57 protein-coding genes and 1 other RNA gene (1 of these 58 only partly in view) are annotated in these 56,438 nt (G+C 50.3%); 27 read left to right on the top strand and 31 right to left on the bottom strand.

Annotated elements, in window-relative coordinates; genetic code table 11:
- A protein-coding gene (locus A9B99_RS19760; protein ID WP_064600556.1) for a penicillin-binding protein activator crosses the window boundary here: on the bottom strand, positions 1-404 show its beginning. Its footprint begins 1,732 nt before the window's first position; 404 of the gene's 2,136 nt are visible here — the first part of the coding sequence; the start codon lies at positions 402-404; its stop codon lies beyond the left edge, outside the window.
- 60 nt (positions 405-464) lie between these two features.
- Here A9B99_RS19760 and rsmI point away from each other — a divergent pair, with 60 nt between their 5' ends.
- Positions 465-1,331: a 16S rRNA (cytidine(1402)-2'-O)-methyltransferase gene (gene rsmI / locus A9B99_RS19755; RefSeq protein ID WP_064600555.1), complete on the top strand. Its 867-nt coding sequence runs from the start codon at positions 465-467 to the stop codon at positions 1,329-1,331.
- Between the two features lie 63 nt (positions 1,332-1,394).
- Here rsmI and garD read toward each other — a convergent pair whose 3' ends face one another.
- A complete protein-coding gene (gene garD, locus A9B99_RS19750; protein ID WP_064600554.1) occupies positions 1,395-2,966 on the bottom strand; it encodes a galactarate dehydratase in 1,572 nt (523 codons plus the stop codon).
- A gap of 376 nt (positions 2,967-3,342) precedes the next feature.
- Between garD and A9B99_RS19745 the strand changes: the two genes are divergently transcribed.
- The 5 genes from A9B99_RS19745 to rnpB all read left to right on the top strand — a co-directional run bounded on the left by A9B99_RS19745 (position 3,343) and on the right by rnpB (position 8,008).
- Complete coding sequence (locus A9B99_RS19745; protein WP_064600552.1) at positions 3,343-4,671, top strand: MFS transporter; 1,329 nt, start codon at positions 3,343-3,345, stop codon at positions 4,669-4,671.
- 21 nt (positions 4,672-4,692) lie between these two features.
- On the top strand, positions 4,693-5,463 hold the full coding sequence (garL, locus tag A9B99_RS19740; RefSeq protein WP_064600550.1) for a 2-dehydro-3-deoxyglucarate aldolase: 771 nt from the start codon (positions 4,693-4,695) through the stop codon (positions 5,461-5,463).
- Between the two features lie 33 nt (positions 5,464-5,496).
- On the top strand, positions 5,497-6,387 hold the full coding sequence (garR, locus tag A9B99_RS19735; protein ID WP_036104796.1) for a 2-hydroxy-3-oxopropionate reductase: 891 nt from the start codon (positions 5,497-5,499) through the stop codon (positions 6,385-6,387).
- Positions 6,388-6,451: 64 nt separating this feature from the next.
- Positions 6,452-7,597 (top strand): glycerate 2-kinase, encoded by a 1,146-nt coding sequence (gene garK / locus A9B99_RS19730; RefSeq protein WP_064600548.1) that lies wholly within the window; start codon positions 6,452-6,454, stop codon positions 7,595-7,597.
- Between the two features lie 32 nt (positions 7,598-7,629).
- Positions 7,630-8,008, top strand: an RNA gene (gene rnpB, locus A9B99_RS19725) — RNase P RNA component class A.
- 271 nt (positions 8,009-8,279) lie between these two features.
- On the opposite strand, the gene A9B99_RS19720 is transcribed toward rnpB, so the two are convergent.
- Entirely contained in the window at positions 8,280-8,747 is a 468-nt protein-coding gene (locus A9B99_RS19720; RefSeq protein ID WP_064600546.1) for a nuclear transport factor 2 family protein, read from the bottom strand.
- A gap of 94 nt (positions 8,748-8,841) precedes the next feature.
- Between A9B99_RS19720 and A9B99_RS19715 the strand changes: the two genes are divergently transcribed.
- Together A9B99_RS19715 and A9B99_RS19710 are read left to right on the top strand one after the other, a co-directional pair.
- Positions 8,842-9,402 carry a TetR/AcrR family transcriptional regulator gene (locus tag A9B99_RS19715; protein WP_064600544.1) on the top strand — a complete coding sequence of 187 codons (561 nt, stop codon included), beginning with the start codon at positions 8,842-8,844 and terminating at the stop codon, positions 9,400-9,402.
- Between the two features lie 49 nt (positions 9,403-9,451).
- A complete protein-coding gene (locus A9B99_RS19710; RefSeq protein WP_064600542.1) occupies positions 9,452-9,778 on the top strand; it encodes a gamma-glutamylcyclotransferase family protein in 327 nt (108 codons plus the stop codon).
- A gap of 30 nt (positions 9,779-9,808) precedes the next feature.
- Here the strand turns inward: A9B99_RS19710 and A9B99_RS24070 are convergent, their stop codons facing one another.
- On the bottom strand, positions 9,809-9,958 hold the full coding sequence (locus A9B99_RS24070; protein ID WP_197499299.1) for a hypothetical protein: 150 nt from the start codon (positions 9,956-9,958) through the stop codon (positions 9,809-9,811).
- Positions 9,959-9,980: 22 nt separating this feature from the next.
- A complete protein-coding gene (locus A9B99_RS19705) occupies positions 9,981-10,682 on the bottom strand; it encodes a pirin family protein (protein ID WP_064600541.1) in 702 nt (233 codons plus the stop codon).
- 101 nt (positions 10,683-10,783) lie between these two features.
- On the opposite strand from A9B99_RS19705, the gene A9B99_RS19700 reads away from it, so the two are divergent.
- Positions 10,784-11,683 (top strand): LysR family transcriptional regulator, encoded by a 900-nt coding sequence (locus tag A9B99_RS19700; RefSeq protein WP_064600540.1) that lies wholly within the window; start codon positions 10,784-10,786, stop codon positions 11,681-11,683.
- A gap of 49 nt (positions 11,684-11,732) precedes the next feature.
- Here A9B99_RS19700 and A9B99_RS19695 read toward each other — a convergent pair whose 3' ends face one another.
- The 11 genes from A9B99_RS19695 to A9B99_RS19640 all read right to left on the bottom strand — a co-directional run bounded on the left by A9B99_RS19695 (position 11,733) and on the right by A9B99_RS19640 (position 19,072).
- A complete protein-coding gene (locus A9B99_RS19695; protein WP_064600538.1) occupies positions 11,733-12,098 on the bottom strand; it encodes a DUF805 domain-containing protein in 366 nt (121 codons plus the stop codon).
- 192 nt (positions 12,099-12,290) lie between these two features.
- Entirely contained in the window at positions 12,291-13,280 is a 990-nt protein-coding gene (locus A9B99_RS19690) for a glutathione S-transferase family protein (RefSeq protein ID WP_064600536.1), read from the bottom strand.
- A gap of 140 nt (positions 13,281-13,420) precedes the next feature.
- The gene (locus A9B99_RS19685) at positions 13,421-13,813 is read right to left on the bottom strand and encodes a DoxX family protein (protein ID WP_064600534.1); all 393 of its coding nucleotides are present in this window, start codon (positions 13,811-13,813) and stop codon (positions 13,421-13,423) included.
- 192 nt (positions 13,814-14,005) lie between these two features.
- The gene (locus A9B99_RS19680) at positions 14,006-14,281 is read right to left on the bottom strand and encodes a YqjK-like family protein (protein WP_064600532.1); all 276 of its coding nucleotides are present in this window, start codon (positions 14,279-14,281) and stop codon (positions 14,006-14,008) included.
- Positions 14,274-14,675, bottom strand: a complete 402-nt coding sequence (locus tag A9B99_RS19675) for a phage holin family protein (RefSeq protein WP_064600531.1) — start codon at positions 14,673-14,675, stop codon at positions 14,274-14,276. The genes A9B99_RS19680 and A9B99_RS19675 overlap by 8 nt, the downstream gene beginning before the upstream one ends.
- Positions 14,675-14,974, bottom strand: a complete 300-nt coding sequence (locus tag A9B99_RS19670; RefSeq protein ID WP_064600529.1) for an ElaB/YgaM/YqjD family protein — start codon at positions 14,972-14,974, stop codon at positions 14,675-14,677. Before A9B99_RS19670 ends, A9B99_RS19675 begins: the two co-directional genes overlap by 1 nt.
- 96 nt (positions 14,975-15,070) lie before the next feature.
- Positions 15,071-15,331 (bottom strand): DUF1090 family protein, encoded by a 261-nt coding sequence (locus A9B99_RS19665; protein WP_064600528.1) that lies wholly within the window; start codon positions 15,329-15,331, stop codon positions 15,071-15,073.
- 158 nt (positions 15,332-15,489) lie between these two features.
- Entirely contained in the window at positions 15,490-15,876 is a 387-nt protein-coding gene (mzrA, locus tag A9B99_RS19660; protein ID WP_064600527.1) for an EnvZ/OmpR regulon moderator MzrA, read from the bottom strand.
- Complete coding sequence (gene yqjA, locus A9B99_RS19655; RefSeq protein WP_064600526.1) at positions 15,873-16,535, bottom strand: DedA family general envelope maintenance protein YqjA; 663 nt, start codon at positions 16,533-16,535, stop codon at positions 15,873-15,875. Before yqjA ends, mzrA begins: the two co-directional genes overlap by 4 nt.
- 337 nt (positions 16,536-16,872) lie before the next feature.
- Complete coding sequence (gene exuR / locus A9B99_RS19645; protein ID WP_064600523.1) at positions 16,873-17,649, bottom strand: transcriptional regulator ExuR; 777 nt, start codon at positions 17,647-17,649, stop codon at positions 16,873-16,875.
- Between the two features lie 121 nt (positions 17,650-17,770).
- On the bottom strand, positions 17,771-19,072 hold the full coding sequence (locus tag A9B99_RS19640; protein ID WP_064600521.1) for an MFS transporter: 1,302 nt from the start codon (positions 19,070-19,072) through the stop codon (positions 17,771-17,773).
- A 472-nt stretch (positions 19,073-19,544) separates the two neighbouring features.
- Here A9B99_RS19640 and uxaC point away from each other — a divergent pair, with 472 nt between their 5' ends.
- The 3 genes from uxaC (at position 19,545) to A9B99_RS19625 (ending at position 23,088) form a co-directional block, all read left to right on the top strand.
- On the top strand, positions 19,545-20,957 hold the full coding sequence (gene uxaC, locus A9B99_RS19635; protein ID WP_064600519.1) for a glucuronate isomerase: 1,413 nt from the start codon (positions 19,545-19,547) through the stop codon (positions 20,955-20,957).
- Between the two features lie 18 nt (positions 20,958-20,975).
- Positions 20,976-22,463 (top strand): UxaA family hydrolase, encoded by a 1,488-nt coding sequence (locus A9B99_RS19630; protein WP_064600517.1) that lies wholly within the window; start codon positions 20,976-20,978, stop codon positions 22,461-22,463.
- A gap of 94 nt (positions 22,464-22,557) precedes the next feature.
- Positions 22,558-23,088, top strand: coding sequence for a YgjV family protein (locus A9B99_RS19625; protein ID WP_064600516.1), 531 nt, complete (start codon positions 22,558-22,560; stop codon positions 23,086-23,088).
- 39 nt (positions 23,089-23,127) lie between these two features.
- On the opposite strand, the gene sstT is transcribed toward A9B99_RS19625, so the two are convergent.
- From sstT to A9B99_RS19605, 4 genes are all read right to left on the bottom strand, one after another.
- A complete protein-coding gene (gene sstT, locus A9B99_RS19620; protein ID WP_064600514.1) occupies positions 23,128-24,375 on the bottom strand; it encodes a serine/threonine transporter SstT in 1,248 nt (415 codons plus the stop codon).
- Between the two features lie 256 nt (positions 24,376-24,631).
- Positions 24,632-25,600, bottom strand: coding sequence for a TerC family protein (locus A9B99_RS19615; RefSeq protein ID WP_064600512.1), 969 nt, complete (start codon positions 25,598-25,600; stop codon positions 24,632-24,634).
- A 268-nt stretch (positions 25,601-25,868) separates the two neighbouring features.
- Entirely contained in the window at positions 25,869-26,867 is a 999-nt protein-coding gene (locus A9B99_RS19610; protein WP_064600510.1) for a Gfo/Idh/MocA family protein, read from the bottom strand.
- Between the two features lie 67 nt (positions 26,868-26,934).
- Positions 26,935-27,438: a M48 metallopeptidase family protein gene (locus A9B99_RS19605; protein ID WP_064600508.1), complete on the bottom strand. Its 504-nt coding sequence runs from the start codon at positions 27,436-27,438 to the stop codon at positions 26,935-26,937.
- A gap of 85 nt (positions 27,439-27,523) precedes the next feature.
- Between A9B99_RS19605 and rlmG the strand changes: the two genes are divergently transcribed.
- A complete protein-coding gene (gene rlmG, locus A9B99_RS19600; protein WP_064600506.1) occupies positions 27,524-28,657 on the top strand; it encodes a 23S rRNA (guanine(1835)-N(2))-methyltransferase RlmG in 1,134 nt (377 codons plus the stop codon).
- Here rlmG and A9B99_RS19595 read toward each other — a convergent pair whose 3' ends face one another.
- Positions 28,658-30,679: an NADPH-dependent 2,4-dienoyl-CoA reductase gene (locus tag A9B99_RS19595; RefSeq protein WP_064600504.1), complete on the bottom strand. Its 2,022-nt coding sequence runs from the start codon at positions 30,677-30,679 to the stop codon at positions 28,658-28,660. It lies immediately after the preceding gene.
- A gap of 151 nt (positions 30,680-30,830) precedes the next feature.
- On the bottom strand, positions 30,831-32,222 hold the full coding sequence (gene ygjG / locus A9B99_RS19590) for a putrescine aminotransferase (RefSeq protein ID WP_064600502.1): 1,392 nt from the start codon (positions 32,220-32,222) through the stop codon (positions 30,831-30,833).
- 463 nt (positions 32,223-32,685) lie between these two features.
- On the opposite strand from ygjG, the gene A9B99_RS19585 reads away from it, so the two are divergent.
- A complete protein-coding gene (locus A9B99_RS19585) occupies positions 32,686-33,654 on the top strand; it encodes a diguanylate cyclase (RefSeq protein ID WP_064600500.1) in 969 nt (322 codons plus the stop codon).
- Here the strand turns inward: A9B99_RS19585 and A9B99_RS19580 are convergent.
- The 5 genes from A9B99_RS19580 to A9B99_RS19560 all read right to left on the bottom strand — a co-directional run bounded on the left by A9B99_RS19580 (position 33,575) and on the right by A9B99_RS19560 (position 38,661).
- Complete coding sequence (locus tag A9B99_RS19580) at positions 33,575-34,297, bottom strand: ABC transporter ATP-binding protein (RefSeq protein ID WP_064600498.1); 723 nt, start codon at positions 34,295-34,297, stop codon at positions 33,575-33,577. The genes A9B99_RS19585 and A9B99_RS19580 overlap by 80 nt on opposite strands.
- Positions 34,284-35,120 (bottom strand): ABC transporter ATP-binding protein, encoded by an 837-nt coding sequence (locus A9B99_RS19575; RefSeq protein WP_064600496.1) that lies wholly within the window; start codon positions 35,118-35,120, stop codon positions 34,284-34,286. The genes A9B99_RS19580 and A9B99_RS19575 overlap by 14 nt, the downstream gene beginning before the upstream one ends.
- Positions 35,113-35,946 carry an ABC transporter permease gene (locus tag A9B99_RS19570; protein WP_064600494.1) on the bottom strand — a complete coding sequence of 278 codons (834 nt, stop codon included), beginning with the start codon at positions 35,944-35,946 and terminating at the stop codon, positions 35,113-35,115. The genes A9B99_RS19575 and A9B99_RS19570 overlap by 8 nt, the downstream gene beginning before the upstream one ends.
- Positions 35,946-36,950 carry an ABC transporter permease gene (locus A9B99_RS19565; RefSeq protein WP_064600737.1) on the bottom strand — a complete coding sequence of 335 codons (1,005 nt, stop codon included), beginning with the start codon at positions 36,948-36,950 and terminating at the stop codon, positions 35,946-35,948. The genes A9B99_RS19570 and A9B99_RS19565 overlap by 1 nt, the downstream gene beginning before the upstream one ends.
- Positions 36,951-37,083: 133 nt before the next feature.
- On the bottom strand, positions 37,084-38,661 hold the full coding sequence (locus tag A9B99_RS19560; RefSeq protein WP_064600734.1) for an ABC transporter substrate-binding protein: 1,578 nt from the start codon (positions 38,659-38,661) through the stop codon (positions 37,084-37,086).
- Between the two features lie 341 nt (positions 38,662-39,002).
- Here A9B99_RS19560 and A9B99_RS19555 point away from each other — a divergent pair, with 341 nt between their 5' ends.
- The 7 genes from A9B99_RS19555 (at position 39,003) to A9B99_RS24065 (ending at position 46,677) form a co-directional block, all read left to right on the top strand.
- A complete protein-coding gene (locus A9B99_RS19555; protein ID WP_064600492.1) occupies positions 39,003-40,544 on the top strand; it encodes a methyl-accepting chemotaxis protein in 1,542 nt (513 codons plus the stop codon).
- Between the two features lie 350 nt (positions 40,545-40,894).
- Complete coding sequence (locus A9B99_RS19550) at positions 40,895-42,556, top strand: ABC transporter substrate-binding protein (protein ID WP_064600490.1); 1,662 nt, start codon at positions 40,895-40,897, stop codon at positions 42,554-42,556.
- A 21-nt stretch (positions 42,557-42,577) separates the two neighbouring features.
- Positions 42,578-43,531, top strand: a complete 954-nt coding sequence (locus tag A9B99_RS19545; protein ID WP_064600488.1) for an ABC transporter permease — start codon at positions 42,578-42,580, stop codon at positions 43,529-43,531.
- Between the two features lie 2 nt (positions 43,532-43,533).
- Positions 43,534-44,427 carry an ABC transporter permease gene (locus A9B99_RS19540; protein ID WP_064600486.1) on the top strand — a complete coding sequence of 298 codons (894 nt, stop codon included), beginning with the start codon at positions 43,534-43,536 and terminating at the stop codon, positions 44,425-44,427.
- 3 nt (positions 44,428-44,430) lie between these two features.
- Positions 44,431-45,474: an ABC transporter ATP-binding protein gene (locus tag A9B99_RS19535; protein WP_064600484.1), complete on the top strand. Its 1,044-nt coding sequence runs from the start codon at positions 44,431-44,433 to the stop codon at positions 45,472-45,474.
- Positions 45,464-46,480 (top strand): ABC transporter ATP-binding protein, encoded by a 1,017-nt coding sequence (locus tag A9B99_RS19530; RefSeq protein WP_064600483.1) that lies wholly within the window; start codon positions 45,464-45,466, stop codon positions 46,478-46,480. Before A9B99_RS19535 ends, A9B99_RS19530 begins: the two co-directional genes overlap by 11 nt.
- A 17-nt stretch (positions 46,481-46,497) precedes the next feature.
- Complete coding sequence (locus A9B99_RS24065) at positions 46,498-46,677, top strand: hypothetical protein (protein ID WP_064600482.1); 180 nt, start codon at positions 46,498-46,500, stop codon at positions 46,675-46,677.
- Between the two features lie 205 nt (positions 46,678-46,882).
- Here the strand turns inward: A9B99_RS24065 and pdxR are convergent, their stop codons facing one another.
- Positions 46,883-48,343 (bottom strand): MocR-like pyridoxine biosynthesis transcription factor PdxR, encoded by a 1,461-nt coding sequence (pdxR, locus tag A9B99_RS19520; protein ID WP_064600481.1) that lies wholly within the window; start codon positions 48,341-48,343, stop codon positions 46,883-46,885.
- A gap of 246 nt (positions 48,344-48,589) precedes the next feature.
- On the opposite strand from pdxR, the gene A9B99_RS19515 reads away from it, so the two are divergent.
- The 4 genes from A9B99_RS19515 to A9B99_RS19500 are packed head-to-tail and all read left to right on the top strand — an operon-like array spanning position 48,590 to position 51,574.
- Positions 48,590-49,441, top strand: coding sequence for a transporter substrate-binding domain-containing protein (locus A9B99_RS19515; protein WP_064600480.1), 852 nt, complete (start codon positions 48,590-48,592; stop codon positions 49,439-49,441).
- Between the two features lie 53 nt (positions 49,442-49,494).
- The gene (locus A9B99_RS19510; protein ID WP_064600478.1) at positions 49,495-50,136 is read left to right on the top strand and encodes an amino acid ABC transporter permease; all 642 of its coding nucleotides are present in this window, start codon (positions 49,495-49,497) and stop codon (positions 50,134-50,136) included.
- Between the two features lie 21 nt (positions 50,137-50,157).
- Positions 50,158-50,823, top strand: coding sequence for an amino acid ABC transporter permease (locus A9B99_RS19505; RefSeq protein ID WP_064600477.1), 666 nt, complete (start codon positions 50,158-50,160; stop codon positions 50,821-50,823).
- Positions 50,816-51,574 carry an amino acid ABC transporter ATP-binding protein gene (locus tag A9B99_RS19500; RefSeq protein ID WP_064600475.1) on the top strand — a complete coding sequence of 253 codons (759 nt, stop codon included), beginning with the start codon at positions 50,816-50,818 and terminating at the stop codon, positions 51,572-51,574. Before A9B99_RS19505 ends, A9B99_RS19500 begins: the two co-directional genes overlap by 8 nt.
- 63 nt (positions 51,575-51,637) lie before the next feature.
- Here the strand turns inward: A9B99_RS19500 and A9B99_RS19495 are convergent, their stop codons facing one another.
- Positions 51,638-52,402, bottom strand: a complete 765-nt coding sequence (locus A9B99_RS19495) for an SDR family NAD(P)-dependent oxidoreductase (RefSeq protein WP_064600472.1) — start codon at positions 52,400-52,402, stop codon at positions 51,638-51,640.
- Positions 52,403-52,622: 220 nt separating this feature from the next.
- Here A9B99_RS19495 and A9B99_RS19490 point away from each other — a divergent pair, with 220 nt between their 5' ends.
- The gene (locus tag A9B99_RS19490) at positions 52,623-53,960 is read left to right on the top strand and encodes an aspartate aminotransferase family protein (RefSeq protein WP_064600470.1); all 1,338 of its coding nucleotides are present in this window, start codon (positions 52,623-52,625) and stop codon (positions 53,958-53,960) included.
- Positions 53,961-54,006: 46 nt separating this feature from the next.
- Here the strand turns inward: A9B99_RS19490 and A9B99_RS19485 are convergent, their stop codons facing one another.
- Positions 54,007-54,678, bottom strand: coding sequence for a PadR family transcriptional regulator (locus tag A9B99_RS19485; protein WP_064600468.1), 672 nt, complete (start codon positions 54,676-54,678; stop codon positions 54,007-54,009).
- Positions 54,679-54,980: 302 nt separating this feature from the next.
- Here A9B99_RS19485 and A9B99_RS19480 point away from each other — a divergent pair, with 302 nt between their 5' ends.
- Positions 54,981-55,760: a siderophore-interacting protein gene (locus A9B99_RS19480; RefSeq protein WP_064600466.1), complete on the top strand. Its 780-nt coding sequence runs from the start codon at positions 54,981-54,983 to the stop codon at positions 55,758-55,760.
- A gap of 68 nt (positions 55,761-55,828) precedes the next feature.
- On the opposite strand, the gene A9B99_RS19475 is transcribed toward A9B99_RS19480, so the two are convergent.
- Positions 55,829-56,260: a DoxX family protein gene (locus A9B99_RS19475; protein WP_064600463.1), complete on the bottom strand. Its 432-nt coding sequence runs from the start codon at positions 56,258-56,260 to the stop codon at positions 55,829-55,831.
- Between the last annotated feature and the right edge of the window lie 178 nt (positions 56,261-56,438).

The raw sequence follows: 56,438 nt of genomic DNA, 5'->3' as shown, positions 1-56,438 counted from the left end.
GCCTGAGACGGGGTCAGTGTTTCTGGATTTATATTTGCCAGCAGTGTTTTTGCGCTGTCCGGGTCTTGCTGCACCAGTTTCATTTCAACGGCCAGCAATGCCTGTTCATCACGTTGCTGTGCGGTAACCTGCTGTGGTAGTTCCTGGAAGAGTTGCACTGCCTGGTTGGTTTTCCCTTCCTGGAGTAGTGAACGAATGGCAAGTAATTGCCAGTTGGTCTTGGTATCATTCGTACTCTGCTGCATTTGCTGCAAGTAGAAGGCGGAACCGGCCTTTACCTGGCCTTGCATGTAAGGTGCACTTTGGTCTGGTTCATGCGCGACGCATCCTGCGAACAAAATCGCGGCCAGAACCACTGGCAGGCTGCGTGAAGCTTTAGAACGAAAACGGTTTGACGGTACCATACTGTATCCAGTGTTTTTTTGCTTAATGCTCAATATTAAATCGGCAATACGGATGAAACAATGAAACAAGACGAATCAGTGCTGAATTCTGATGGTCAGCTTTATATCGTTCCTACACCTATCGGAAATTTGGGTGATATTACTCAACGTGCGCTGTCCGTATTGCAGTCTGTTGATCTTATTGCAGCGGAGGATACCCGTCATACCGGGTTACTTTTACAGCATTTTGCCATAAATGCGCGTTTATTCGCACTTCATGACCATAATGAACAACAAAAAGCAGAAACATTGCTGGCTAAGCTGCAAGAGGGGCAGAACATTGCTCTGGTTTCCGATGCCGGAACACCGCTGATTAATGACCCGGGTTATCATCTGGTGCGCACCTGCCGTGAAGCGGGAATTCGTGTGGTGCCATTACCCGGCCCATGTGCTGCCATTGCCGCTTTAAGCGCAGCAGGTTTGCCTTCTGACCGGTTTTGTTACGAGGGCTTCTTGCCTGCCAAACCAAAAGGGCGGCGAGATGCACTGACCGCATTGTCGCAAGAGCCGCGCACGCTGATTTTCTATGAATCCACTCACCGTCTGCTGGACAGCCTCGCGGATATAAATACGGTGCTGGGGTCCGGGCGCTATGTAGTGCTGGCTCGTGAGCTCACCAAAACCTGGGAATCTGTATATGGTGCCCCGATAGGTGAATTACTGGCCTGGGTTCAGGAAGATGATAACCGGCGTAAAGGGGAAATGGTGCTGATTGTGGAAGGTTATAAAGCACAAGAAGAAGCCCTGCCGCCGGATGCATTGCGCACTCTGGCCTTATTACAGGCAGAATTACCACTGAAAAAAGCTGCCGCGCTGGCGGCAGAAATTCATGGTGTTAAGAAAAATGCGCTGTATAAATATGCGCTGGATGCACAGGATAACGGTTGACGTTATCCTGGCAAAGCAGGCATGAACATAGCAAATGTGGCGTGTTCATGCCTTGCTGGTGGATCAGGTCACGGGTGCGGGGTTAAATACAGCCAGTTGGTTGTGCAGGCCCCACTGGTCTGAGAAGGTTTTTTTCCGTCCACTGGCTACATCGAGAATAAAGAGGAACAACTTCCAGCCCACATCTTCAATTGTCTCTTCACCCGTTGCAATGGTGCCGGCATTAATATCCATTAAGTCAAACCAGCGGTTAGCCAGCTCAGTACGGGTTGCCATTTTTATCACCGGTACAGCCATCAGGCCATAAGGTGTCCCGCGGCCCGTTGTGAAAACCTGAACGGTGATTCCTGATGAAACCTGTTGTGTGCCACAAACAAAGTCGCTGGCAGGCGTTGCGGCATAAATCAGCCCACGTTTTGTGGGGCGCTGGCCGGGCGATAATACTTCCACAATCGCACTTTTCCCAGACTTGGCAATGGAGCCCAATGCTTTCTCAACAACGTTTGCCAGCCCGCCTTTCTTATTCCCTGGTGATGGGTTGGCGCTGCGGTCCGTTTTCCCCATATCCAGATAATTGTCATACCAGGCCATTTCTTCAAGCAGGCGTTTGCCTACGTCTTTATTGACTGCGCGCGGAGTGAGTAAATGAATGGCATCACGCACTTCAGTCACTTCAGAAAACATTACGGTCGCACCGCAACGCACCAGTAAGTCAGATGCGAAACCCACTGCCGGGTTTGCTGTTACGCCAGAGAATGCATCACTCCCGCCACACTGTGTACCCACTACCAGTTCAGATGCCGGGCAGGTTTCGCGTTTACGCTGGTTGAGCTTGTCCAGATGACGGGCAGCGACACGTAAGATATCTTCCACCATTGACTGGAAGCCAATGTGCTGTTCATCCTGCAGCCGCACTATGCTGGCTTCATCCACATTTATTGGCTGAACATCTTCAGTACCCTGCAACAGGCGCTCAGGTTGCAGCTTTTCACAACCCAACCCAATCACCATCACCTCTCCACCAAAATTGGGGTTAAGCGCGATGTTATGGATAGTGCGAATCGGAACCACTGCTGCAGGCGCATTAATAGCCACACCGCAACCATACAGGTGATTCAGCCCAACCACGCCATCAACATTAGGGTAGTTGGGGAGTAAGTCTCGCTCAATCAGTTTGACTACATAATCCACAACCCCTGCGACACAGTGTACGCTGGTGGTGATACCCAACAGGTTTTTGGTACCGACACTGCCATCTGCGTTGCGGTAACCTTCAAAGGTGTATCCTTCCAGCGGCGGTAAAGGCTCAGGAACGCGGGTCGCCAGTGGGAGTGTGTTCAAGGGTGGCGCTTTTGGTAATTCCACCATGGATTCATCAATCCAGGCTCCGGCCGGAACATTACGTACCGCATAGCCGATAACTTCGCCATAGCGAATTATTTCCCCTTTTTGTGGAATATCACTTAAGGCTACTTTATGCCCCTGGGGAATATGCTCAATTAATGTCAGGCCATCAGGAAAACATGTGCCAGCCTTTAAACCATTGTCATTAACAATAATAGCGACGTTATCAGTTTCATGAACTTTTATATAAAATGCCTGAGGTGAATGCTGTTTAACTTCTATCGTTGCCATTTCCAGTATTCTCCAGGTACGCTGTCTGGTGATATTTAAAAAATGAAAAGGTTAATAAATATATTGTGGAATTAGCATGTCAGGTTCATTCAGAATAAAATGTGATCTGCATCACTTAATATGCTGAAGCCAGAGCTGGCAAGGTGGGGAACAGTAAAAATTGTGCATTATCGCCCATGCTATTGTGCATTTGCTCATTAGATAATTTAAATTCACACTTTCAATTGTGCGTTTGCATGGTGCGCATTATTTATACTGTGATTATACTGTGGAAAATTAAAAAAACACTTACCAGTTTTTTTATTGGTTTATTTATATGGTGTTCATAAAAATATTTTAAATTTATTTGTTTGTACCCGACTTAGAGGCTGGAAAAATGATTTTGGATGAAACGGTGGAAGCTAAACGGGGAATGCACACCCGATATCTCATATTATTAGTGATATTTATTGTCACTGCAGTGAATTATGCAGACAGGGCCACTCTCTCCATCGCTGGTGCTGAAGTGGGTAAAGAACTACAACTTAGTTCAATCTCTTTGGGATATATATTTTCGGCTTTCGGTTGGGCTTATTTGTTAATGCAAATTCCCGGAGGTTGGCTACTGGATAAATTTGGTTCACGTAAAGTTTATACCTACAGTTTATTTTTCTGGTCATTGTTTACTTTCCTGCAAGGGTTCGTTGGCATATTTCCTCTTGCATGGGCCGGGATCTCAATGTTCGTGATGCGCTTTATGCTGGGCTTTTCCGAAGCGCCTTCATTCCCTGCAAATGCGCGTATTGTTGCCGCGTGGTTCCCGACCAAAGAGCGTGGCACCGCCTCGGCGTTGTTTAATGCCGCGCAATATTTCTCATTAGCTATTTTTTCTCCGTTACTGGGCTGGCTCACGTTTACCTGGGGTTGGGAACATGTGTTCACCGTAATGGGGGTTATTGGCTTTATCCTGACCTGGATCTGGACTCGTACTATCCATAACCCAACAGATCATCCGCGCATGTCTGAAGCAGAACTGGACTTCATCCGTAAAGGTGGAGCAGTTGTGGATATGGACCAACGCAAGAATGACAGCATCGCTGCTCCAAAGGCTAACTATATCAAACAGTTGCTTACAAGCCGGATGATGTTAGGTGTATTTTTCGGCCAGTATTTCATTAATACCATTACCTGGTTCTTCCTGACCTGGTTTCCTATTTACCTGGTTCAGGCGCGTGGCATGTCAATTTTGAAAGTTGGCCTGGTTGCTTCTATTCCTGCACTGTGTGGTTTTGCTGGTGGAGTATTGGGCGGCGTGTTCTCAGATTACCTGATTCGTCGTGGTGTCTCTCTTACCTTTGCCCGTAAGTTACCAATAGTGCTTGGCATGTTACTGGCCTCAACCATCATTTTGTGTAACTACGTCGATAACACCGCACTGGTTGTGACGCTGATGGCGTTGGCATTCTTCGGTAAAGGTTTTGGGGCGCTGGGCTGGCCGGTAATTTCAGATACTGCACCGAAAGAGATCGTTGGGTTGTGCGGTGGGGTGTTTAATGTCTTCGGTAATGTAGCATCAATTGTGACTCCACTGGTGATTGGCTACCTGGTCAGCGAGCTTCACTCCTTTAATGCTGCTCTGATCTTTGTCGGCTGTTCAGCACTGATGGCGATGGTTTGCTACCTGCTGGTTGTTGGCGATATCAAACGTATGGAACTTCAAAAATAAGCAACGATAAAGGCAAGACAAATGAATAGCGAATTTTTCCCAAATGCATTCAAAGCCGCGCTGGCGGCTCACCAGACACAGATAGGCTGCTGGTCTGCTCTTGCAAGCCCTATCACAACAGAAGTGCTTGGCCTTGCTGGTTTCGACTGGTTGGTGCTGGATGGCGAACATGCGCCGAATGATATTTCTACCTTCATTCCCCAGCTTATGGCTCTGAAGGGCAGCCACAGTGCTCCTGTGGTGCGCGTTCCAACCAATGAGCCGGTCATCATCAAACGGTTTTTGGATATCGGTTTTTATAACTTCCTGATCCCGTTTGTTGAATCAGAAGATGATGCCGTACGGGCTGTGGCATCGACACGTTATCCACCGCAAGGTATTCGTGGCGTTTCTGTTTCTCATCGCAGTAATGGCTACGGCACAGTTAAAGACTATTTCAAAACGGTAAACGACAACATCACGATTCTGGTGCAAATCGAAAGCCAGGAAGGGCTGGATAACCTGGATGCAATTGCTGCGACTGAGGGTGTGGATGGCATCTTCGTGGGGCCGGGTGATTTGTCCGCCGCATTGGGTTATCTGGGCAACCCTTCTCATCCTGAAGTGCAACGCGCAATTGCGCATATTTTTGAACGCGCAAAAGCACATGGCAAACCCGCCGGTATTTTGGCACCCGTTGAAGCTGATGCCCGTCGTTACCTGGAGTGGGGCGCAACCTTTGTTGCTGTGGGCAGTGACCTTGGGGTTTTCCGCGGTGCCACTCAAAAACTGTGTGATGCATTCAAAAAGTAACGACCACCTGTAAATAGCGAGAGAGAGCAAATTATGACGATGAAAGTTGGTTTTATTGGCCTGGGTATTATGGGTAAACCAATGAGTAAAAACCTCATTAAGGCCGGTTATTCCCTGGTGGTTTCAGACCGTAATCCTGAAGCCATTGCCGATGTTATTGCTGCAGGTGCAGAAACTGCAGCAACACCGAAAGCCATTGCTGAACAGTGTGATGTCATTATTACGATGCTGCCCAACTCCCCACATGTGAAAGAAGTTGCATTGGGTGAGAACGGTATTATCGAAGGTGCCCGCCAGGGGCTGGTGTTAATTGATATGAGTTCCATTGCTCCACTTGCCAGCCGCGAAATCAGTGAAGCACTGAAAGCGAAAGGCGTATCCATGCTTGATGCACCGGTTAGCGGTGGTGAACCCAAAGCTGTGGATGGCACATTGTCTGTGATGGTTGGCGGTGACAAAGCAGTATTCGATAAATACTACGACCTGATGAAATCAATGGCAGGTTCAGTGGTTCATACCGGCGATGTCGGTGCAGGTAATGTGACTAAACTGGCAAACCAGGTCATTGTTGCCCTGAATATTGCAGCAATGTCTGAAGCTCTGGTTCTGGCAACGAAAGCGGGTGTTAACCCGGATCTGGTTTATCAGGCAATCCGCGGTGGGTTGGCAGGAAGCACTGTGCTGGATGCCAAAGCCCCAATGGTTATGGATCGTAATTTCAAACCGGGTTTTCGTATTGAACTGCATATTAAAGACCTGGCGAATGCGCTGGATACTTCCCATGGCGTGGGTGCTCAGTTACCTCTGACCGCAGCGGTAATGGAAATGATGCAGGCATTACGTGCTGACGGGCTTGGCTCTGCCGACCACAGTGCACTGGCATGCTACTACGAAAAACTGGCTAAGACTGAAGTCAGCCGATAAGGCAAGGGCGCGAGACAGCGCCCGGATGTTTTCGCCCTGAGTGGCATGACCAGGCAACAACCTTATGAAAATCGTAATTGCACCCGACTCATACAAAGAGAGCCTTTCTGCCACTCAGGTAGCGCAGGCAATTGAAAAAGGATTTCGTGAAATCTTCCCTGATGCCGAATATGTCTCCGTGCCGGTTGCCGATGGTGGCGAAGGAACCGTTGATGCCATGATAACGGCCACTCAGGGAGTCAGAATGAGCTCCCCGGTTACCGGGCCTTTAGGGCAACAGGTTATGGCGGAATGGGGTATTTCGGGTGACGGGAAAACCGCATTTATTGAAATGGCCCAGGCCAGCGGTCTTGCACTGGTTCCACCGGAACAGCGTAACCCATTACTGACGACTTCTCGTGGTACGGGGGAATTAATTCTCCATGCACTGGAGAAAGGTGCTCAAAACATCATTATTGGTATTGGTGGCAGTGCGACCAATGATGGTGGCGCGGGTATGGTTCAGGCTTTGGGTGCCCGCCTTACCGATGAAGCCGGTGAGGAAATTGGTTTTGGTGGCGGTAGTCTTTTACAACTGCGTAATATTGATATCAGCAATATGGACTCCCGCCTTGCGCATTGCGTGATTAATGTTGCTTGTGATGTCACCAACCCTTTATTGGGTGAATACGGCGCTTCCCGAATCTTTGGGCCTCAGAAAGGGGCGACGGAAAGCATGATTCGCACGCTGGATTATAATCTTGACCACTTCGCAGACATCATTAAAAGTGCGCTGAATGTCGATGTGAAGAATGTCCCTGGCGCTGGTGCGGCTGGTGGTATGGGAGCAGCATTAATGTCGTTTTTGGGTGCAGAGTTGCGCAGTGGTATTGAGATTGTCACTGAAGCACTGAATCTGGAAGAACACATTCACGACTGCACCTGGGTTGTTACAGGTGAAGGCCGACTGGATAGCCAAAGTATTCATGGTAAGGTGCCAGTTGGTATTGCCAGTGTGGCGAAAAAATACCATAAGCCCGTCATTGGTATAGCGGGCTCTCTGACGAAGGATGTCGCTGTTGTGCATCAGTATGGTATTGATGCCGTATTCAGCGTATTAAGCAGTATTGGCTCTCTGGAAGAGGCGTTTCGGGGCGCGTTTGAAAATATCTATCGTGAGTCGCGTAATATTGCGGCCACGTTAATGGTCGGTATGTGCACCGCAAGGTGACAGACGGCGTGAAACCCTCTATACTGCGCGCCGAAGCTGACCAGACAGTCGCTGCTTCGTCGTCGTCCTTTTCGAAGGAGACGGGCGGAGGAGAGGAAAGTCCGGGCTCCATAGGGCAGGGTGCCAGGTAACGCCTGGGGGGTGCAAACCCACGACCAGTGCAACAGAGAGTAAACCGCCGATGGCCTGCGCAAGCAGGATCAGGTAAGGGTGAAAGGGTGCGGTAAGAGCGCACCGCGCGGCTGGCAACAGTTCGTGGCACGGTAAACTCCACCCGGAGCAAGGCCAAATAGGGGTTCATAAGGTACGGCCCGTACTGAACCCGGGTAGGCTGCTTGAGCCAGTGAGCGATTGCTGGCCTAGATGAATGACTGTCCAAGACAGAACCCGGCTTACCGGTCAGCTTCACACTTTCAGGCCCCGCCAGCAATGGCGGGGCTTTTCTTTTATCAACAGAGATGAATGACTGCCCAAGACGCTATATAACAAAGAACGCGGCTTACCGGTCAGCTTCATACTTTCAGGCCCCGCCAGCAATGGCGGGGCTTTTCTTTTATCAACAGAGATGAATGACTGCCCAAGACGCTATATARCAAAGAACGCGGCTTACCGGTCAGCTTCACACTTTCAGGCCCCGCCAGCAATGGCGGGGTTTTTCTTTTTGTAATACTCGCTCTGGCACTCAACAACCACATTCGCTCAGCCCGGGGTGGTTATCCGGGCGCCTGCCTAAAGGCCAGAAGAACAGGCGTTCAGTGTGCGAAATAGGGAGATCGTTGATACAGGCAAAGCGCCTTACCATAAGGCCTTGCTCATTAAATTCCCAGTTTTCGTTACCATAACTACGGAACCAGTTCCCTGAGTCATCGTGCCATTCATAAGCAAACCGGACAGCAATCCTGTTCTCATTTACTGCCCATAACTCTTTGATTAACCGATAATCCAGTTCTTTTTGCCATTTGCGTTGTAAAAATTTCACCACAGCCTCACGCCCGGTGACAAACTCTGCCCGGTTGCGCCAGACAGTATCAGGCGCATACACCCGCGATACTGTTTCAGGATCGCGGCTATTCCAGGCATCTTCTGCCATCCGTACTTTTAGTGTGGCACTGCCGTAAGTAAAAGGGGGAACGGGTGGTCGTGTTTCCATGATATCTCCTGTAGTATGTAGACAGATTTGTCTACTTAATTTATCTGATGTAGACAGGTCTGTCTACTTATTGACTGAAATCAGGAAACCTGAAGTGACTGCAACTAAAGAAGTCAGCGCTAAAGAGCGCATTATTCGCACTGCCCATGAGTTGTTTTATAAAGACGGAATCAGGGCTACCGGCGTAGACCGGATAATCAAAGAAGCCGGGGTGACGAAAGTAACTTTCTACCGCCATTTCCCGGCCAAGAACGACCTTATTTTGGCTTTTCTTCACTACCGGCATGGCTTATGGATAACGTGGTTTGCTACCGCTTTGAAAGAGGAAATGGCGCAGAGTGGCAAGCTCTGCCTGGCACTACCACAGGTGCTTTCCCGCTGGTTTCTGTCACCTGAATTTCACGGCTGTGCTTTTATTAATGCTACCAGTGAAATTACCGGTGTATTACCGGAGGCTCTGCCCGTAATTCGTGAACATAAGCAGGATATGGCGGATACTATCGCGCAATGTCTGCCAGATACCCCACAGCGTATTCAGACGGCGCAAAAATGTGCTTTATTAGTGGATGGCGCGATTGTTCAGGCGCAGCGGGAAGAAGACCGGGAGGCGACAGTGGCACTATTGCAGGCTTGCCTTGCTGACTTCACACAGTAAGTTATTTCATCCATTCTTCGTTTTAGTGAGACAGGTACCAGGAGCCGCTATGGCATATTTGTTTGTCTATGGATCTCTCTGCCCGGGGGAGAAAAACGCCGGGTTATTGGCGCAAATGGAAGGCCTTTGGGAACCGGCCTGTGTAACGGGGCATCTGGTCAATGCGGGCTGGCGCACACTTGGTGGCTACCCGGCGCTGATACCGGACTCACAGGGCGAACTTGTTGACGGATATCTTTTTTCATCCTCAAAGTTGGATGAAAACTGGGCGATGCTGGATGATTTTGAAGGTGCTGACTACCTGCGGGTAACCGCGGAAGTGACTACGCAGCAGGGACAAAAAATTTGTGCCTTTGTCTATATTCTGAAGGCCTGATGCCCCAGGCCTGGCAGAAAAAGTGTGGTGTCAGGCATAAAGCTCTTCAGCCAGGCGAACTTGTGCTTCCGCGACAATTGCTTCCAGCTCATCCAGCATTTGGGTAAAAACATCGTCGAGTGAAGCAGGCTTTGCCACAGGTGTTGTTGCGCTGTTTGCGAGTGTTTGTTCGTGTTGCATAACAGTCTCTCTCATGGTGTGGTTATACAGGCAAGTCTACCAGTAACCCTTCCAGGTCGGTATCCGCCACAAGGGTTAGATGTGCCTCATCCTTAATAAATGCGCCGTCACCACAAGTCATATGGGCTTTTTCCTGAGCGCCTGTTTGCGCGTGAAAAGAACCATGAATAGACTGCAAATATGCCCGTGGCCCATGTAACTGAAACTCTTCCTGTTCGCCTGCTTTCAGGTTCACATAATGGAGCCAGACTTGCTGGCGCAGCACCAGGCTGTTTTGTTGGCCATCCGGTGAGGCAATTAACTGCCGCTTGTCCCCTGACAGGGTTATTTTCTGGATTAACGGATTTTCGCGTTCCGGGCAGGCATCAAGCCACAGCTGCATCCTGGTGAGCGATTTATCTTTACTGGCATTATGCTCACTGTAACTACAACCTTGCTGAGTGGATAAAAGCAACGCCTCACCTGATTTAACCCGAATATGGTTACCCTCGCTGTCACGGTATTCTGCTTCACCATCCAGAATTAAATTCAGGATATCCACTTTAGGGTAAGTGCGCGGCTGAAATGCGGCACCAGGTGCCAAAACTTCCTGATTCAGTACACGTAATGATGCGTAGCCGAGTAAGTCCGGGTCAAAGTAATGTCCAAATGAGAAAGTGTAACGTGCCTGTAACCAGCCGAAATCTGCCTGGCCACACTGTTTTGCAGTTCTTGTCGTAATCATGTTTTAACCTCTTTTTGCTCTCTCCATGTTAAGTAACTGGACGCTGCATTGTTAGCCAGTTAATCTGCTTGGTATGTTCAAATTTCCTGAAAGAGAAGAGGATGGCAAAAGAACGCGCACTCACGCTGGAGTCATTAAGAGTGATGGATGCTATTGACCGGCGGGGAAGTTTTGCAGCAGCGGCAGATGAACTGGGCAGAGTACCTTCTGCACTGAGTTACACCATGCAAAAGCTTGAGGAAGAGTTGGATGTGGTGCTCTTCGACCGCTCAGGTCACCGTACTAAATTCACCAATGTCGGCAGAATGCTGCTGGAACGGGGCCGGGTGTTGCTGGAAGCTGCCGATAAACTCACAACAGATGCTGAAGCACTGGCCAGGGGGTGGGAAACTCACCTGACGATTGTGACTGAAGCACTGGTACCTACTTTTGCATTATTTCCTCTGGTGGAGAGGCTGGCACAAAAAGCCAATACCCAGCTTTCCCTGCTGACCGAGGTACTGGCTGGCGCCTGGGAGCGTCTTGAACAAGGGCGGGCGGATATCGTTATTGCACCCGACATGCATTTTCGCTCTTCAACAGAGATTAACTCCCGAAAGCTCTACTCCATGAAGAATGTTTATGTCGCAGCGGCAGACCATCCTATCCATAACGAGGCAGAGCCGCTTTCAGAGGTAACGCGTGTGAAATACCGGGGTATAGCGGTGGCTGACACCGCACGCGAGCGCCCGGTATTAACCGTCCAGCTGCTGGATAAACAGCCGCGCCTTACGGTAAGTACCATTCATGATAAGCATCGGGCTTTACTGGATGGCATGGGGGTGGCAACCATGCCATGGCCGCTGGTGAAACAGGATATCGAGGAAGGGCGTTTACGGGTCGTGAGCCCCGAATCGACCAGCGAGGTTGACATTATCATGGCCTGGCGGCGCGACAGCATGGGTGAAGCCAAGTCATGGTGCCTGCGTGAAATACCGAAACTGTTCGCGCAAATGAAATAGCCCACGCTTTTGCAGCAGAACCCGGGGAGTTGCACCGGGTTCTGTGCTGTCAGTTAATCGCTATTTTAGGGTCATTGCCAAAACGGTTGGCACCACGGTTACCTTCCTGACAATAGAACGCCAGCAAGATCAGCGCGCCAATCAGTGGAATGAACATGAGTAGCAACCACCAGGCTGAACGGTTGGTATCGTGCAGGCGGCGAAATTGTAGCGCCAGTGAAGGAATTAACACAAACAGGCTATACAACGATGATAATACCCCCTGCTCATGAATACGCAGGTGTAACATATTGTCCAGCACCGCCAGAACTGCAGCAAAAATGATATTAACCAGGGTAAACATCCAAAATTCTTTGCGGCGAGCTCTTCCCTGAAAACCAAAGTAATTGCGCAGCGCGCTTAAATACCAGTCCATTTGCACTCTCCTTTCCAGTCAGACAACCTTTTTAATCACCAAATAAAGCATAGGACTGAAAATAAAACTGGCAAATGGCAGGCACAGAGAATGGTTGAGTTCTCACCTTTTTGAGCAGAAATAGCGTGGGCTTGTTAAATGAGGGCAAAAACCGGGCGCAGGCCCGGTTTTCGTCTCACAATTTAACGGTATTTAACCTGGAAACTGCTGTTCGCGCCCGTGGGGCTGCATTAAATTCTGAACCGGGCCTGTGGAGATAATGCCGGTTGGGTTAATGGTTTTATGGCTACAAAAATAGTGGTGGCGGATATGATCAAAGTTAACCGTATTGGCAACTCCGGGTATCTGGTAAATATCCCGTAAGTAGGCAAACAGGTTGGGGTAATCACTGATGCGTTTGCGGTCGCATTTGAAGTGGGTGACATACACCGGATCAAAACGGATAAGCGTGGTCCACAGGCGGATATCTGCTTCTGTCATTTGGTTACCCACCAGCCAGCGTTGTTGCCCCAGCAGGTCTTCCAGTTTATCCAGCGCAGTAAACACGCCGGCTACCGCTTCATCATACGCATCCTGAGATGTCGCGAACCCTGCCTTATACACACCATTATTCACGGAGTCATAGATCCAGGCGTTAATCTCATCTATTTGTTCACGCAAAGCTTCGGGATAGTAATCTCCCGCTGTTGCGCCCAGTGCATCAAATGCACTGTTAAACATACGGATAATCTCAGCTGATTCGTTGCTGACAATCGTCTGGTTTTGTTTATCCCATAATACGGGGACGGTAACACGGCCAGAGTATTGCTCATCGGCATGTAAGTAGAGTTGGTATAAATACTCATGTTGGTACAGGCCATCCCCTGTAGCGCCCGGGAAATCCTGTGCCAGTGTCCAGCCGTGTTCAAACATCAAGGGGTGGACCACCGAAACGGGAATAAAATCAGAAAGCCCTTTCAATTGCCGCATAATCAGCGTTCGGTGAGCCCAGGGGCAGGCAAGAGAGACATACAAATGGTAGCGGGATGTTGATGCTGAAAAACCACCTGTTCCGGTTGGGCCCGGTGTGCCGTCTGGCGTTATCCAGTTGCGAAAAGCGGAGACAGAGCGCTTGAATCGCCCGCCAGTTGATTTCGTATCATACCAGGTATCGTGCCAGACTCCGTCAATAAGTTGTCCCATGTCTGTTTCCTCTGTTCTGTTTCTTCAACCCGTTTTCCCAACTGCACACTGTTATAGCGAGAAACAAGTGAAGGGGCTGATTGTCAGTTGCCGTGATACAGCAAAAGGCGGAGCATATCTCCGCCTTTTGCTTTGAACCATTACCAGCTCTTTTTCAGGACACGGTCCAGGCTGATGGCACCAGGGCCGGTGATGAAAAGCAGCAGATAACCGCCTGCAATCGTCAGGTTTTTCATGAACATCAGTGAGTTCACGCCTTCTGCAAAATTACTGTGGAAGATAAACGCAGTAATTAACGTGAAGATTGCAGTAATAATAGCTGTTGTGCGCGTCAGGAAACCAAACAGGATAGCCAGGCCACCGCCAAACTCCAGTAAGATGGTCAGCGGTAATAAGGCCCCCGGCACACCCATTGCCTGCATGTATTGTTGAGTTGCTCCGTAAGCGTTGATTTTGCCCCAGCCGGCATAGATAAACAGAATTGGCATCAGGATGCGTGCAACCAGAAAACCAATATTTTCGAATTTTTTCATCTTACTCTCTCCAGGAAATCAGTTTATTTTTATTGAGTAGCAGCAGGTGATTAGTGTGCCTTGCTGTCCATGGCTGAATACTAAAGAGACTGAAGGGAGATTGTTAGCAAGTATAATTGTCAGAAAAATTCAAAAAAATTGATTATGTTTGAATTGAAAGAATCCCACGGGGGAACCGCGGGATTTTATCAGTCAGCGCCGTATGTTACGGACTAAGCGCCAGGCGCTCCAGACCAGTGGCCCACGTCTTAACAGGCGTATCAGCCTTCCAGGATGGCGCAATTGCCAGGTCGCCAGTATACCGCTTCCGGCGATGGCCACCCATTTGTAGCGGGCCAGATACCCCCAGCCCGCATCTACCGGTGCCATTGCAGATAGCCACTCGCGCTCTGCGCTGAGCAAGTCAAGGCGTTGCTGCTGAATACGCAATGTCAGCCGCGCCTTTCGTTCGGCAAGTGATTCATTCATGGTGAGTATCCTCCAGTGCCTGCCTGTCGTTTGCTAACTCTTTACGAGTTTGGCGCAGCAGAGTGGAGGCCCGTGATTTATGCAACGCCACAAGACCACAGAAGAGTGCGAGGAGTAACAATACAACTGTTGCTGCCGTCAGGGCATAGAGCCGGTATTGAGGGTCAATAACCCAAACAATGAGCACCAGCAGGCTGGCAAGACCAAACAGAGTGAAAAGCAACGTCAGTGACAGCAGAAGAAGTAACTGAAACAGGCGCGCTTTCTCCTCTTCCAGTTCGACTACAGCTAACTGAAGCCGGGTCTCCACCATGGAGACCAGCAGCGACAGAATTCGCTTTCCCGAACCAAGAATACGCCCTCCCGGCCCTTGTGTCGGAGAATTATCCATCATTAACGACGCGCCAGCAGCATACCCAGTACCAGACCCGCAGCGGCACCAATTCCGATTCCGGCCCATGGATTTTCATGCACATAGTTATCTGCTTTGCAGGCTGCTTCTTTTGTCTGTCGCAGCACTGCCTCACTTGTTTCACTTACCCGCACCCGGCTCTGTTTCAGCATACGTTCAGCTTTGGCTCGTACTTTTTCAACTTCTTCTTTCGATTTCTCACCCGAAGAATTCAGCACTTCCTCAAGAGTATCCGCCAGGGATTTAAGTTCATCTCGCAGTTGTTCAGTATCTTTAGACATACAGGCTTCTCCAGTTAATTCACAGTTCCATGAATCAGTCACCGCTATACATATGCGGTGACTGCTGTAACGCTGGCCTGCCGTTAGAGTGGGCCTTTATCGCGTATGAGTGCTTTTATGTTTTTCACCCGATAAGTTGCTGTGATGGGATTCTTCCCTGCACCGGGACCTGACCTCCGCCAGAGCCTTATTCAGGCCATCAATACGGCGCTGATTATGGTGCTTTTTCGCATAACTTATCTCACGCAATATATCTTGCTGCTTGTCCTGACAGGCGGTGGATGCCTGTATCAGAGGGGAGAAAAACAGCAAGGTAAACGTACAAACCAGCAAGGTGCGATAATTCATTGTTAACATGTCCGTTCGTTTCTGGTAGCAGCAACAAGGGGGCACCAGTCCGTTGAAGATGCTGTCAGTGTAGCGATTTTGTATTTTTAAATCGCCTGGTAAGCATAGTCAGGATGCAGCTAAACGGCAAAGTAAGTGAAAATATTCAGAATATTCGGTAAAGCAAGTTAGCCAATTCTGGAAGGTGAAACGCCAAGGCGGGCCAGCCAGTGGTCAAACGGGGTTGGTTCCTGGCGGGGCGTGATAACATACCCATGGGGAAGCGTTGCAGAAAGCACCCGGGCAGCGGCTTCGCTTTGCACGTTGGAATCAAATTTAATCACGAGCTTATTGTTATCTGGTGTAATGCTTTTCACCCGAATGCCATTGGCATCAAGATGGTGCCAGACGAAGAAACCATCGGGAATTGTTGCGCCAGCCTGTGCAGGGCGAATTTCCAGAGTGGTGTCTGGCTTACGGGTCGCGGCCCAGAATACGGTGCTGGCACAGATCAGTAACAGAGCCACGATAGCAAGGTGGGCCCGGTTGTTAGTTAAATGATGGAACAGTTTCATCCTTTGCTCCCGCTGCGTTTTTTCCACAACATCACCAGGGAACCCAACAGACCGAAGACCAGTAGTACCACCGGGATAAGCATCAGACAGGACATCAACGCATCTTCATATTTGGCAAACACGGGGGTTTTGCCCAGCAGGTAACCCAGAGCAGTCAAAATCAGAACCCACAGTAACCCACTCATCCAGTTGAAAAACTGAAAACGAGAGCTGCTCAGGCCAGAAAGGCCCGCAATGGTTGGGAGCAGAGTACGAACAAATGCGATGAACCTGCCCACAAGTAATGCGGAAAGGCCGTGCTTATGGAACAAATGGTGGGCACGTTGATGATAATGGGCGGGCAGATGAGATAGCCATTTCTGCACAAGTCGGGCGTTGCCAAGCCAGCGGCCCTGAATAAAGCCGACCCAGGAACCCAGGCTGGCTGCTGCGGTAAGCAAAATCAATGTGGGGACAGCCGCCAGTGCACCTTTAGCAATCAGTACGCCGATTAAAATTAACAAACTGTCTCCAGGGAGGAATGCCGCCGGGAGTAAGCCATTTTCCAGGAACAAAATCGTAAATAAAACGAAATACAACATGCCAATCATTGAAGGATTGGCAAGGGTTTCAAAATCCTGACTCCAGAGTGCATTAAGGAGTTGTGTAAAAAGTTCCATTCAGGGGTCCTGGCACATCAGTCAAAACCAATAACGGCAGAAGAAGGCAAATGGCGGGATGGGTCTGTCGCGTGTGTGCTGCCGTAAAAACATTATCAGCGTACAAACTGGATCACCGTATAAAAAACAGCCTTTTCTGGCGTATCACATACGTGGCAAAAGGCAGCAAAAAGCCAGGCTGGCCACGAAAAATGCGTACAATTGTAACAAATATAGATGTTGTGCGTCACAATATTTAGCAGTAGTCGGGCTGATTTTGCGCGGTAAAATGCAGGCTGGCGAGAGTATTTACAAAGGCTGACACTAACGCCCTGAATATCTCTCGCCCATTGACGAATTATTTATGTGGGATGCCAGGAGCTTCAAGGTGAACGACCGGGTTTTCAGCAAACAAGTAGCGGTCTGCGTTGAACTCAAAGTCGTCGCTGGTTTCATTAAACAGCATCTGTTTGGTATTTTCCAAATGCTGCCACATCGCCAGTTTAGCTGCGTGGGGATCTTTTCTGACCAGGGCACGTAAAATCTGATCGTGGTCATCGCACCAGTGATCGACTGTTCTGAGATCGATATGATCGTGTAACTTTTTCCAGTAAGGGTTATGAACACGCTGTGTCCACATTCTTTCTACAATAGCGGCTAACGCGCTGTTTTGGGTGGCCAGGGCAACTTGCACATGGAACTGTAAGTCCCATTGCGAATCCCTGAAACATTTCTCATGCCGCGCCTGTTCCTGAATTTCCATCAACTTCATGATGTCTTGCTTGGTCACCTGCGTTGCCGCAAATTCTGCAATATTACTTTCAATCAACTGGCGGGCCTGGAGTAATTCAAAAGGACCGTAATTAGCGAATTCAAACCGCTCATCGGGTTGCGCACTGTAGCGGGCCTGGTTGGCGATGACATGAATGCCTGAACCTTTACGGACTTCAACATATCCTTCCACTTCAAGCATGATAATGGCTTCGCGTACCACTGTCCGGCTGACATTTTTCTCGTCAGCAATAAAACGTTCCGCCGGTAATTTGTCTCCGACAAGATAAACTCCGCTTTCTATTCGGTGTTTTAGCTCAGCGGCCAGTTGCTGATATAAGCGACGAGAATCCGATAACTCCATAAGCGGCTCCAGGATGGGGTCTGATACATGATGAAACTAATTTGTTATACCACTTATCTCTTCCCGGCTCTACTTGATGCTAATAAAAAGCCGCCTTAAGGCGGCTTTTTGAGAACCAGGTTTAACTTTGCGCCGCAGCGTGAGCAACGCCACCTTCATCCACAATGTCTTCAGCGGATTTATTTTTCAGTACCGTCCAGATAACCAGTGCACCGAGCAAGTCGAACACAGCCAGTACGGCAAACAGCGGGCTGAACCCAATTTTGTCGGCCAGCGCACCGACAACCAGAGCGAACAACGTACTGGCGGTCCAGGCTGCCATACCAGTCATCCCGTTAGCAGTAGCCACTTCGTTACGTCCAAATACGTCAGAAGACAACGTAATCAGAGCGCCGGACAGTGACTGGTGGGCAAAGCCACCCACACACAGCAGAGCGATAGCGACATAAGGGCTGGTGAACAAACCAATGGTACCTGGGCCAATCATCAGGAATGCACCCATGGTGACAACCAGCTTACGAGAAACAATCAGGTTAACACCAAACCAGCGCTGGAACAGCGGAGGTAAATACCCACCAATTACGCAACCCAGGTCAGCGAACAGCATTGGCATCCAGGCGAACATGGCGATTTCTTTCAAGTTAAAGCCGTAGACTTTAAACATAAACAGCGGGATCCAGGCGTTAAACGTACCCCAGGCCGGTTCAGCAAGGAAACGCGGTAACGCAATACCCCAGAACTGGCGGTTACGCAGGATCTGCCAGGCAGAAAGCTTTTTGATGTTACTGGTTTGATGCAAAGCTTCCTGACCACTGATGATGTAATCACGTTCTTCATCAGACAGTTTTTTCTGATCTTTCGGGTGCTTATAGAAGAACAGCCACAGCATCGCCCAGGCAAAACTCAGAACCCCGGTGATAACAAATGCCATTTCCCAGCTGTGGATCATAATCGCCCACACAACCAGAGGCGGCGCAATCATGGCACCAATAGAGGAGCCTACGTTGAAGTAGCCCACGGCAATGGAACGTTCTTTCGCCGGGAACCATTCACTACTGGCTTTCAGGCCTGCAGGGATCATTGCGGCTTCTGCGGCACCGACTGCCCCACGGGCAATAGCCAGACCGCCCCAGCTTCCCGCCAACGCTGTTGCACCACAGAAGATAGCCCAGAAGATGGCAAATACGGCGTAGCCAACTTTTGTACCAAGAATATCAAGGATATAGCCAGCAACAGGCTGCATTACTGTGTAGCATGCAGAATAAGCGGCAATAATATATGAGTATTGCTGAGTAGTAATATGGAGCTGTTCTTGCAGAGTCGGCGCAGCCACAGCGACAGTGTTACGGGTTAAATACCCCAACACGGTCCCCAGCGTGACCAGTGCAATCATATACCAGCGTAAGCCTTTGATCTTTCGCATTTCGAACCTCAGTATTTGTTTTCAACCGCGCCACACGGTTGCATTACAGGACCAGACCTGCATATGAGTTTTATTCAGGAGGGTTCTACCAGTGAAACTTAGGTATGGCCCGTGCCTTGCTAGTTAGAATGTGTAAAGCATCCGGCATCCATACCTACAAAAGCGATAAAAGCGCATCGCCAAATATTCCGTAATATTTACTGTTCTTGACGTGGCAAAAGATAACTTGTCATACATCTTTAAAAGTTGAGAGCCATCACAAAAGTACATTAAAGACAGGGTTATTAAATCGGGGTATGCTTTGCCAGAACTGGCGCGGCTTGCAGTACTTTTTTTAACTTTAAATAAACATAATTTGTATGGTTTATGTGATCCGGGACACAAAATTCCACTCGGATGCAATGAATTGGTGTGATAACTTTGTAGTCATACTGATTAGATATCCGATAACGTGTCCAGAGGAATAACGATAATGACTCGGTTTATGACTGAAGACTTTCTGCTTGATACTGAATTTGCCCGTCGCTTGTACCACGACTACGCAGCGGATGAGCCAATTTTTGACTTCCACTGCCACCTTCCCCCGCAGCAAGTCGCAGAAAACTATCGTTTTAAAAACTTGTATGACATCTGGTTGAAAGGCGATCACTACAAATGGCGTGCTATGCGCTCTAATGGTGTTGCTGAGCGTCTGTGCACCGGTGATGCGACTGACCGCGAAAAATTCAACGCCTGGGCGGAAACCGTGCCGCACACCATTGGTAACCCGCTTTACCACTGGACGCACCTGGAATTACGTCGCCCGTTTGGTATTACAGGTAAATTGCTGTCACCGAAAACAGCAGATGAAATTTGGGAGCAGTGTAATGCGCTGCTTGCTGAAGACACCTTCTCTGCTCGCGGTATCATGAAGCAGATGAACGTGAAAATGGTTGGGACAACTGATGACCCGATCGATGCCCTGAATCACCACAGTGCTATTGCGGCTGATACCAGTTTTGACATCAAAGTGTTGCCAAGCTGGCGTCCGGACAAAGCATTTAACATTGAACTGGCCACTTTTGTTGATTACATCGGCAAACTGGCGGAAGTTTCTGACACCGATATTCGCCGTTTCAGCGATCTGCAAACGGCGCTGAAAAAACGCCTGGATCACTTCGAAGCCCACGGTTGTAAAGTGTCTGACCATGCGCTGGATGTCGTAATGTATGCCGATGCTGATGAAGCAACACTGGATAGCATTCTCGCGCGCCGCCTGGCTGGAGCTACTCCGTCTGCGCTGGAAGTTGCTCAGTTCAAAACCGCAGTACTGGTTTGGTTGGGCGCGGAATATGCCCGTCGTGGCTGGGTTCAGCAATACCACATCGGTGCACTGCGCAACAACAACACCCGTCAGTTTAAGCTGCTGGGGCCGGATGTTGGTTTCGATTCCATCAATGACCGCCCGCTGGCGGAAGAGCTTGCGCGTCTGTTGGATAAACAGAACGAAAATAATCAACTGCCGAAAACTATCCTTTACTGCCTGAACCCGCGTGATAACGAAGTCCTGGGTACCATGATTGGTAACTATCAGGGCGAAGGTATCGCCGGGAAAATGCAGTTTGGCTCCGGCTGGTGGTTTAACGACCAGAAAGACGGTATGGAACGTCAGATGACTCAACTGGCGCAGTTGGGCCTGTTAAGCCGTTTTGTTGGCATGCTGACCGACAGCCGTAGTTTCCTGTCATACACCCGTCATGAATATTTCCGTCGCATCCTGTGCCAGATGATTGGCCGTTGGGTTGAAGCGGGTGAAGCACCTGCAGATATCGAGTTGTTAGGCCAGATGGTGAAAAACATCTGCTTTAACAATGCGCGTGATTATTTTGCTATTGAGCTGAACTAAGTCTCAACTGAGGTTGATATGCAATACATTAAGATCCATTCGCAAGATAATGTCGCTGTTGCGCTAGTGGACCAGGCCGAAGGGGCCATCGTCAATGTCGATGGGCAGGACATTACTCTGCTTCAACCTGTTGCGCGTGGGCACAAGTTCGCCATCCGGGCAATCGCGAAGGGTGAGAACGTTGTTAAGTATGGTCTGCCTATCGGTCATGCACTGGTTGATATCCGGCCTGGTGAGTACCTTCACTCGCATAATATGCGTACCAATCTGAGCGATTTGGACGAGTACAGCTATCAACCTGAAGCACTGAATATCATGGTGCAGGCGGGGGATCGCGATGTTCAGATCTACCGCCGCTCCAATGGCGAGGTGGGTGTGCGTAACGAATTATGGATCCTGCCTACCGTTGGGTGTGTTAACGGGATCGCCCGCCAAATTCAGCAGCGTTTTCTGAAAGAAAATGATGACGCCTCTGATATTGACGGTGTTTTCCTGTTCGGCCACAACTACGGTTGTTCCCAGTTGGGCGACGATCACATCAATACGCGTACTATGCTGCAAAACATGGTTCGCCACCCCAATGCCGGGGCAGTACTGGTGATTGGTCTGGGGTGTGAAAACAACCAGGTTAGCGCCTTTCGTGAAACCCTGGGCGAGTTTGATGAAGATCGCGTTCACTTTATGATTTGCCAGCAGCAAGACGATGAAGTGGAAGCCGGGGTTGAACACCTCCAGGCGTTATATGAAGCGATGCGTCATGATAAACGCCAGTCAGGTAAACTCAGTGAACTGAAGTTTGGCCTTGAATGTGGTGGTTCTGACGGGTTGTCCGGTATTACTGCTAACCCGATGCTTGGGCGTTTCTCTGATTTTATGGTTGCCAATGGAGGCACAACAGTATTAACGGAAGTGCCAGAAATGTTTGGTGCGGAACGTATTCTGATGAGCCATTGCCGTGATGAAAGTACGTTTGAAAAAACAGTCACTATGGTGAATGATTTCAAACAATATTTCATTGCCCATAACCAGCCTATTTACGAAAACCCATCACCAGGCAACAAAGCTGGTGGAATTACAACCCTGGAAGAGAAGTCTCTGGGATGCACGCAGAAAGCGGGCTCCAGCCAGGTTGTGGATGTGCTGCGTTATGGTGAGCGCCTGAAAAAACACGGGGTTAACCTGTTAAGCGCACCCGGCAACGATGCCGTTGCGACCAGTGCGCTGGCTGGTGCGGGTTGCCATATGGTGCTGTTCAGTACCGGGCGTGGCACGCCTTATGGCGGGTTTGTGCCCACTGTTAAGATTGCCACAAACAGTGAACTGGCGGCGAAAAAACCGCACTGGATCGATTTCGATGCGGGTCAGTTGTTGCATGGCACTCTGATGCCACAATTACTGGAAAAATTCATTGACCTTATTGTGGATATCGCCGACGGCAAACAAACCTGCAATGAGAAAAATGATTTCCGCGAACTGGCTATCTTCAAGAGTGGTGTCACATTGTAAAATGCCAGCACTGGCGTAAAATAAAACGGCGTTTCACTTGGTGATGCGCCGTTTCTTTTTTGGCATTATCTTTTTCTACTGTTAAGGGTTTCCCATGTCAGCATACTGGCTTGCTCAGGGCATCGGGGTCATTGCGTTTTTGATTGGTATAACTACTTTTCTCAATCGTGATGAACGGCGTTTTAAGATACAGCTTTCAATATACAGTGCTGTTATCGGTATTCATTTTTTCCTGATGGGGGCATTCCCGGCGGGTGCCAGCGCAGAATTGAATGCCATCCGAACGTTAATCACGCTGCGTACCCGCAGTTTGTGGGTGATGGGAATTTTTATCGCTCTGACGTTGTTATCAGGTTCAATCCATGTTGAGTACTGGTTTGAAGTGCTGCCAGTGATTGGGACCGTTGCCAGTACCTGGGCGTTATTTCGTTGCAAAGGCCTGACTACGCGTTGTGTTATGTGGTGTTCAACAGCATGCTGGGTGACACACAACGCTTTACTGGGTTCGATAGGCGGTACGCTGATAGAAGGGAGTTTTTTAATCGTAAATGGCGTGACAATTATTCGTTTCTGGAAAATGCAGAAACGTGGGATTGACCCATTTTTAGTTGAGAAAACACACTAAATTCCCCCCGGCCCGGCCGGAGGGAGTGTCTGAATGATATCAGCCGCGTAATGGGTTACGGTCGGCCAGCCGGGCATCTTCAGCCTGGCATGCTGCGGCGGTGAACAGCGCATCGGTAGATGAGTTCAGAGCCGTTTCGCAGGAATCTTGCAGTACGCCAATAATGAAGCCAACAGCGACAACCTGCATGGCGACATCATTCTGAATACCGAACATCCCGCAAGCCAGCGGAATCAGCAACAGAGAGCCACCCGCGACACCAGACGCGCCACAGGCACATAGCGATGCCACAATACTCAACAGCAAAGCGGTAGGTAAATCGACAGCAATACCCAGAGTATTGACTGCCGCCAGTGTCAGCACAGTAACAGTAATCGCAGCACCGGCCATATTGATAGTTGCACCCAGAGGGATAGATACCGAGTAGGTGTCTTTATCCAGGTTCAGCTTCTCGCACAGTGCCATGTTTACCGGGATATTTGCCGCAGAACTGCGGGTAAAGAACGCTGTGACACCACTTTCACGCAGGCAGGTAAATACCAGAGGGTAAGGGTTGCGGCGAATTTTTAAAAAGACCAGCAACGGGTTAACTACCAGCGCAACCAGGAACATACAGCCAATTAGCGCAACCAGTAACTGGCCGTAGCCCAACAAGGTACTGAACCCTGTTTCCGCCAGAGTGGAAGAAACCAGACCAAAAATACCCAGCGGCGCAAAACGGATAACAACACGCACCATAAACGTGACGGCATGTGAGAAGTCGGTGACCAGGTTTTTGGTTCCTTCGTTTGCATGACGCAGAGCGAAACCTAACCCCACAGCCCACACCAGGATACCAATGTAGTTGCCTTTCAGCAGAGCATCGACGGGGTTGGACACCATGCTCATCAGCAGGCCTTTCAATACCTCAACAATACCAGAAGGCGGGGTGACGTCAGTAGCGGCTGCAGTCAGATGCAGGGTAGAAGGGAACACAAAACTGACCACCACCGCACACAATGCCGCGCTGAATGTCCCCAGTAAATAGAGCACCAGAATAGGGCGAATATTGGTTTTACGCCCTTTGGTATGGCTGGCAATAGAAGACATGACCAGCATCAGCACCAGCACTGGCGCAACGGCTTTCAGTGCACCGACAAATAATGTGCCAAGCAGACCGACTGCCAGGGCCGCGGGTTTTGATGCCCACGCCAGCAGAATACCCAGAATCAAACCTACGAGGATTTGTTTAACCAGACTGCCCTGCGCAATACGCTGGAACAGGCCAGGAGAAGAGTGTGTAGCCATTGATATTTCCTGTCTGAGATGATGCGAAACATCCCGGCTGCCGTATTATTTGTGACATTTATAGCGGGATGTAACAATGTGTTTGCATTGGTGAGTATAAGGATATTCTCTCGCGGTGGAAGCGATATGCTCTAATTCTTTTGAGTTCATCCAGAATTAATAACTAAGCTGTAACAAATTTGTGACAATTGCAGCAAATGTTCAGCCTGCTACTTTACCAAATAATAAAGGGGCAAATGCCCCCTTAGCCAGATGATTATTTCATCTTGTTTTGTCTGTCATTTCGCCAGTTTACCCAACTATTGAACAGCAATGTCAGGGCCAGGATTGCGCCAACTACGCCCAGAGAAATGCCAACCGGGATATGGAAGAAGTCCACGATAAGCATCTTCACGCCGATGAATACCAGAATGACGGACAGCCCGTACTTCAGCATAGAGAAGCGTTCAGCAACACCTGCCAGCAGGAAATACATGGCGCGTAGCCCCAGAATGGCAAACAAGTTTGAGGTGAGCACAATAAATGGATCGGTAGTAACAGCAAAAATGGCCGGGATACTGTCAACAGCAAAAATCACATCACTGAGCTCTACCAGAATCAGCACCAGCAGCAACGGGGTGGCGAACAGCAGACCATTTTTACGTACCACAAAGTGTTCATTCTCAATAGTATCAGTCATACGTAAATGGCCTTTCAGCCAGCGCACCAGCGGTTTATTTTCCAGGCTACTGTCATCTTCTTTAGCAACAGCCATTTTAATCCCGGTGAACAGCAGAAATGCGCCAAACAGGTACAGCACCCAGGAGAACTGTGTAATAAGCCAGGTGCCGGTAAAAATCATGATAGTTCTCAGGACAATCGCCCCCAGAACACCATAAATAAGCACCCTGCGTTGTAATGCTGCCGGTACAGCAAAATAACTGAACAGCATCAGCCAGACAAAAACGTTATCCACCGCCAGTGCTTTTTCAATCAGGTAACCGGTCAGAAAAGCCAGTGCCTGGGTGTCGGCGATTGCACGGCCCTGTGTTTCGCTGAGATACCACCAGAAGGCGAGGTTGAAAAGCAGAGAAAGCGAAACCCAGATAACCGACCAGACGGCGGCTTGCTTCATTGACATGGCATGGGCACCACGGCGGCCCTGCAACAGCAGATCAATTGCCAGCATAATGGCAACAACAACAGCAAAACTGCCCCACAGCAAGGGAGTGCCAACACTATTCATGGAGATATTCCTTACAAAACAAAAACGGCCAGTGTCGGAAGACGCCAGCCGTATCGCTACATTGCGTGCACCTCGCCTTCCGGCAAGGTCTCACTTACAATGCGTTTTGGAACCCATGTTATGGAACCCATCCACATTGCCCGGTGACCGGAAGCTTGCGCTTCGTAATGACGACCAGCCGGCAATGAAGTTACTCCCCTTTGCGCGTAACAAAATATGTCAGCAGCCCGCGATAAACAAGGTGCCGGCACCAGTGATTTACCTAAATTTACGCAATAAGTGGTTCCCTGGTAGCGTCTGCCGGGAACACAACACCTGTTTGCTGGCGAATTTCTGTTTGCCAGCGTGCAATACCCAGGCTACAGGCCAGGTCAGGGTGCTCAACCAGGTTCTGTTCCACATAGTCGGCAAACACCAGAGCTTCATACAGCATAGTATTAATATGCTGGGGAACGGTGAGCGTTTGCGCTGAACCCCCACGCGGCAAAAAAGTAATCGCCTGGCATTCAGACAATTTCTCTATGATCAATGACCCTGATTCGCCCTGAATTTCACTGGGGAGTGATGAATCGCTCACCTTAGAATGCAGTAGCGTCACATCAAAATCACCATAGTTCATGATAACCGAACCATGGGCATCCACGCCGCTGGCGAGCAAACTGGCTTGCGCTTTTACCTCAAACGGCTCACCGAACAACGCGATGGCCGACCCCAGGCAGTAGAACCCAATATCCATAATGGATCCATTAGAAAATGCCGGGTTAAACGTATTGGGATTTTCACCATCCAGGTAGCGCTGGTAACGGGAAGAATACTGGCAATAATTGAGCAGCACTTTACGCAGCTTACCCACTTTAGGTAGTGCGTTTTGCAATACCTGAAAATTAGGCAGTGCTGGCGTTTTGAATGCTTCAAACAGCACAACCCTGTTTTCTCTGGCACAGGCAATGGCTGCCTGCGCTTCATCAAAATTGGATGCCAGTGGTTTCTCGCAAATAACATGTTTTTTGTGGCTGAGAAACAACTGGGTCTGGGAAAAGTGCAGGGCGTTTGGGCTGGCGATATAGACGGCGTCGATTTCAGCGTGGCAGGCCATCTGCTCCAGAGAGGTAAACAAATGGGATACCGGGTAATCGCGGGCAAAGGCTTCGGCCTGCTCAAGGGTACGTGAGTAAACGGCAACGAGTTGATATTTACCGCTTTCGTGGGCCGCATCAACAAACTGGCGAGTTATCCAGTTAGTTCCAACTACAGCGAAGCGTATCATAGACAGGCACTGTCTCCAGTAGGGGTTGTCATTTCAGGGTAGCACGTTTTTTTGTGGGTAAAACGCGTCAGGAAGTCGTTTTTTGTAGCGAAAGGTGCGTCAGCCATAAACGGGTATCGAACTCTAACTGGTGGTAATCGGGAGCCATATGGCAGCACAACTGGTAAAAGGCTTTGTTGTGCTCTTTCTCTTTTAGGTGGGCCAGTTCATGGACGACAATCATGCGTAAGAAAGCTTCCGGGGCCTCACGAAATAATGTCGCTACCCGAATCTCTGCTTTTGCCTTGAGTTTATTTCCCTGAACCCGGGAAATAGCGGTGTGCAGGCCCAGCGCGTGTTTGACCACATGAATCTTGTTATCCCACAATACCTTATTAATGGGCGGAGCACTGCGCAAATACTGGCTTTTCATCTCCTGAACATAAGACCACAGCGCTTTATCCGTCACAATTCCGTGGCGGGCCGGGTAGCGTTTTTCAATAAGCTTTCCAAGCTTCCCCTGTGCAATTAACGTTTCCACCTGCGCCAGCAATGATGCCGGGTAACCCTGTAAAAACGGGCGTGTAGTCATATTCTCTCCACGGGTCAGGAAAAAGGTTTACTCTGGGGCCAAATTAAGGGATAAAACGCGCAGATTTTAGCACTGTGGAGAACCAATGAGCCAGGTAGAGTTAGCCGGGCGCGTATTCGCGCTGGAACGTTTCCCTGTAACTGACGACATCAACCCGCTGCAGGCGTGGGATGCGGCAGATGAATATTTACTGCAACAGGTTAGCGGGGATATCGACGGGCCACTGGTCATTCTCAACGATAATTTCGGTGCATTAACCTGCGCTTTGGTTGAGCATCACCCGGTTTTTGCCAGTGATTCCTTACTTGCGCAAATTGCCACGGAACGTAACCTGCACAATAACGAGCTTGACGATAATGCGGTAACATTCCAGGACAGCCTTACTGGCCTGCCGGAAAAACCAGCGCTGGTGCTGATTAAGGTGCCCAAACAGTTAGCGTTACTGGCACATCAACTGGAGCAAATTCGCCAGGTTGCCACACCGCAAACGCGGATTATTGCTGCCGGTAAAGCAAAAGAAATCCATAACTCTACTCTCGCATTATTTGAGCGTATTCTCGGGCCAACCACAACGTCTCTTGCCTGGAAAAAAGCCCGCCTGATCCACTGCACTTTTACTGCGCCTGCATACCAGCCCGCCAGCCAGACTGAACACTGGTCTGTGCCGGAAACGGGCTGGATCATGCATAACCATGCCAATGTTTTTTCTCGTAGCTCACTGGATATTGGCGCGCGTTTCTTTATGCAGTACCTGCCTGAAAACCAGGAGGGCAGCCTGGTGGATTTAGGGTGTGGTAACGGTGTGATTGGCCTGTCTTTGTTGAGCAAAAACCCACAGGCTCAGGTGACATTTATTGATGAATCCGCAATGGCTGTGGCCTCCAGCCGCCTGAATGTCGAGGAAAACCTGCCCGGTGATGTGAATCGCTCTGTTTACCTGGTAAATAACTCGCTGGCGGGGCTGGAAGCGAATCAGTTCGATGCCGTACTGTGTAATCCACCGTTTCATCAACAGAATGCTATTACCGATAACATTGCCTGGCAGATGTTTAATGATGCCCGCCGTTGCCTGAAATATGGCGGCGAATTGCGCATTGTCGGCAACCGCCACCTGGATTATTACGCCAAACTCAAGCGTGTCTTTGGTAATTGCACAACGCTGGCAACCAACAAAAAATTTGTTGTATTGCGGGCGGTGAAAACCCGCAAACAATACTGATCACAGGCTCAGCGCGAGGCGGGTGCCTTGCGCTATGGCTCTGCGGGCATCAAGCTCGGTTGCCACATCACAGCCGCCAATCAGGTGAACTTGCTTACCCAATTCCTCTAATGGCCGGGATAATGCCCGCAGTGGCTCCTGGCCTGCACAAATAATCACATTATCCACTGCCAGGATTTGCTCTTCTTCCCTACAACGGATGTGCAGGCCAGCATCGTTAATACGCAGATATTGCACACCGGCCAGCATTTTTACACCGCGCTGGAGCAGGGTGGTCCTGTGGATCCAGCCGGTTGTTTTCCCCAAACCTTCACCGGGTTTGCTGTTTTTGCGTTGCAGCATAATGATTTCACGTGGGTTCTCTGGTGTATGAACCCCTCCAGGAATCAGTCCACCGGCATGCCGGAGTGAGGTATCGATGCCCCACTCCTGGCAAAAACGTGCCACATCAAGGCTGGTGGACGCGCCGTTCTGGCTTAAGTACATGGCGGTATCAAAGCCAATACCGCCGCAACCAATAATTGCCACACGCTTGCCAACGGCGTGCTTATCGCGCAGTACTTCAAGGTAGCTCAGCACACTGGGGTGATGAATGCCCTCGATGTCTGGCGTGCGCGGTACAACACCGGTTGCCAGAACAACCTCTTGCCATTCGGTTAACTGCTCTGGCACTACCCGCTCACCAAGGCGTACATCGACATGGTGCAGTTCCAGCATGCGCTGGTAGTAACGTAACGTCTCCCTGAACTCCTCTTTGCCGGGGATCTCTTTTGCAATATTGAACTGCCCGCCAATCGTACTGGCCTGGTCAAACAAGGTAACGTGGTGGCCTCGCATGGCGGCATTGACTGCAAAAGCCAGGCCTGCAGGGCCAGCACCGACTACCGCCAACCGGCGCTTTCCGGCTGCCGGGCGCAGGGGCAACTCGGTTTCATGGCAGGCCCGTGGGTTGACCAGGCAGGAGGTGATTTTTCCCATAAAGATTTGGTCCAGACAGGCCTGGTTGCAGGCTATACAAGTATTGATTTCGTCGCTACGCCCGCTTTCAGCTTTTGAAATGAACTCGGCATCGGCGAGGAATGGGCGAGCCATGGAAACCATATCTGCATCACCGTCACGTATAATTGCTTCCGCAACATCCGGATCGTTGATACGGTTAGTGGTTATCAGTGGAATGGCGACTTCGCCTTTGAGTTTGCGCGTCACCCAACTGAAAGCTGCGCGAGGAACCGATGTGGCAATCGTGGGAATACGTGCTTCATGCCAGCCAATGCCGGTGTTTATCAGCGTTGCGCCTGCCTGTTCAATGGCGCGTGCAAGCATGCAGGTTTCAGCAAAGGTGCTGCCACCTTCCACCAGATCGAGCATCGACAAACGGTAGATAATAATAAATTGCTCACCCGCCGCCTTGCGAACGGCAGACACGATTTCTGTTGCAAAACGCATGCGGCGTCGCCAGTCACCTCCCCATTCATCATCACGCTGATTAGTGCGTGCCGCGAGAAACTCGTTAATTAAATACCCTTCAGAACCCATGATTTCCACGCCGTCGTAGCCCGCTTTTTGTGCCAGCATGGCGCAGCGCGCAAAATCATCAATCAGTACCAGAATTTCTTCGTGGGTTAACGCATGAGGTTTGAAACGGTTAATGGGAGCCTGAATAGCAGAAGGGGCCACCGGGTGTGGCTGGTAACTATAGCGCCCGGTATGCAGGATTTGTAAGGCAATTTTCCCGCCTTGCTGGTGGACCGCATCAGTAATGACCTGGTGTGCCCGAAGATGCTGCGCTGTATCCAGTATCGCACCTTGTGCCATCGCAACTCCGGAAGGGCTGGGGGCAACACCGCCTGTCACAATCAGAGCTACGCCGTGCTTTGCCCGCTCAGCATAAAAAGCGGCCAGGCGCTCAGGGCCATTGGGGTGTTCTTCCAGCCCCGTATGCATGGACCCCATAAGTACCCGGTTTTTCAGAGTAGTGAAACCTAAATTAAGGGGGGATAGCAGCGATGGATAGCTCATCATTTTTTCCGTTTTTGTTATGTGGTCGGATGAGTTATTAATTTAGCTGGCAAATGCCTGATGGACAGTATCAGGTAAAACGATTGTGATGGGATTCAAATAACTGGCAGAAAAAGGAAGGTCCGGGCACATCATGTGTGTGCCCGGAGGCATATTACGCTGCGTCGTCTTCTGGCTCTTGTAACTCCGACAAGTGCTCCAGCGCTACTTTCGCGGCCTTGAGCACTTGTTCACACTGAGACAATTCCAGCGTCAGTGGCGGTTCAATACGAATGGTTTTCGCATTGTTAAGCGTACCGGCGACCAGAATGTGCTGGCGGAACATTTCACTGGCGAAGTTATAGCCAATATCGTTATGGGTAAACTCAATGGCCATCAACATCCCTTTACCACGGACCTCAGTGATGAGCTCCGGGTAATCTGCTGCCAGTGCCTGGAAGCCTTCCAGTAATAGCGCACCTTTTTCAGCAGACTGACGAGGCAGGTTTTCTTCCAGCAGCACATTAATGGTTGCTAACGCCGCGGCACAGGCCAACGGGTTGCCACCAAAAGTAGTGGTATGCAGGAAGGGGTTTTCAAACAGTACAGAGAACACTTCTTCCGTGGCAACGGTTGCCCCAATCGGCATCACCCCACCGCCAAGCGCTTTGGCAAGGCATAAAATATCAGGCTGCACATTTTCGTGCTCGCAGGCAAACATTTTACCTGTCCGGCCCATACCCGTTTGCACTTCATCCAGAATCATCAGGGCACCGAATTCATCACACAGCTTACGCACTGCGCTCAAATAACCTTCAGGTGGCAGAATAACGCCGCCTTCGCCTTGAACAGGCTCCAGAATCACGGCGGCAACATCGTCGCCGGTTTTCTGGCATTCGCTCAGTAAGGTACGCATGGCGTCAATGTCACCAAAGGGTACATGGCGGAAACCCGGTACTAATGGCATAAAGGGCTTACGGAAAGTGGATTTTGCTGTGGCGGACAACGCACCCAGTGACTTGCCATGGAAAGCGCCACTGGTTGCCACAAACGTATATTTACCTCGTTTCCCCTGATACGCTTTTGCCAGCTTCAGTGCGGCTTCAACGGATTCCGTTCCACTATTGGAGAAAAAGCTGTATTTGAGTTTTCCGGGGGTCAGTGCAGCAAGGGTTTTTGCCAGTAAGGCACGCAGGGGGTCAAGCAATTCCTGGCTGTGCAGTGGCTGTTTTGCGAGCTGTTGCTCAACGGCGGAAACAACGACTGGATTACGGTGCCCTACATTAAAGATTCCGAACCCACCAAGACAGTCAATAAATTCCTGTCCCTGGGTGTCGACAAGCGTATTCAAACTTCCCGCCTGCCATTCTACGGCCCCGTAATCCCCGCCGGCTGTAACTGATTTGCGATACTCCAGAAAACCGGGGTTTACATGCTCTTTAAAGTATTCTCTTACCTCTCGGTTAAGTGCTTTCATTTCCTCGTGATCGAGGGTGGTTTTTTCAATGATGTTCAGTGCGTGCGCTGAGCAAGCGAGTGCCGACGCGCTGGAAGGTAACCTGTTCAAAATGTGCTCCTTTGGTGCGGCGTATCACACGATACTGAATTAAGTATTGCAGGGTTTACGCCATATCGTCGGCAGTCGTGAAAATCACGATTTTGAACTGATAAACTTAGAAAGGATGGATTTTAATCGTTGTGCCTATGGTATTGCCTGGTGTTAATGCTGTGTTACAAACGGTATCTATAAAATAAAAAGTGGTAAAAAGCTTTTCTGGTGTGTTTTTTTCACCGTTATGGGGCGCTTTGCTCTGCTTTGGTGCGAAAACTGAGTAAAGTATGTAATTTGATGATTATCAATAAATTGTGTGATGGACATCTGTGGCTGAGAGTCATTAAGCTTCAGTTAGTATTAATTTTTGTAATGAATGTTATTTTATTACAAAGTCTCATCGAGAGAGGAAATAATTGGTGTATCTTTACGCTGTTTTTTGCCCAGGACCGGCATCGGTAAATTCAAGGAAAGCCCTATGCAGATGATTCTTAATATAGATAATGATTTAATTGTGTTAAATCAGGCGATAAAAAACCATTATGAGTGGGCGGGAAAACTGCTCGAACTGGCTTTGTTAGGTGGAAAAACCGATGAGGCCATTTTGCACCCGCTAGCTCACCAGCGTTGCCAGTTCAGCCAGTGGATCAACTGTAATCTGGAAGAAGGCCAGCCAGGTGCTGAGCTGGTATCACATATTTATTCTGCTCATGTGATTATGCATGACAGAGCGCGAGACTTAACGCAGGCAATAATTAATAAAGCTGTCAGCCCGATAATATTAACTAATTACCATCATGCCCAGCAATTGTTTATCAATAGTATCGATAAATATAAAGAATATTTGTTTGAAAGCCGTAACCATATGGACACGCTTACCGGCCTTCCATTGAGGCATTTACTTTACAGCAACTTCGCATTAATGCAGGCCCGAAATCAGCGAGCCGGAAAAAGAATATTTGTCTTATTAATGGATATCGACAGGTTTAAATCAATTAATGACTGCTGGGGGCATAATGCCGGTGATGAGGTGTTACGCCGGGTGGCAGATATTCTCTGCAGTGGAGCGCGGCGGCATGAACCTGTTTACCGTTTTGGTGGCGAAGAATTTATTATGCTTATTGAAGCATCATCGGGTAAAGAAGCCTGCCAGTGTGCAGCAAGGTTATGCCATCATATGGAAAGTAACCCTGTTGAACTGGGAGCAGAGTTACTGACGGTGACAGTGACAGGTGGCATCGTCGGCCTTAAAGAAGGCGAATCACTGCACGACGCCATCGGCCGTGCAGATAAAGCGATGTACCACGGGAAAAATACCGGGCGTAACCGCTGTATTTATATGTCAGAAACGGGGCAATTGATAACGCTTACCCACCAGGTTCCTGGTGAATCCCCTGGCTCAGATCCTGGCGTGAATACAAACGCTGAATTTTCCCACCATCCATAAAAGCGGCGCGGTCTGACATATGGGCGATAACGCCAGCGTCATGGCTGACCAGGACGTAAGTCATACCGTGTTCTGCTTTCAACCGGTTCAACAAATTGAGAATTTCTGCCTGAACCGACATATCCAGTGCTGAAGTAGGCTCATCAAGCAACAAAACACGCGGGCGCAACAGTAATGCTCTGGCAATTGCCACACGCTGGCGTTGACCACCGGATAACTGGTGCGGGTAACGGTCCAGTGCACTGGCAGGCAGGCCAACCTCTTCCAGCATGGCCGTAATTTGTTTACGGCTGACTTGCTCGCCATGAATAATCAATGGTTCAGACAGTGTGCGCCACAGCGTATGGTTTGGGTGAAGCGAGGCATACGGGTCCTGGAACACCATTTGGACATTACGTCGCAGATCACCGCGAAATACCTGCCCCGGCGCAAGCGTATTCCCCATTAATGAAACAGAACCCTGCCATTCACGTTGTAAACCCGCCAGAACACGCAAAATTGTCGACTTGCCACAGCCTGAAGCGCCAATCAAAGAAAAGGTTTCACCTTCTTCAATGGCAAACGTCGCACCTGACACAGCGGTTTTCACTCCGCCTTTTACCGGAAATACAACCTTAAGCTCGTTAACATTAATCATTGCCATGAGGAATTCCTTGCCAGATTTGGCTGCGATCCAGAGTAGGAAGCGGATGCCCCCAGCTTTCAGCGCTGGGGCGGCAAGTCCAGAGAGTCCGGGTGTAAGGATGAGTGGCATTGGGAAGTTCGGCCGCAGGCATAGTGTCTGTGAGGTGACCCTGAAACATCACCATCACCCGGTGGCAGTGTGCTGCAACCAGTGGTAAATCGTGGCTTATCAGTAGCATTCCCATTTTTCGTTGCTCACATTGCTCAACCAGCAGGGTGAGGATCTGATCCCGCATGCGGGCATCCAGCGCAGAAGTTGGTTCATCCGCGATAAGCACACGCGGCGAGTTCATCAGCGCAATGGCAATCATGACGCGCTGCCCCATCCCGCCCGACAATTCCGCCGGGTAGCGAGACAACACGGTTTGAGGCAAACCAACCGCATCAATGAGTGCTTTGATATGCTCCATGCGGGTTTTACGTGGCAATTTTTGATGCAGAGTCAGGGCTTCCTGCGTTTGCTGTAATACCGTTTGCACCGGATTGAGTGCGTAACGTGGGTCTTGCAATACCATGGCGACCTGGTTACCACGCAGGCGTTGCCAGGCGCGTGGGGAGAGGGTCAGTGCATCCTGGCCGAGCACTTGCAATGACCGGGCGCTGACCTGGCCTGGTTTACGCACCAGCCCCATCAGCGCTCTTGCCGTCATGGATTTCCCTGAGCCAGATTCTCCAACCAGCGCCAGCCGCTCCTGGCCGAGAGAAAATGACAGGGAACTGACCACCCGAGCTCCCGGATAATCTATATTCAGCCCGTCGACATGGATAAACTTGTCAGTCATGCTGTGGCTCCAGAACGTCACGTAAGCCATCGCCCAGTAAATTAAATGCCAGGCTGGCAAGAAGAATGATGGCCCCCGGGGCTGCGGCTATCCACCATTGGTCGAAAATCACCTGCATACCATCTGCTATCATGGCACCCCATTCAGCCATAGGCGGGCGGGCACCCAACCCCAAAAATCCCAGCCCGGCAGCAGCCAGAATGATCCCGGCCAGATCCAGAGCCAGGCGCACAATGGCGGAAGGCAGACACAAAGGTAAAATATGGCCTGCCAGCAGGCGTGTTCCCCGCACGCCCATCATCTCTGCGGCGGCAAGGTAATCACTGTTACGCAAGCGTTGTATTTCACTGCGGGCCTGGCGGGCATAGGCCGGCCAGGTGGTGAGCGCCAGAGCCAGTGCACCATTGACCAGGCCAGGCCCGAGCATGGCAACAAAAGCAAACGCCAGAATAAGGCGTGGCATGGACATAACGATATCGGTAATCCGCATCAGTACACGTTCCAGCCAGCCACCATAGTAGCCAGAAACAATACCGACTATCAGGCCAAGTGGCAGAGTGATAATACTGACAAGCATCACCAGACCAAGTGCCGGGCGGGCACCATACAGCAGGCGGGAAAGCATATCGCGCCCATAGCTGTCGGTACCCAGCCAGTGGTGTGAGTCAGGTGCGGCAAGGCGATCGGCGGCATTTTGCCAGTTTGGGTCTGTCGGTGCCAGCCAGGGTGCAAGGAGAGCAATAGCCACCAGTAGCACCACAACCACCAGCCCGGCAACCGCAGAAGGGGAGCGCAATAAACGGCGCCAGAATAGTGAGGCGGGCATCAGTGTGTCCTCGGGTCAGTGACGCGAACCAGCACGTCAGTCAGATTATTGATAAGGACAAAGCAAATCCCGATAACCAGCGTGCCACCCATAATGGCTTTGGTATCTCCGGCAAACAGGGCTGTAGTCAGGTAACGGCCAATACCTGGCCAGGAAAAGACAGTTTCGGTCAGAACCGCTCCTTCAAGCTGGCTGGTCCATACCAGGGCAAGAACGGTCAGCAGTGTACCGCGAATATTAGGGAGTACATGGCGCCACAGAATAGTCATTTCGCTGGCACCCTTTGCTCTGGCAAGGGTGATGTATTCTTTTCCCAGCTCACTTAAACAGGCCGCACGGGTCAGGCGGGTAATGCTTGCCAGTGCGTAATACCCTAACAGGCTGACGGGCAACACCAGGTGGCTCAGGGCATTGCGGAAGGCTTCCGGGTCACCTGAAAGCCAGGTATCAATTAACGCGAAGCCGGTACGTGGCTCAACGCTGTACTGGTAAATATCATCTAACCGGCCGGGGCCTGCGCTCCATTGGAGGCGGGCATAAAACAGTGACAACATCAGCAACCCCAGCCAAAAAATGGGCACGGAGTTGCCTAATAACGTGAGAGTGCGAATTACAGTGTCAAAAAAGGAGCCCGCATAGCGGGCACACAATACCCCGCACAGGATACCGACCACAGCGCCCACAATCAGCGACAGCGTAGCCAGTTCCAGCGTAGCCGGAAACGCCGAAAATAAATCCTGCAAAACAGGCTGCCCGGTGGCACTGGCGGTACCCAGATCCCCGTGAAGAAGATTCACAAAATAGTGCCAGAATTGCATGACCAAAGGTTGATCCAGACCTAACTGGTGACGCACTTGCTGGTAGGTTGAAGCACTGGCGTGATCGCCCACAATCTGTAGCACAGGGTCCACCGGGGAAAGGGCGGAAAGTGAAAAAGTAATAACCAGCAGGCCCAGTAAGGTCAAGACCAGTGTGAACCCGCTTTGTGCAAGGGTGACCAGCATCTGGCTCAGGCGTTTCGCGCCAGGAGAGAACGGTGTCGCTGACATGAAAAAAACTCTATTTGGGTAAGACAGAACCAGGGGAATAAACCGGCACAGGGTGTAATATTGCCCTGCGCCGCTAAAGAGACCGGTATTATTTGGTTACGCGGTCATAGTACACCATATCGGCGTTCAGCCCTTGTTGGTAGCCCTTCACGTTATCGCGTACCACCACCTGGGTTTTCCCCTGGTCAATAAATACATACGGTGAGTTGTGCTGTAACTTCTCCTGCATCTGTTGATACATAGACAGGCGTTTAGCGGGGTCGGCTTCAGCCACGGCGGCCAGTGTTTGCTTATTCATTTCAGGGTTCATCCAGCCATTCAACCCTGCGACAGTGCTGGATTTACCATCATTGTAAGCAAATGCGCTGGCATTTGAGTGCGCATCAAAATAATCCGGGATCCACAGACGAATGGCGGCCTGGTGTTGTTTGGCCCGCACCCGGGCATACACCTGGCTACCTGCGGCAGGCAGTAAATCTATTTTTACGCCACCCTGTGCAAAACTGGCCTGCATAGACTGGGCAATAGTGATGAATGGCGGTTTGTTTTCCACATCCAGCGTAAAGTGTGCGTCTTTAATTCCTGCTTTGCTTAAAATCGCTTTGGCTTTTTCAGGATCAAAGTGGAAAGGGTTACTTTCGATAGCACCCGGTAAGCCAACAGGCAGAAAGCTCTGGTGAATAAAATACTGGCCTTTCAGCAGATCCTGCGTAATGCCTTTATAATCAACCAGCCAGCGAGCAGCCTCCCAGAATGCCGGGTTCTTCAGGAGCGGATTAGCACTATTACCGGTGTTAAACACCAGGTAGTTCTGTTCAGCAGAAGGAATGCTCAGCACTTTTACGCCAGGTTTGCCTTGCAGCGCACTGGTCTGGTCTGCGCCCAGGTCACGGGCTATATCGGCATCCCCCTGCTGGATTAACAGGCGACGCGCGGCCGGGTCGGGCACATTCTTGATAATTATGTGAGCCATCCTGGCTTTATCGCCAGGCGAGGAAGCATTGGCATCCAGCACTATTGCCTGGTGGGGCTGGTAAACCCGCATGCTGTAGGGGCCACTTCCCGCCGAATGCATTTTCAGCCATGCATTACCGAAATCATTGTTTTTGGCATGAGAGGCCACTTGTTTCTCATCCACAATAGAAGCGATTGGCGTGGACAGAATATTTAAGGCAACCGCCGGGCTGACATCGGCAGTCCAGTGAATCTGTAATCGGTGGTCGTCAACCTTCTTGAATTGTTTGGCGATATTCTTCGGTGACCAGCCCAGAACATTAAGTATAAATGCGGGGGATTTATTCAGATTAATGGCCCGGGTATATGACCAAATAACATCTTCAGGGCGCACCGGGTTTCCGGAAGCAAATACTGCGCCGTTACGCAGTGTTATCGTCAGTGTTTTGCTGGCTGCATCAGTTGTCCAGCTTTCAGCCAGTACTGGAATAACTTTTTCCGGGTTATCCCGGTCAGCCTGTACCAGGCGTTGGTATAAAGAGGGAATGGTTTGAATGCTCGACAATTCGTTGGCTTCAGCCGGGTCAAGGCTAACCAGGTCATCAAGCCCCTGGGCAACAACCAGGGTATTGGGTGGTGTGGCAGCCTGAGCAGAAAAAATACTGGCAGAGAGCGCTGTCAGTAATACAGCAGGAAGGTATTTCTTGCGCATAATCATCCCAATTAACGTTTCGACATTATTGTTCACATAACGTTAGGGCTTTTAGTCCCGGAGATAAAGCCATATTGCGCAGGTAACCTATGAAAATAAGTAATATCCATATAGTCAAATGTCATCATGGCTATATAGTAACTTTATGAAATTATTGCTTTCATAAAATATCTGGCGGGTTATATACGTGGCAGACATGTCTGTGCGAATAACCTGATCTTATTAGTGGATAAATGCGATTGTGATCACACAATAAACCTAAAGATAAATTTTTTAGCGCCGAAATAACAATTCACTGGAATGTTTTTAACAAACAGGCAACTGTTTTTTCGGAGCTGTACATGACTTCTCGCCCTCCTGTTACCCAAACAGAAAAAAAACTGGAAAGCTCAGCAACACTGATGTCGACCACAGACCTCGCCAGCTATATCACTCATGCTAATGATGATTTTGTCCATATCAGTGGTTACAGTCTGGATGAACTCACTGGCAGCCCACATAATATTTTGCGCCACCCGGATATGCCAAAAGCCGCATTTGCCGATATGTGGGCCACGTTGCGCAGTGGCGAACCCTGGACTGGAATTGTGAAAAACCGGTGTAAAGATGGCGACCATTATTGGGTTCGCGCCAATGTCTGCCCAATGAAAAGAGAGGGCAAAGTGACTGGCTATATGTCGATAAGAGTGGCGGCGAATCGCGATGAAATCGCCGGTGCAGAATCGCTGTATAGCGCGCTTAATGAAGGGCGCAGTACAAAGCGGATTTTCAAAGGCCTGGTGCTGGGTAAAGGTTTGTCGGGAATATTGCCCCGCCTTTCACTCCGTCAGCGCATAGGCGGTGTGTTTGCTTTGTTGTGGGCCTTATTCGCAGTGCTGGCCGTCGTACAAGGTGAGCGGGGCATGATGTTGCTGGGCGAATTAGCGACGGCGGCGCTGGTTATGCTGGTTGGGATGGGCATGATGGTCTGGCAGGTAGCCCGGCCTGTAGAGGATGTGGCAACCCAGGCACTGGAGGTTGCCACCGGTGAGCGTCAGTCAATACGTCATATACACCGTGCAGATGAAATTGGCCGTACCTTACGGGCCATTGGTCAACTAGGGCTGATGTGCCGCTGGTTGATGAATGATGTCACCCAACAAATCAACACCGTGCGTCAGGGGAGTGAAGAGCTTGCAAAGAGCAACGAAGACCTGAACCATCGTACGCAGCAGTCGGTAGATAATGTCCAGGCTACGGTCACAACAATGAATCAGATGGCCGAGACTGTGCAGTCCAATTCGCAAACCGCTGAACAAGCTAACCAACTCTCTTCCGATGCCAGCCAGGTGGCACAAAGCGGTGGGCAGGCAATGAAAACGGTAGTCACCACTATGGATGATATTGCCAGCAGTACTCAGCAAATCGGTACCATCACCTCATTAATTAATGACATCGCTTTCCAGACCAATATTCTGGCACTGAATGCCGCCGTCGAAGCTGCGCGGGCGGGGGAGCAGGGAAAAGGATTTGCAGTTGTGGCGCAGGAAGTGCGCCATCTGGCACAACGCAGCGCGTCTGCAGCTAATGAAATTCGCCAGTTAATTGAAGAAAGTGCCAGGAAAGTTGAATCGGGCTCTGTACAGGTTCACCAGGCAGGGCAAACCATTCAGGACATTGTGGACCGGGTACAAAATGTCACACAACTGATTACCCGCATCAGCAAGGCGACCCGTGAACAGGCTTCCGGGCTATCCGGGTTGACCGAAGTGGTGGCGGCGCTGGATGGGATCACTTCCAGTAACGCGCAACTGGTGGAAAGCAATGCACAAATTGCCGACATGGTGAAATACCGGGCGGAACGTCTTCAGGATGCAGTTGGCGTGCTTTCTCAGGCGGGGTAATCACTACTCTGGCTGAGATTGACGGAGGGCCAGGTTCTGCGCAACCTGGCTGCTTAACCGCCAGTGTACCTGGTGAATGGCTACATGGTGGCTTATTCAAACTGTGCGTTTTCTATCAATAACATGATGTTATTTAGCGTAATACAGGCTGTTGGTGCAACGCACTCACTGTGATAGTGCGTTTGCGCAACCTTGCTATAAGTTTCGGTTATTTGTTGCGGTCGTTAACGATTTGTAAGCATAAGATAATGATATTGTTTCATTGTTTTATGAGTTATTTCCCGATTTTTCACCATTTGGTACATATTTTGCTCGATGTTTCCTGTCATTTATTTAACAGGGACATCAACATGCTGAAATTATCTTTTCCGGGCCGTAAAAGTAAGTTCGCACTGGCGCTGGGTTCTCTGGCGCTTTTGAGTAGTTCACTGGTAAATGCGTCAACGCTGCGTATTGCTATGACTGCAGCGGATATTCCCCTGACTCTGGGCCAGCCAGATCAGGGCTATGAAGGTAACCGTTTCACCGGGATCCCTTTGTACGATTCACTGGTTGAGTGGGATCTTTCACAAGGCGAAAAACCCAGTGGTTTGGTGCCAGGGCTTGCCACCGAATGGCATGTTGACCCGGATGATCACACGCGCTGGATCTTCACTTTGCGCCACGATGCCACCTTCCATGATGGTACGCCAGTCAATGCCGATGCCATTGTCTGGAACGTTAACAAAGTTCTGGATAAAACCGCTGTACAATACGCACCAGGGCAGATTGGCAATACCTTATCGCGTATGCCAACACTGCGCGGAGCCACGAAAATTGATGATTACACCGTTGCCCTGACCACATCAGAACCGGATGCGCTCCTGCCTTATAACCTCACGAATCTGTTTATTGTTTCGCCCACGGCCTGGCAGAAAATTTTTGCGGCTATCCCGGCTTCAGATGGCGATGACGCCACACGCAGCAAAACGGCGTGGACGGAGTTCGCAGCACATGCTGTAGGAAGCGGCCCGTTTGAACTGGAAAAGTTAGTTCCCCGCCAGCAGTTGATCCTGAAAAAGAACCCTAATTACTGGAATAAAGCACGTATTCCGAAAGTGGACAAAGTGGTGCTGATCCCACTGCCGGAAGCTAATGCGCGCACTGCTGCATTGCTCTCAAAACAAGTGGACTGGATAGAAGCGCCAGCGCCGGACGCGCTCGATCAAATAAAAGCCCAGGGCTACAAGATCTACGCCAATATTCAGCCTCATGTCTGGCCCTGGCAGTTCTCATTCCTGAAAGGGTCGCCCTGGCTGGATATCCGGGTGCGTAAGGCGGCTAACCTGTGTATCAACCGTGCAGAGCTGAAAAATTACCTTGGCGGCTACATGGAGGCGGCCACCGGCGTGTATGAACCCGGTAACCCCTGGCATGGCAACCCCACCTTCAAAATTAAATATGATCCCGATACCGCACGTAAGTTGATGGAAGAAGCCGGTTACAGCGCCAGCAAACCACTGCATGTGACTGTGGCGACCTCGGCATCCGGCTCCGGGCAGATGCAGCCGTTACCCATGAACGAATACATCCAACAAAGCCTGAAAAGTTGCTATTTCAACGTGGATATCAAGGTCCAGGAATGGAATACCTTGTTTACCAACTGGCGTTTGGGGGCAAAAGATCCGGCAGCCAAAGGTATTGATGCGATCAACGTCAGTGCCGCCGCGCTCGATCCCTACTTTGGCATGATCCGTTTCTCAACGGCGAAAGCCTTCCCACCGGTTGCCACTAACTGGGGTTATTTCGCCACACCTGAAACTGAAAAACTGGCAACGGCGGTGAAAAATGCCTTCAGCACGGATGAGATGAACAAAGCCGCTGCTGCATTGCACACCGAGCTGGTGGACCAGGTTCCGTTCCTGTTTGTTGCCCATGATGTTGGTCCCCGGGCAATTTCACCTGCTGTCACTGGGGTGGTACAGCCGCAAAGCTGGTTTATCGATCTCGCGCTGGTGAGCAAAAAAGAGTAACTGAGAACTCAGGAGGGAAGCATGTTTCGGTCTGTCTTTTACCGAGTATTGCTGGCGGTTCCCACCATGCTGGGGGTAGCGATTATCTGTTTCCTGTTGGTACAGATAGCCCCCGGCGACCCGCTGGTTTCCGTTATGCCGCCAGATGCTTCAGAAGCACTACGCCGCAGTCTGATGCAGGCTTATGGCTTCGATAAACCGCTACCGGTTCAGTTTGTCCACTGGCTGTGGCGGGCATTGCATGGCGATTTGGGTATGTCGGTCGCCACCGGGCGGCCGGTATTCAGCGAGGTAATGACGGCGGTGACCTATTCGCTGCGCCTGGCTGTGCTGGCAACACTGGTGGGTTTTTTGCTGGGAAGCCTGTTCGGGTTTGTTGCCGGTTATTACCGCAACAGCCTGGTGGACCGCCTGGCATCGGTGTTATCGGTGTTTGGCGTGAGTGTGCCGCACTACTGGCTGGGTATGCTGCTGGTCATTATTTTCAGCGTAAAACTGTCGGTGCTACCTGCTACAGGCGGCGGGCCGATAGGCGAAGTGGGCTGGGCGTGGAACTGGGAGCATATGCAATTTATGTTGCTCCCGGCCATTACGTTATCTGTCATTCCCACAGGTATTATTGCCCGTACCGTGCGTTCTCAGGTCGCAGACTTATTGAGCCAGGAATTTATTACCGGGTTACGGGCCAGAGGGCTGAGTGAAGCGAGTATTTTTGGCCATGTGGTGAAAAATGCCGCGCCAACCGCCCTGGCGGTGATGGGGCTGCAGGTGGGTTACCTGATGGGCGGTTCAATCCTGGTTGAGACGGTATTTTCCTGGCCGGGTACGGGGATGTTGCTCAACACGGCAATTTTCCAGCGAGACTTGCCGCTGTTACAGGGAACTATCTGGGTTCTGGCACTGTTTTTTGTGCTGCTGAATTTGCTGGTAGACATGCTCCAGTCTGCGCTTGATCCGCGAATTAAAAGGAGCTGAGGATGGTTGATTCTGTGACACCAAAAGCACCTGATACATTGCCTGTTGTTCCGGCTTCAGATAGCTACTGGTCTGGCGTCGCACTGAGGCTGGCAAAAGACCCCGGCGGCATGTTTGTCGCTGCCATCATTATCGCTCTGCTGTTTTTAGCCGTGGCTGGCCCCTGGCTGATAACCAAAGACCCCTACCAGACATCCATGTTTTTGCGCCTCAAACCCATTGGGACTGATGGTTTCCCCCTGGGTTCTGATGAACTGGGGCGCGACATGCTGTCGCGGTTGATTCTGGGCACGCGTTTATCGCTATTTATGGGGATTATGCCGGTAATCCTGGCGTTTTTTATCGGCGGGACGATAGGTATCGTGGCCGGGTACGCCGGAGGCTGGGTAAACAGTGCGATTATGCGCACTGTGGATGTGTTTTATGCCTTTCCTTCTGTTCTGCTGGCCATTGCGTTATCTGGCGCGTTGGGGGCCGGGATCGGGAATGCGTTGTTATCCCTGACTCTGGTGTTTGTGCCCCAGGTTGCCCGTATCGCTGAAAGTGTTACCGCTCAAGTGCGCAATATGGATTATATCGATGCGGCCAGAGCCACGGGAGCGAGTGCCTTTACCATTATTCGCGTTCAGGTGCTGGGCAATGTTCTCGGGCCGGTATTTGTGTTCTCTACCGGGTTAATTTCTGTCTGCATGATTCTGGCTTCCGGCCTCTCTTTTCTGGGGCTTGGAGTACGGCCACCTGAACCCGAATGGGGGCTGATGCTCAACACGTTGCGCACGGCTATTTATACCCAACCCTGGGTGGCGGCTTTACCAGGCATGATGATTTTCATCACGTCTATCTCCTTCAATATTCTTGCTGATCGCCTGCGCGCAGCCATGGCCATTAAGGAGTAACGGATGCAACCTTTTCATAATCAGGATATTGGCGGGCCTGCGCAGCCTTTGTTACGTGTTTCCGGGCTGGTGAAGTATTTCCCGGTGCGTAGCGCACAAGGGCGGGTACAGGTTCAGGCTGTAGATAACGTTAATTTTGAAGTAAAAAAAGGGGAAACTCTGGGTGTGGTGGGGGAGTCCGGTTGCGGCAAATCCACCACGGCACGGTTATTAATGCAGTTACTCACCCAGGATAAAGGCGAACTGGTATTTGACGGGCAGAGTGTTGGCTCTGCTGCGCTGTCCATGAAAGCTTACCGCCGCCAGGTACAGATGGTGTTTCAGGACAGTTACGCTTCGCTCAACCCCCGTATGACTATGGAAGAGAGCATTGCGTTTGGGCAGCGGGTACATGGTGTTTCTGCTCGTGAAGCTCGTGAGTACGCCCACTATTTGCTGGCGCATGTTGGGCTGGATCCGGCTCGCTTTGCCGGGCGTTATCCCCATGAGTTATCTGGTGGCCAGCGCCAGCGTGTGAACATTGCCCGTGCTCTTGCCATGAAACCCCGCATGGTGATTCTGGATGAAGCTGTGTCCGCGCTGGATAAATCAGTGGAAGCTCAGGTGCTGACACTATTGCAGGATTTAAAACGCACCCTGGATTTGACCTATGTGTTTATCAGCCATGACTTACATGTTGTTCGCTGGCTATCTGACCGTATTCTGGTGATGTACCTGGGCGAGGTGGTGGAAGTGGGGCCTGCTGAAGCTCTGTTTACCGGTGCGGCGCACCCTTATACCCAGGCGCTGCTGAGCTCTATGCCATCGATGGACCCAAATCACAGAACCCTGGCTTCACCTTTGTCGGGGGATCCCCCCAGCCCCATTTCACCGCCGACGGGTTGCCGGTTTCATACCCGTTGCCCGCAGGCGAAACCGGTTTGCCAACAAGTGAAACCTCAGTTGAGTGCAGTGAGTGAAGGGCATCAGGCCGCCTGCCTGATGGCTCAGCCTGGTTCACCCTGGTACGTCGAAACTCCGGTTCGGGAGGTGTACAGTGCCGCATGATGCTTTTGTTGAAGTGAATGACTTACATGTCACCTTTACCCGCGGCGGGCAGATCATTCAGGCCGTAAATGGTGTCTCTTTTGATGTGCAAAAGGGCGAGGTGATGGCGCTGATTGGTGAGTCTGGCTCGGGAAAAAGCGTTACCTTACGCGCACTGATGCGCCTGCATCCACCAGACAGCACACGCATAACCGGCAAGATTCATGTTGGGGGGGAAGATGTTTTGGCTATGTCTTCGGCGGCACTGCGCCAGTTTCGTGGTGCCCAAACCGCGATGATTTTCCAGGAGCCTCTGTTGGCCTTCGACCCGGTGTATACCGTGGGGCAGCAAATTATTGAGGGGCTGCGCCGCCACGAAGGGTTGTCACGCGCAGAGGCCAGGAAAAGGGCGCTGTCTGCTTTGCAGCAGGTGAAGATCCCCAGCCCGGAAAGCCGCCTTGATGCCTGGCCCCATGAGATGTCTGGCGGTATGCGCCAGCGCGCCATGATTGCACTGGCTCTGTCCTGTAACCCAGACCTGTTACTGGCAGATGAACCAACTACGGCACTGGATGCCACGGTACAGATTCAGATCCTGATTTTGTTGCGCGAGCTGCAAAAGGCGAAAGGGCTGTCGATTATTTTTGTCACCCATGACATGGGCGCGGCAGTAGAAATTGCTGACCGTGTTGCCGTGATGTATGCCGGGCACATTGTTGAGGAAGCATCGCTGGCGGAAATCCTCGCACATCCCCGACACCCGTATACCCAGGTGTTGCTTGGCAGCCGCCCACGCGCTGGCCTGAAAAAAGGCGATGCATTGTATTGCATCCCTGGCGCTCCACCTGATTTAGCGCATTTACCTGAAGGGTGCGCATTCGCCAGCCGTTGTCCTCATGCCAGTGCCACCTGTTCGCAAACGGTGCCGGAAACTGAATATGTCGCGCAACGCCATCGGGTCAGTTGCCACCGCTGGCGCTCACTGGAGCAAGAGGCCGTAACAGAAGCAGCAACCCAGTTGGCCTGAACCTGACGAACAAGGCGATGACGACATGTTGGGAAAAGTATCCGTGTTTTTATGCCTTACCCGTTTTCCCGGTTAAAGCAGTACCTGTTGGTACGTTTGCAGGGTTAACTTTTGCGCTCAACAGCCTGCGAAGTCTGTTGCCCTTTATTGATGCAGCCTGTTCTGTCTGGGATGGGGTGCACCAAATTAGTGCCTGATTGCCTGATTGCCTGATATTGATGGTGCGTATATCGTCTTGCGGGTTATTGAGGGGTAGGGCACCTGGCTGGCGCAGGAGGGAGCAGTTGCTTGTGAAGAGCTGTTCCCTGGCTCTTATATAGCTGCCCGTTTTGCCAGGGGGAAACGGGGCACTGACAACCCGGTCTGTGAAGCTACATAATGATGATGTGTACTTGTTGCCGTTCATAGCTGCGCGAGTTGTTCGCGCAGTACTTCCACTCCGGGGGCAATTTTTTCCGGTGAAATGGCGTGAAAACCCATACGGAAAAAGGTTTCTGGTGGGTTGGCATCCAGAAAATGCCGGGCACCGGGCTCAATTAATACACCTGCGTGAGCCGCGCGCCAGGTGAGTTGCTGGGTATTAATACCGCCGGGGGTTTTTAGCCAGAAGGCGTTAGCATGCTCACTCCCGGGAATAGGGCGGCATTCCGGCAACCAGGTTTCCAGCGACCTGTTCAGTAACTCCCAACGGCGTGCAGAGTCTTCATGGTAACGGCGCAGATGTGTTTCGTAATACCCTTGTGCCAGGAAATGCGCCATCTGGTACTGGATATTGGTTGGCGCATGGCGAACCACCAGGCGGCGTAGTGCCCGGGCTTCATCAATCAATTCAGGGTCGGCCACCATAAATCCCAGGCGTAATCCCGGCGAAAGCGCTTTGGACAGGCTGCTGACATAAACCACGCGGCCATGTTTATCGCTGGCTTTCAGAGCGGGCGGTGGGTTGAGCGTGAAATTACTTTCTGAATCGTAATCATCTTCGATAATTACCGCGTCATGGCGAGTCACATGCTCAAGCAATGCCTTGCGGCGCTGGCTACTCAGTGTCACACCTGTCGGCACCTGGTGTCCGGGGGTGACATAGTAATAATCACACGGCGGCTGGTTCAGGGTAATGCCTTCTTCATCAACATCGTGGGGAATTATCTGCGCATCACCCAGCAAAAACGTGTTGATAGCTTCACGGTAACCCGGGTTTTCCACTGCCACGCGGGTTGACGAAGACATCAACAAACGGGTCAGTAAATAGAGCGCGTTTTGCGAGCCAATGGTTATCAGAATTTCATCCGGCGCCGCCAGTATTCCGCGTTTTGGCAGTACTCTGGTGCGAATCTGCTCAATCAGCATGGGGACATCCTGATCGATATGATCGATTATCCAGCGCTGGTCTGCCACTCCACTGTTGAGCCAGCGTGAAGCTGCCCGCCACTGACTTAGCGGGAACTGGGCGGTGTTAGGCTGCCCGTAGATAAACGGGTAGCGATAGTGCATCCAGCCTGAGGGTTTCATAATGGATTCTTGCTGGCTGGGGGCGACTTTAAACCGGTTGCTCCAAAGTGGTGCGGTGTTATCGGCGGGAAGTGCAGTCTCTGTGGTTTTGTACTGGCATGACTGGTAATCCGGGTGCAGAAAATAACCACTGCGTGGACGGCTAATCAGGTAACCATCGTTCACCAGTCCTTCAAAAACCAGGGCTGTGGTATTGCGTGACACCTGGAGCTGGCTGGCAAGCTGGCGGCAGGAAGGCAGAGGCTGGTCGGCCGGAAAAATACCGCTCAAAATAGCGTTAACCAGTGTCTCTCTGACTTGTTCCTGCAACCCACGTGACCGGTCAAATTCTATGTGCAGATAATGACGATTCATCGTGATGGTCCTCCGGTGGCTTAACAGGTAACTACATAAGCAATCTTCGTACCATATTCTGCTTATCTGACACATCGGCAGAGTGAAACTGTCACTGTTCAGGTGGCAAACAACCTTCCTAGAGTAAAACGCAACCCGGTGTGAATATTCTTAACGGGATATTTCTTTTCCGGCACATATTTTGCTTCGTATTCGGGTAACGCTTTCCCGTAATGCATCTGGTTTCAGAAAATAAAAGGTGGCGCTATGAAGAGTAAGTTGGGCATTTTGACTTTATCCGCAGTGCTGGCAATGGCATTTAGCTGGCAGGTGGCTGCTCGTGATTTACCGGAAATTGAAAAAGCAGGCGCATTGAAAGTGGTGACAGAAGACGACTATGCGCCGTTTAACTTTATCAAAGATGGTAAAGCGGAAGGTTTTAACAAGGATATGCTGGATGAATTACGTAAATACGCAAAATTCCATGTAGACCAAAGTATTTTACCCTGGACTGGCTTATTGGCGTCTGTTTCTACCGGGCAGTATGATATGGCTCTGACAGGGGCTGTTGTTACGGATGAGCGCCTGAATGTTTTTAATTTCACACCACCGTTTGCTTCTGCACAGCATTATTTTGTGAAGCGCGCAGGGGATACTTCACTGAATACCATTAAAGATTTGTCCGGCAAAAAAGTGGGTGTTCAGGCGGGTAGCGCGTTATTAGCACGTTTGCCAGAGCTGAAAGCCATGCTGGAGAAACAGGGTGGTGAACTGGGCCCGGTTGTTCAATATCAGTCCTATCCGGAAGCGTATGCAGATTTGGCCAACAAACGCCTGGATTATGTGATTAACGTGGTTATTTCTGTAAACGATTTGGTTAAAGAAAAACCCAAAGTTTTTGCCAAAGGCCTGGCGGTTTCTGGACCGGGTTATATGGCCTGGCCAATCTCAAAAAATTCACCAGAACTGATGAAATATATGACCAAATTCATGGATCACATGCGTGAAACCGGTCGTCTGGCTGAATTGCAGAAAAAATGGTTTGGTGAAACCTACCCGAATCTGCCAACGGTACCAATCACCAGTGCTGAACAGTTCCATAAATTAGCAGGTCTGTAATAAATGGGCGCAGCCTGCAGGCTGCGCCTTGTTTTGGTATCAAGGAGCGTTAAATGGACGCGATATCTTGGCAGTTATTATTTGAAGGCGCCTGGGCGACGTTGTGGATTTCCGGCATCGCTATCCTGTTCGGGGTGTCGATTGGTCTGGTCATCGCGTTTATTCGAATGATGAAGATCCCCGTTGTGGACACTATCCTGGTGCTGTACATCAGCCTGGCGCGTGCCACACCGTTGGTGACATTAGTCTTGTTTTTGTTTCTTTCATTACCGGCGGTTGGTATTAACCTTGATAAAAGTATTGCCGCCATTGTGGCACTGACACTGAATACTTCCGCATTCAATGCAGAGATCTGGCGTAATGCCTTTACCCATTTTCCCAAAGAGCAAAAAGAAGCTGCTGAAGCGGTAGGAATGCAACGCTGGACTTATTTCCGTTATATCATGTTGCCACAGATGTGGATTGAAAGCCTGCCAGCATTGGTAAATGAAATGTCTTTTTTAATTAAGGGCAGCCCGGCGATTGCTGTTATCGGTGTGGTGGATTTAACCCGGGTAACAAACCGTATTTCTGCAGTAACTTATGAGCCGTTATCACCTATCCTGGCGGCGGGTTTACTGTATATAGTAATTATTGGCGTACTGCTTAAATTACAAAATTTAGCAGAACGTAAAGCGAAACGCCTGGCGCGGTAAAGCAGAGTATTTGGAGACGCTATGAACCAATGGGCGATAGTCTGGTCAGCACGAGATTTGTTTCTGCAGGGGTTTATTTCGACCCTTGAATTGTTCGTTATTACTGCGATTGCGGGAATTATCATTGGTACTACAGTATTGTATTTAACCGAACTGCAGTCAAAAGTGCTGAATAACATTATTCACTATTTTGTAAGCCTGATGCGGGCAGTGCCTTTTCTGATTCTGGCTTATTTACTTTATTACGGTTTGCCTGAGATTGGCATTAGTATGGAAGCCTGGACAGCTGGTCTGGTTTCACTGATTATTTATCACAGTGCATATTTTTATGAAATATTACGTAGCCAGCGGCGGATTTTTTCTACTGGCTATATTGAAGCGGCGACTGCGCAAGGTTTTTCCCGTTATAAAACCTTTACCCGGATTATTACACCGAATATTTTTTCCGGTGCGCTGCCACTGATGGGTAACCAGTTAATTATCTGCCTGAAAGATACAGCTTTCTTGTGCATTATTACTGTTCAGGAAATTACTGCTGCAGCAAACAGTGTCCAGGCGACTTATTTCATTCCATTTAATGCATTTATTGTTGCCATTGGCCTGTACTGGGGTGTCAGTGTGCTGCTTGAGTTATTGATTAAACGCCTGAATAGCTATGGCGCGAAACGAGGAATTACCCATGCCTGAGAATGCGGCAGTTAGTATTAAAAATGTCTCGAAGCAATTCGATAATGTGGAAGTGTTACGTGATATCAACCTGGATGTACAAAAGGGGGAAGTCATCAGCATTCTGGGGTCATCCGGTTCGGGTAAATCGACGTTGCTGCGTTGCATGAACTGGCTGGAACAGCCTGATCGCGGCGAAATTCGTATTTCTGGTAGCCGTATCGGCGTGGATGACAGTGGCAAACATATGTCTCACCGTGAGCTGTCAAAAGTGCGTGAACGTGTGGGTATGGTGTTCCAGAGTTTTAATTTGTGGCCGCACCTGACGGTGCTGCAAAACGTGACAGAAGCGTTATTGCACGTCAAGGGCCTCAAACGTGCGGAAGCCAACCAGATTGCCCATAAACAACTGGAAAAAGTGGGTATGAACCACAAGGCCGACAGTTACCCCATTACGTTATCCGGTGGGCAGAAGCAGCGTGTGGCAATTGCCCGCTCGTTAGCTATGTCACCGGAAGTGATTCTGTTTGATGAACCGACTTCGGCGCTGGATCCTGAACTGGTTGGCGAAGTGCTGGCAGTAATGAAAGCACTGGCAGCGGAAGGTTACACCATGGTGGTGGTGACTCACGAGATGGACTTTGCCCGCCAGGTGTCAGACCAGGTGGTATTTTTGGAAAAAGGCGTGTTAATTGAGAAAGCCGCACCCGAAAAATTCTTTACTAATCCTGATTCTGAACGTGTGCAGCGCTTTTTGGCGACCACGCGCTGAGATGTATGTTATTCCCATGTAGCCGGCAATAACGGCCCACAGAAACGGTGGGCCGATATTTTGTTAATCCCGGTCGATAGCAAACGGGTTCCACGCCTGGCGAACCGGCATCACCTCAATACGGTTGATATTCATGTGATCCGGCAGGGTGGCGATGTAATACATCTGCTCTGCAATATCCTGCGCACTGAGCGGGGTGGTACCGCGGTAGAGGCTATCTGATGCCGCCTGGTCTCCCTTGGTACGCACCAGCGTGAATTCTGTTTCCGCAATGCCTGGTGCGAGGTCGGTGACACGTACTCCGGTTCCCAGCAAATCGCAACGCAGGTTATAGCTGAACTGTTTCACGAACGCTTTGGTTGCACCGTACACATGGCTACCCGGATACGGCCACTGGCCTGCGATAGAGCCAATATTAATAATACTGGCTCCAGCACCGTGTTTAATCAGTGTTGGCAGCAATGCATGCGTGACACTCACCAGCCCTTTCACATTGGTATCAATCATGGTTTGCCAGTCTTCCAGGTCAACTTTCTGAGATGGCATGGGTGAGAGCGCCAGCCCGGCGTTATTAATGAGTGCTTTCACATCGGCAAATTCTTCAGGCAGGCCGGCTACCGCAGTTTTTACTGCATCTGAATCGCGCACATCCAGCTCAATAATATGAACGGGTACTTTTCCCGCAAGGGCATCTTTTAATGCTTCAAGCCGGGAGAAACGGCGTCCGCTGAGCACCAGTGACCAGCCATGTTCTGCAAAATAATGGGCAGCTGCTTCACCAAAACCTGATGTTGCACCAGTAATAAAGGCAACCTGCTTTTCGGACATGTTCCACTCCTTTTTAAAGAAGACTGAATAAGGCAAAGGTCAGTTCGCACTATAAGAAGCGGCGAGGGAGTGAGACAGAGCCAGATGACTGACTGGCTTGTGACACCTCTTGTCACAGTAAAAATCTGCTTCTGGCTCTACCTGGTCTGGTTGTTACAGGCTCAGGATGAATTCAAGGGTTTTGACCGAAATGTTGAGCGTAAGATTCAGGAGGGCAGGTATGAAACTGGCATTACAGGGCGAGAATTTTCTAACAAATAACGATGTGCGTCAGCTGGACCGTTCTTATGTATTTCACTCATGGTCTGCGCAGGGCAACCTGAACCCATTAGTTATTGCTGGCGCAAAAGGCTGCCAGTTATGGGATTACGACGGCAAAAAATACCTCGATTTCAGCAGCCAGTTAGTTAACGTCAATATCGGTTATCAGCACCCCAAAGTGCTGGCAGCCATGAAAGCGCAGCTTGAAGAGCTGGTGACAATTGCCCCGGCAACGGCTAACCTGGCGCGTGGTGAAGCCGCAAAACGCATTGTGGAACTGGCACCCGCGGGTTTCCATAAAGTTTTCTTTACTAACGCCGGGGCCGATGCCAACGAAAACGCGATCCGTATGGCGCGTTTATACACCGGGCGCGATAAAGTGCTGTCAGCCTACCGCTCTTATCACGGTAATACCGGTAGCGCGATTGCCGCGACCGGTGACTGGCGCCGTGTACCAAACGAATATTCTCGCGGCCATGTGCATTTCTTCAACCCGTATCTCTACCGCTCTGAGTTCAATGCCACCAACGAACAAGAAGAGTGCGCGCGTGCGTTACAGCATTTACGCCGTATTATTGAATGCGAAGGCCCGGCTTCTATTGCCGCTATTTTACTGGAAAGTATTCCAGGTACCGCAGGCATTCTGGTGCCGCCTGCAGGGTACATGAAAGGTGTGCGTGCTCTGGCCGATGAATTTGGCATTGTCCTGATTCTGGATGAAGTGATGGCAGGTTTTGGCCGCACCGGCCGCTGGTTTGCGTTTGAACATGATGACGTGGTACCTGATCTTATCACCTTCGCAAAAGGGGTGAACGCAGGTTATGTACCGGCAGGTGGCGTACTGATTTCTGAAGCCATTTCCCATTATTTTGATGACCACTTTTTTGCCGGTGGCCTGACTTATTCCGGGCACCCACTGGCGATGGCGGCGATTGTCGCCACGCTGGACGCAATGAAAGAAGAAAACGTTGTGGAAAATGCAGCACTGGTGGGTGATGGTGCACTGCGTGCCGGCCTGAATGCGCTTTCAGAAAAATATGCGCTGGTGGGTGAAGTGCGTGGGGTTGGCGTATTCCAGGCACTGGAACTGGTGACCAACCCTGAAACCAAAACACCCGTCGCTGCAGCCGATATGGCGGCCATCAAGCTGGCGTTGACCGAAGCCGGGCTACTGAGCTTTGTGGTGGAAAACCGCATTCATGTGGTTCCGCCCTGCACGGTTACTGCCGATGAAGTGAAACAAGGCCTGGCAATCATTGACCAGGTACTGGGTCAGTTCAGCGGCCTGGTCCGTTAACCACTCCCCAGGTAAGCGGCCAGCCTGCGGGCTGGTTGCTTGCTTTTTAATCCAGTTGTGAAATATCCAGTGCGGCTTTATCAATGATGCCGATAATTTGTTTGAGCGTAGCAGGCTCAACGCCTTGTTGATTCACTTTCAAATCCAGCACCGCTTTGATGTTGTCCAGCGCCCGTTTCATATCTGGGTTGGTTCTCAATTTACGGCCTACCGCTTTAGCTGCGATGCGTTCTTTAATTTGACTCAATTCCTCATTGTGCGCTGCTAACCATTGCTGTCCCAGTTCTGTAATGGTGATTTTTTTGCGCCCGTTTTCTTCATCTTCCAGGTGAATCAGTTTGTTGGACTCAAGAAAATCCAGCGTGGGGTAGATAACGCCCGCACTCGGAACATAATGGCCTTCCGTCATGTTTTCGATAGACTTGATCAGTTCATAGCCGTGGCTGGTATCCTGAGACAGGATATCGAGCACTACGATCCGCAGTTCGCCGTGGCCAAAGAAGCGTTTACGGCGATGCCCGCCACGTTCATTCATGTCGCACCCAGCATGTCTACCACGGCCCCGTTCTCCGTGCCCACGTTCCTCACGGCCACGCATTTCACGGTTTTGTTCCTCACCTTCCATACGGCTATGGCGACCTCTGCCATGGCAACGCCCTTCGCCTTCTTCTCCGCGCCCGTTATCGTGACGCATTTGTAAACGGAAAAAATCTCTCATAGGGACAACCTTATTGTTGTGTTTAATTTATGCACCTGTTGTTGCATTCAGTATCTGAATGGTAGGTGTAATATAGATATATCTAAAATATATCTAATTATATTTTTTAGCAAATATTACAAAGTTTATTTCATTTATTTTACTTTAACTTATTGATTTGTATTTAATTCTTAACTTGTTGTGGTTGGTGGTGGTGACAAGTGCTGATATATCAAATTTTGTCTTGCATAAATCACGGATAACAATCATTATCATTAACTGACGATTAGATATATCTAAAATTAGACTATACAGGAGCTCCTATGACACAACCCCGCTCTGCAACAACACACTATCCCCGCCGTGCCCGCAATGCATTACGCTTTCGAAAACTGACTGTGATGCGCACGGAACGGGTCGCTGGCCACTTCCAGCGTATTGTGGCCGGCGGTGATGAACTGGAAGGTTTTGAATCACAAGGTTTTGATGACCATATCAAACTCTTTTTCCCTGAACCTGATAGTGGTTTTGTGCCACCTGTTGCAGGTGAAGATGGCATTATCTGGCAGAATGACGTTCGCCCTTCTGCTCGTGATTACACGCCAATTTATGACCCGTCCACACAAGAACTGACAGTGGACTTTTATATCCATGACGGTGGTGTGGCAAGTAACTGGGCTGTGCAGGCTAAACCTGGCGATACGCTGTATATGGGCGGGCCACGGGGTTCACTGATAGTTCCCACAGAGTATCACTGGCAACTCTATGTTTGTGATGAGTCTGGCATGCCTGCATTACGCCGCCGCCTGGCCGAACTCAACGCCCGCCAGTTTCAGGGGCAGGTGACAGCGCTGGTTTCTGTGCACAGCCAGCAGGCCTGTGAATATTTAACCGCTGAACCGGGTGTGAATATCGAATGGTTTGTTGGCGAAAGCCCTGAAACCGTGGCGCGCCATGCACTGGCTCTGACCATTCCTGAAGAGGATTATTTCATTTGGGTGACTGGTGAGGGTAAGGTCGCGAAGCAACTCGGAGAACAGCTAAGTGTAGGGCGGGATGCACAACTGGTTCGTACCGTTGCTTACTGGCACGATAAACGTTAATACAGTGCGCTTGTGCTGTGTGAGTGGCAAATATCCGGCAGATTTGGCTCTGCCGGGCTGAAATATACTTAGCTGAGTTTACCTTTAAACAGTGAGTATTTACCGGCACCCAGCAACATAATGAAAATGCCGCCGAAGAAATACAGCGCTTCTGTTTCCAGTGCCCATGCACCGACTTGCGTGCGCACAAAGAATTTCCCCATCCCAACCAGCAACACCGCGACAACCAGGTTAAAGGCATACACCAGGCCAGCAACGCGGGTAAACAGACCAATAATAATCAATACCGGGGCGACAACTTCGCCAATATAAGCGCCATAGGCGACAAAACCGGGTAAACCATGGGCTGCGAGCATGGGTTTAATCCACTCAACGCCATTCTGCATTTTTGCAGTGCCATGAAATAACATCAGGATGCCAAATACAAGTCGCAGTAACAGGCGGGCGAAGTCCGGGTGATCTACCGCGCTGGAAAAACGAGAATAAAGATTGGTTAACATAATATATCCCTGAATATGCACAAAAAGTGATTGTCACCTGCGCAGCATAACCGCCTCTCAAGTGGAGAGAAATCTAAAAAATTGCAACAATGGTTCAAAAAAATTGAATGATATTTTTGTGGTAACTATTTATTTATCAAATAATTACGCGTTTTTTTGTGTCGGTTAGTGCGTTTTT

The sequence above is a fragment of the Mangrovibacter phragmitis genome (assembly GCF_001655675.1).
Taxonomy (GTDB): domain Bacteria; phylum Pseudomonadota; class Gammaproteobacteria; order Enterobacterales; family Enterobacteriaceae; genus Mangrovibacter; species Mangrovibacter phragmitis.
Note: the sequence above shows the minus strand (reverse complement) of the source record. Positions and strands in the feature narration are given on the sequence as shown.

Bases quoted from the DNA above. Each gene is read 5' to 3' on its own strand.
- A9B99_RS19475 (WP_064600463.1), bottom strand. From the start codon at position 56,260: ATGTTAACCAATCTTTATTCTCGTTTTTCCAGCGCGGTAGATCACCCG.
- A9B99_RS19640 (WP_064600521.1), bottom strand. From the start codon at position 19,072: ATGCGAAAGATCAAAGGCTTACGCTGGTATATGATTGCACTGGTCACG.
- A9B99_RS19515 (WP_064600480.1), top strand. From the start codon at position 48,590: ATGAAGAGTAAGTTGGGCATTTTGACTTTATCCGCAGTGCTGGCAATG.
- A9B99_RS19700 (WP_064600540.1), top strand. From the start codon at position 10,784: ATGGCAAAAGAACGCGCACTCACGCTGGAGTCATTAAGAGTGATGGAT.
- A9B99_RS19695 (WP_064600538.1), bottom strand. From the start codon at position 12,098: ATGGACTGGTATTTAAGCGCGCTGCGCAATTACTTTGGTTTTCAGGGA.
- pdxR (WP_064600481.1), bottom strand. From the start codon at position 48,343: ATGAATCGTCATTATCTGCACATAGAATTTGACCGGTCACGTGGGTTG.
- A9B99_RS19670 (WP_064600529.1), bottom strand. From the start codon at position 14,974: ATGTCTAAAGATACTGAACAACTGCGAGATGAACTTAAATCCCTGGCG.
- A9B99_RS19485 (WP_064600468.1), bottom strand. From the start codon at position 54,678: ATGAGAGATTTTTTCCGTTTACAAATGCGTCACGATAACGGGCGCGGA.
- garL (WP_064600550.1), top strand. From the start codon at position 4,693: ATGAATAGCGAATTTTTCCCAAATGCATTCAAAGCCGCGCTGGCGGCT.
- yqjA (WP_064600526.1), bottom strand. From the start codon at position 16,535: ATGGAACTTTTTACACAACTCCTTAATGCACTCTGGAGTCAGGATTTT.
- A9B99_RS19580 (WP_064600498.1), bottom strand. From the start codon at position 34,297: ATGGCAATGATTAATGTTAACGAGCTTAAGGTTGTATTTCCGGTAAAA.
- A9B99_RS19710 (WP_064600542.1), top strand. From the start codon at position 9,452: ATGGCATATTTGTTTGTCTATGGATCTCTCTGCCCGGGGGAGAAAAAC.
- A9B99_RS19685 (WP_064600534.1), bottom strand. From the start codon at position 13,813: ATGAAAAAATTCGAAAATATTGGTTTTCTGGTTGCACGCATCCTGATG.
- uxaC (WP_064600519.1), top strand. From the start codon at position 19,545: ATGACTCGGTTTATGACTGAAGACTTTCTGCTTGATACTGAATTTGCC.
- A9B99_RS19585 (WP_064600500.1), top strand. From the start codon at position 32,686: ATGCAGATGATTCTTAATATAGATAATGATTTAATTGTGTTAAATCAG.
- A9B99_RS19490 (WP_064600470.1), top strand. From the start codon at position 52,623: ATGAAACTGGCATTACAGGGCGAGAATTTTCTAACAAATAACGATGTG.
- A9B99_RS19575 (WP_064600496.1), bottom strand. From the start codon at position 35,120: ATGACTGACAAGTTTATCCATGTCGACGGGCTGAATATAGATTATCCG.
- sstT (WP_064600514.1), bottom strand. From the start codon at position 24,375: ATGGCTACACACTCTTCTCCTGGCCTGTTCCAGCGTATTGCGCAGGGC.
- A9B99_RS19535 (WP_064600484.1), top strand. From the start codon at position 44,431: ATGCAACCTTTTCATAATCAGGATATTGGCGGGCCTGCGCAGCCTTTG.
- A9B99_RS19560 (WP_064600734.1), bottom strand. From the start codon at position 38,661: ATGCGCAAGAAATACCTTCCTGCTGTATTACTGACAGCGCTCTCTGCC.
- A9B99_RS19550 (WP_064600490.1), top strand. From the start codon at position 40,895: ATGCTGAAATTATCTTTTCCGGGCCGTAAAAGTAAGTTCGCACTGGCG.
- A9B99_RS19565 (WP_064600737.1), bottom strand. From the start codon at position 36,950: ATGCTGGTCACCCTTGCACAAAGCGGGTTCACACTGGTCTTGACCTTA.
- A9B99_RS19605 (WP_064600508.1), bottom strand. From the start codon at position 27,438: ATGACTACACGCCCGTTTTTACAGGGTTACCCGGCATCATTGCTGGCG.
- A9B99_RS19480 (WP_064600466.1), top strand. From the start codon at position 54,981: ATGACACAACCCCGCTCTGCAACAACACACTATCCCCGCCGTGCCCGC.
- A9B99_RS19595 (WP_064600504.1), bottom strand. From the start codon at position 30,679: ATGATGAGCTATCCATCGCTGCTATCCCCCCTTAATTTAGGTTTCACT.
- A9B99_RS19610 (WP_064600510.1), bottom strand. From the start codon at position 26,867: ATGATACGCTTCGCTGTAGTTGGAACTAACTGGATAACTCGCCAGTTT.
- A9B99_RS19500 (WP_064600475.1), top strand. From the start codon at position 50,816: ATGCCTGAGAATGCGGCAGTTAGTATTAAAAATGTCTCGAAGCAATTC.
- A9B99_RS19625 (WP_064600516.1), top strand. From the start codon at position 22,558: ATGTCAGCATACTGGCTTGCTCAGGGCATCGGGGTCATTGCGTTTTTG.
- A9B99_RS19555 (WP_064600492.1), top strand. From the start codon at position 39,003: ATGACTTCTCGCCCTCCTGTTACCCAAACAGAAAAAAAACTGGAAAGC.
- A9B99_RS19720 (WP_064600546.1), bottom strand. From the start codon at position 8,747: ATGGAAACACGACCACCCGTTCCCCCTTTTACTTACGGCAGTGCCACA.
- A9B99_RS19705 (WP_064600541.1), bottom strand. From the start codon at position 10,682: ATGATTACGACAAGAACTGCAAAACAGTGTGGCCAGGCAGATTTCGGC.
- A9B99_RS19665 (WP_064600528.1), bottom strand. From the start codon at position 15,331: ATGTTAACAATGAATTATCGCACCTTGCTGGTTTGTACGTTTACCTTG.
- A9B99_RS24065 (WP_064600482.1), top strand. From the start codon at position 46,498: ATGACGACATGTTGGGAAAAGTATCCGTGTTTTTATGCCTTACCCGTT.
- A9B99_RS19615 (WP_064600512.1), bottom strand. From the start codon at position 25,600: ATGAATAGTGTTGGCACTCCCTTGCTGTGGGGCAGTTTTGCTGTTGTT.
- A9B99_RS19505 (WP_064600477.1), top strand. From the start codon at position 50,158: ATGAACCAATGGGCGATAGTCTGGTCAGCACGAGATTTGTTTCTGCAG.
- rlmG (WP_064600506.1), top strand. From the start codon at position 27,524: ATGAGCCAGGTAGAGTTAGCCGGGCGCGTATTCGCGCTGGAACGTTTC.
- garR (WP_036104796.1), top strand. From the start codon at position 5,497: ATGACGATGAAAGTTGGTTTTATTGGCCTGGGTATTATGGGTAAACCA.
- A9B99_RS19690 (WP_064600536.1), bottom strand. From the start codon at position 13,280: ATGGGACAACTTATTGACGGAGTCTGGCACGATACCTGGTATGATACG.
- rsmI (WP_064600555.1), top strand. From the start codon at position 465: ATGAAACAAGACGAATCAGTGCTGAATTCTGATGGTCAGCTTTATATC.
- A9B99_RS19745 (WP_064600552.1), top strand. From the start codon at position 3,343: ATGATTTTGGATGAAACGGTGGAAGCTAAACGGGGAATGCACACCCGA.
- A9B99_RS24070 (WP_197499299.1), bottom strand. From the start codon at position 9,958: ATGCAACACGAACAAACACTCGCAAACAGCGCAACAACACCTGTGGCA.
- mzrA (WP_064600527.1), bottom strand. From the start codon at position 15,876: ATGAAACTGTTCCATCATTTAACTAACAACCGGGCCCACCTTGCTATC.
- A9B99_RS19510 (WP_064600478.1), top strand. From the start codon at position 49,495: ATGGACGCGATATCTTGGCAGTTATTATTTGAAGGCGCCTGGGCGACG.
- A9B99_RS19495 (WP_064600472.1), bottom strand. From the start codon at position 52,402: ATGTCCGAAAAGCAGGTTGCCTTTATTACTGGTGCAACATCAGGTTTT.
- A9B99_RS19545 (WP_064600488.1), top strand. From the start codon at position 42,578: ATGTTTCGGTCTGTCTTTTACCGAGTATTGCTGGCGGTTCCCACCATG.
- A9B99_RS19675 (WP_064600531.1), bottom strand. From the start codon at position 14,675: ATGATGGATAATTCTCCGACACAAGGGCCGGGAGGGCGTATTCTTGGT.
- exuR (WP_064600523.1), bottom strand. From the start codon at position 17,649: ATGGAGTTATCGGATTCTCGTCGCTTATATCAGCAACTGGCCGCTGAG.
- garD (WP_064600554.1), bottom strand. From the start codon at position 2,966: ATGGCAACGATAGAAGTTAAACAGCATTCACCTCAGGCATTTTATATA.
- A9B99_RS19570 (WP_064600494.1), bottom strand. From the start codon at position 35,946: ATGCCCGCCTCACTATTCTGGCGCCGTTTATTGCGCTCCCCTTCTGCG.
- A9B99_RS19630 (WP_064600517.1), top strand. From the start codon at position 20,976: ATGCAATACATTAAGATCCATTCGCAAGATAATGTCGCTGTTGCGCTA.
- garK (WP_064600548.1), top strand. From the start codon at position 6,452: ATGAAAATCGTAATTGCACCCGACTCATACAAAGAGAGCCTTTCTGCC.
- A9B99_RS19680 (WP_064600532.1), bottom strand. From the start codon at position 14,281: ATGAATGAATCACTTGCCGAACGAAAGGCGCGGCTGACATTGCGTATT.
- A9B99_RS19540 (WP_064600486.1), top strand. From the start codon at position 43,534: ATGGTTGATTCTGTGACACCAAAAGCACCTGATACATTGCCTGTTGTT.